The organism is Veillonella intestinalis, assembly GCF_943192895.1.
Lineage (GTDB): Bacteria > Bacillota > Negativicutes > Veillonellales > Veillonellaceae > Veillonella_A > Veillonella_A intestinalis.
Genome location: NZ_CALPCB010000001.1, coordinates 115344 through 173014, shown reverse-complemented (window position 1 = coordinate 173014; position 57671 = coordinate 115344). Strand labels below are relative to the sequence as shown.

The window sequence follows — 57671 nt, the reverse complement described above, 5'->3', positions numbered from 1 at the left end:
ATTTTAGCCACTGCTTTATCGTACGGATACACTTCGCAGTATACGTGATTTTCACGAACACGACGGGCAATCAGCTGATTATACTGGCCGCCAAAATCAACAACAATGACAAGCTCTTTCTGGTTCATTATACCCTCCATTAATGCAACAGTAATTATTAACTTACTTTTTAATCAGTTTATCAAAACACTCGTTACAATCAAGCTTCGCCACTCAATTATAAGAGGTCTATTTCTGCAACGATGACTAAAAAGTGCTATTACATATTTTACATTTTATTATACCATATAAAGCCTACTTTTCTCCATTTTTCCAAATACAACTTTTTAGCCCATCAATATGTTCATGTAAATCTTCATTAATAGGATTCCACAATGAATCTAAAATAAAATCAATGCCTTCCCGCCTAGCTAATTTTGCAGCAGGTACAAAATCACTATCACCTGCAATCAAAACAATTTTATCAACCTGCCGTTTATATGCTAAAGAAGCTATATCTATACCTAATTTCATATCAACGCCCTTTTGCCCAATTGACAAATATACATCTTTCTCCGTTATATCTTCTATGCCTATAGACCCGTTCAATAGTTTTTTAGTTATCTTTGGTTTTAAATTATAAACAATATCATTCTCACTTAATCGACCTAAACGCAAAGCTACTTTACGTCTAGTTTTTAATTCTTTTATAAACTCTGTCATCCATTTATATTGTTCGGACTCTTTTAATCTAATAACAGTTTTTGTTAATGGATTATATACTTCTTTCTCACTAGGTGGGCAATCGTAGTAAAAAATCCTATATAAAGAAAAACTATCATATTTTTCTGCTCGAATATGACGTTTACAGTATTCAATAAAAAAAATCGACACTTCGTTTAGGTGTGTCGAAATCTTTTAAAGCATGTATTCTTTTTTGGTAAAATCCACCATCTACTAAAATTGCAATCCGCTTTTCCATAATTCCCTCTACAAAAAAAGCCCTAAGCTTCAGCATTTCCCTCATAGTGGGATGCCTACAACTAAGGGCACTATTTAATAATAATATAGCATAACACAATAGGAATGTAAAGATAGATAAAACATATAAGCGCAACCTAGCATGCAATATATCAATCTCACTTTCATCCCTAACATATTATTTATTATAACTAAAAAACTAACACATAACCCTAATAAAAGTATAGTCCTCTCAAAATATTTAGTCAAACCTCACCCTAAAAAAGAAACTTTGTAAAAATTAGCCCATCCACCGAATACTACCGAATCGACACATCTTCACCTGCTAAAATATGTTTCATCGTTCGAGCAGGGCACATTTTACCACACATCGTACAGGTTCCTTCGCACTCTGGCTTACTTGATTCATAGTAGCGACGTGCCTTTTCAGGATCAATAGCCAGTTTAATCATAGTATCAAAATCTACTTCAGCACGAGCTTTACTCATAGCATCATCCCAAGCCTGTGCGCCTGGAATGCCTTTTGCCAAATCGGCTGCATGAGCGGCAATACGCGTAGCAACAATACCTTCTTTTACATCGTCAATCGTTGGTAAACGCAAATGTTCCGCTGGTGTCACATAGCATAAGAAGTCAGCCCCACAAGATCCGGCAATAGCCCCACCAATGGCACTCGTAATATGGTCATAACCAGGTGCAATATCTGTCACTAATGGACCAAGTACATAAAATGGCGCTCCATGGCAAAGGCGTTTTTCTAATGTCATATTAGCCGCGATTTCATTAAGCACCATATGCCCTGGCCCTTCAATCATTACCTGTACATTATGCGCCCACGCCCGTTTTGTCAATTCGCCTAACGTGATTAATTCTTCAATTTGAGCCGCATCCGTCGCATCGTGCGTACAGCCTGGCCGACAAGCATCGCCTAGACTTAACGTAACATCATAAGTTTCACAAATTTCTAGTAAGCGGTCATAGTATTCATAAAATGGATTTTCCTGATTATTCATTTCCATCCAAGCAAAGAGCAAGGAGCCCCCACGTGACACAATATTTGTCAAACGAGGATTATCTTTAATCCGTTGCGCTGTTTTACGATTCATCCCACAATGAATGGTCATAAAATCTACGCCGTCCTTCGCATGCTGTTCCACCACTGAAAAGAACTCATCTACCGTAATATCTTTTAAGTCTTTATCTAACATACCAACTGCATCATACATAGGTACAGTGCCAATCATAGCGGTAGACATATCAATCAATTTACGACGAAACTCCTGCGTCTTACCAAAATTGGATAAGTCCATAATGGCTTCTGCTTTCATCGCAATGGCATTGCGTACTTTTTCTAATTCTTCCTCTATATTATTATGCTCCGGTGAAACGCCAAGATTCACATTAATTTTAGTACGACAACGTTCACCTACCGCTTCAGGCGATAAACTTTTGTAATGTTTATTAGCAGGAATGGCCACTTTCCCTGAGGCTAACAAGGCCATTACATCCTCTAGGCGCAGTTGTTCTTTAGCGGCTACCACCTCCATCTGAGGCGTCACAATACCCTTGCGAGCCGCATCCATTTGCGTGGTATAGCTACCTTGCTTTACTACTGTCGTGTTTTTACATTGATTATCTTGCTGTTTCATCGAGAGGCCTCCTACATAGGTCTAAATATAACGAATGACTGTCTAAAACACGCAAAAAAGCAAAAATAAAAAGCTCATCCACGTGGATGAGCTTATGAAACGTCCTGTACAGCTTTCCTACGTCGGCATTATCCGAATCAGGTCAAGGGTCAAGTGTTCAAGCACTTTTCTCAGCCTACAGGCTCCCCTAGCTTTTTTGTGTATTTTCTTTATTATAGTACAGGCTCGTTGATAATACAATGAAAATTTACAAAATGACCTCTCTCAAATTATTTATAATTTAACTCATGATAAACTCCTATATTTCAAATTTAACACTACTAATATTTACTATTTAACAGAAATCACATTGCCATAGACATCACGTTCAACTTGATCATTAGATTCATCATTGATACGCACGCGTTCAATTTTATCTTTACTATTAGCTTCACCAGAAATATGATCAATACGAATTCTACTTTCTCCCTCATTAGAAGCAGCTAATGCTGGCGTATTACTGATAATACCTAGCAACTGATTAACTTTCGCATCTAATTCATTAACTTTATCACGCAAGTTTTGATTATCTAGTTTTAAATCAATAATTTCTTGTGCCATAGCCACCCGAGATCTAGATACTCCACTAGACTGTCCAACTTTAAAGGATAAACTAGCATTAAACATGTTTTCACCATTACCCATAGAACTAGCCACTCCCAACAAAGTATCTTCATTAGGTTGATAATATGCTCCTAGTGCAACTGCATCTGAATTTTTGTAATTACCATAACCTACAGCAAATGACCATTTATCATCAGCATTAAAACCAAGTGGATGTAACCCCGCTAAAGCAGCTGCCCCTGCACCAACTTTATCAATCTTACGATTCAAGTGATTATAATTACCCGATAAATTAGTAACTTTTTGATTTGTTTCATATAATTGATCCCCTGTTACCGCATCAGTAGATCCTTTACTAATATCTCCCGGTTTAATATTGGTAATCGATGTACCTCCCATATCAATACCATTATCATTAATAGTAGGACCATTTTCAATTTTTAATCCGCTATTATTAATGACTGTCTCACCAATTGTTATACTGCCATCTTTCCCTAAATCAATATCTTTTGCTAAACGAAGTTGTAATTGTTTATCACTACTTACTACACCAATATTATTCGCAGTAGCTAATTCGGACGCACCACCTACTATCGATAACGATTCTCCCATTTTAACATTAGTAATACTACCTACATCACCTTTAAAATTGAGACCTGTATTCACTGCATCCGAAATACCATTCACAATACCGCTTACATCTACGCTATAATTCTTAGAAGTATCATTCTGAATAAAATCAATTGACTTTGTAGCTGAATTATAACTGCCTCCAGTTGTATACGTATTACTATCAGTAATATTGTTAATAGATTCATTAATAGAATTAGCTACAGCGTAAAGCTGGCTACCATTTATAGCATCTGTAGAATCTTTACTTACTAATCCCGCTGCTACATTTTGAATCCGTCTCGTTCCTTCCCCTTCGCCCGTATTTGTACTACCAACAGAAACGACGCCAGCAATATTATCGCCTCCAGCAAAGCTTAAATTTTGTCCATTTATGGTATCACTTGTATATACGTCAATCCCTTTTGTTGTACTCCCACTAACTACATATGCTGATTTACTACCAAGAAATACTGAGTTATCTAATGTATTTTTGATATTATTGCCTAATACAAAAGTACTATTAGTAGATATCTGATTACTATTACCAATCGCATAGCTTTCACGGCCCGATACAGAAGTTACACCATAAGTACCTATACCAAATACACCAGACTTTTCAGCAGTACTTTCTAACTTATTATAAGAACCTACTACTAATCCATATTTAGCATCATTTGTAATTCCATGACCTAAACCTAAACCAAATTGCTTGGTTATCCTCGAGTTAGAGCCTATAGCAACTACATTGCTGGCAACTACAGCATTATTTTGGAAATGACCAATAATAACACTCTTATCTCCACCGGCATTATTTCCCGCTTGTGTACCCATAACAATAGAATTAGTAAGTGCTGTACCTTTATTATTAGTATTAGCATCTATGCCTGCGTTAGCACCTGCAACTGTACCTAGAATAATATTTCCAGCTCCATTAATGTTTCTCCCTGCACGAACACCAAGAGCTACATTGGATGCCCCTTCTGATCCCTCTAAAGCACCACTACCTAATGCTACATTACCACCTTTTGAATATACAGAACTAATAATTGGGCTTCCTGTCCAGCTTTTACTCTCTCTCAAAGCATTAAGACCAATTGCTATATTGTGACTATCTGTATTTTTTGTTTGCGCCGTATGTGTATTAGCCCAACGACCAAGAGAGATGTTCTCTTCACCACCTAAATACTGTCCCACTTCTGAACCAAAAGCAAAATTATAATATCCAGTTGTTCCTACACCGGCTTGTAAACCAACTGATACATTATTTTGATTTAGTGCTTCAGCTCCATCACCCATCGCAATAGCATTAGCTTTTATTACCTTAGCATTTCTACCTATAGCAATACCATTTAATGGATTATCAGCATTAGCAGCTGTACCAGTACCTTGAACCGTAGCATTCAACCCAATAGCAATAGCGCTGGATAAATTAGGCGTTTTCCCATCAGTTCCTTTTGCAACAGCCCCCTTGCCAATTGCCACATCCCCAGCTGAGTTAGTTTCTGAACTCTCTCCAATAGCTACACCATTTCCTACCCCCTCTGTGTTAGTGGCGCCCCACACATTACCACTAATCATAGTTACACTAAGGCTTAATAATAATAATTTCTTAGATACACCGTTCATAAATAATCTCCTTCTAACTTATACAACATCTTACACAATTAACATACAGCACTTAATCTCATAGGCAAACTCTCCCTGACTAATTGTCATTCTCACCATAGGACTTAACTATGTCTCTATAATTATATTTTACTCTCAATTATCAATTAAATTAATCAATATTTTTTTATAAAATATTTTTGAATTATTTTTCATTTTTCAAAATGCTTATAAACAACCATATTTACCAGATAATTATTCTACCCCCCCCGGAATTTTTTCACCTTTATCTAATTTTTATATAACACTACACCTTCTAAAATGTTTTTAATAACTTCATATCATAAACTAGATTTTTTCATATTAATTTTGTTTTAATTTCATAATCAAATCTTTATGTATTTAATCCTAATTTCCCAATATCAACTTCAATAAAAAAACAGTTTGTCTTTATGTTATAAATTCATAAAGACAAACTGTTTTACATAAATTTGCTAATAGTTTTTTTAATCTTACCCCAAAACCTACCGCATCAAATCTATACACTCTTAGCGTAATATCATAGCAAAATCTTTATTCAACTGTCATAAAATACCTATGCAAATCCTCAATAGCCCGCTCTTTCGCAATAATACCATGAGCATTCCAAATAACGGGATTTACATTTAAAATGTGCCCTGCCTTAACAGCCGGAATGGTTTGCCACAGAGGGTCGTCTTGCAACTCTTCATACCGTTTTTGAGCCGCTTCATTATTGCCACTACTACTTGGCCCATAGCCACTGGACACAATGAGATACTGCGCTTTTAATTCTAGTAACATTTCAAGGGATACTACATTGGTATCACCTGAATCTTGCGCAACCGCCATTGGATCTGGCGTTAAATGAAGTAACTCATACATGAAACGATTAATATCATTGGTCGAATACGGGTAGAGGCGCACTTCTTTTTTCAAGATACGAAGTAAGGCTACGGGGCTATTACCAATGCGGCCCTTTATATCCATGCGGGCTTGTTTTACTCGGTCATAATACAGTTGCAAACGTGCGTTTGCTTGTTCTTCCCGATGTAAAATTTTTCCCAACGCTAACAGCGTTACCTCTGTATCTTGCAGTCGTAAAGCCGCTACGGGCGCAATTTTACTCAAAGCCACATAAGCATTACGGTCAAATGAATCACGTAAGAGAATTAAATCTGGTTTCAGTGCTTGCACTTGTTCCAAATTAATGGCTTTAATATTTTCATTAATACTAATCGGCACCACGCCGTTAGCCGTCAATTCATCATGTAGATAAAACGTAGGTGGATTATACGCGCCCACCATAGGCGCCCCTAAGGCTACCATAGGGTCTTCCAGACGAATCACAACAACTCGTTTTGCCTCTTTAGGAATCACCGTCGTGCCATATTTATGCTTTAAAATAAGTTGACCATTCGTTTCTGTAAATAAAGCATTTGTCCGTTGTATTACGCCTTCATACCGAGCCGTCAACTCCGCATCAATCGCCTCTGCCGTATCACTTCGGGGTACATCCGCTGGAAATAATGGTTTCGCTGTCTGAGCAGTTGTCATTAAACTAGGTGTAATCGACCAAGACGTAATCGCCCCGCAACCAGCGAGTATAGTCGTAGTCACGATACCTAAAAGGAGCATCACCGCTAGTCTAGGTAGCCGTAGCAGTCTAGTTAGCACTGTCAATATCTCCTTCATTAGCCCACTTTTCATAGGCTACCTCCCACATTTTGTGGAATACAGAAGGGCAACTTCGTCAAAAGATCCTTCATAATCATCGCTGTAATACCGAATACATCAGCTAACATTTCAGCCGTAAATACCTCTGTCGGCGGCCCTTGAAACCGTACTTCGCCCGCCTTCATAGCAATAATATGGTCTGCAAAACGAGCAGCTTGATTTAATTCATGTAATACCATAATAACAGTTTTACCATACGTCTTATTCAACTCAGCAACTAATTGCAACACTTCTAACTGGTGAGCAATATCTAAGAAACTGGTAGGTTCATCTAAAAAGAGAATCTCTGTATCTTGTGCCACGGCCATAGCTATCCACGCACGCTGTCGTTGTCCACCGGATAAATGATGAAGGGGACGTTCCGCCAAGTCCTCTAAATGAGTGACTGCTAAGGCCCAATTAATAATGTCCCTGTCTTCCCGATTCATCCGTGTAAAAACACCATTTTTATAAGGGGCCCGTCCATAGGCTAACAACTCTTTTATAGTTAACCCATGGGGAGCCATCGGATGTTGTGGTAAAATAGCAATTTTCTTAGCCAAGGTTTTCGTATTTTCTTCGTGAACCGATTGTCCATCCAAATATACCTTGCCACTCATAGGCGTTATGATGCGACAAATCGTTTTTAATAACGTGGATTTGCCACAACCATTGGCCCCGATTAAAGCCGTCACTTTGCCACGGGGAATGGTAAGGTTTAAGTTATCGATAATTACAGTTTTATCATACCCTGTGCGGAGCGACTCAATCTGTATATCTGTTTTCATTGTTTCACTCATACTTTTACCCTCGTTTCCGTGCCAAAATAAAAAGAAAATACGGAGCTCCAATAAGCGCTACCACAATGCCCACTAACATTTCATCAGGAGCTATAATAACGCGCCCCACCCAATCGGCTGTAATCAATAACCACGCCCCTATAAGCGCCGTCAAAGGCAATACGTAGGTACAATCTGCACCGACTAAACGCCTAGCAATATGAGGTGCTACAAGACCAATAAAGCCAATACTTCCACCAACCGCTACACAAGTTGCTGCTAGTATCACACCGATGACCAAAAACAACACTCGACTTCTATGAATACGCACGCCTAGACCAATCGCCGTCTCATCCCGAAGACCCAAAACATTAAGGGTCGTCCGATTCACATATAGCGTAAGCGCTAATACCACAACTACAACACCTAAAATAATGACATGGAGCCAAGTATTACCTGCAATATTACCAATAATCCATGTATTCACTTGGTTAAATTTTTCAGGAGATAGTGTCACGATTAACAACGTTTGTAAAGCGTGGATACCGGCTGTCAACGTAATACCACTCAAAACTAAAGAATATGTACTATTCACAGTACTCTTACGCATAGACAATCCATAAATACTACCGGCTGCTAACAAGGCACCTGCGACCGCTACTAAAGGCAAAGACCATATAGGCAACCCTTGATTAGAGGGCGTTATAAAAATCAAAAGCATAACACCTAAGCCAGCGCCAGCATTGACCCCTAGTAAACTTGGCCCAGCCAATTCATTGCGCGTTAACTGTTGAAATACCGCCCCAGCTAACGCAAGGCCCATCCCAATTAGAACTGCTAACACCGCTCGAACTAAGCGAAAGTCAAAGACAACTAGATTTTCTTCCGCACTACCACCACCGAGCAGTATCTGTAACAAATGCGCATCAGAATAATAGGTGAAACCTGTGCTTACATGGAGGAAGAAAAAGATAAGTAATAATACAAGAAATACTACACTATATAGGCAAAATCGTTTTTGATGACCCGTCATGACCGTGCCCCCTTTCGATTTGCCAAATATAAGAAGAAAGGCACCCCGATGAGAGCTGTAATAGCCCCCAAGGGAATTTCAAAAGGCGCTGCCACACTGCGAGCTACTAAATCTGCAGCCACTAATAAAATCGCCCCTAGTAAAGCCGTAATCGGTACTACCTTACGATAATCGATACCAACTAATTTACGCGCCATATGCGGTGTCACTAAACCAACAAAACCAATCGGACCGGCTATTGCTACAGCCGAACCACAAAGAACTAGCACTGCAAGACCAGCTAACAAACGAATGCGTCCCATATGACTACCAAGACCTATGGCCATTTCTTCGCCAAAACTAAGCAAGGTAACAGACTTTGACAACACAATGGCCATTACTAAGCCAAGCACGGTCCAAGGCCATAACAGTAACACCTGTGCCATACGGACACCACTAATACCACCGGCCGTCCAATAGCTAAGATCTTGTGCTACATCAAAATAAACAACTAAAGCCTGTGTTATTGCTAAAAGGACAGCGCTCACAGCCGTACCTGCTAATGCTAAAAAAACAGGCGACATACGACTGCCATTGCGGTTAGCCAACAACATTATAGCTACAGTAGCTAGCGAGACCCCGCCAAAAGCAAATACAATCATTACATTTAAGCTACTATAGGGCCATATAATCATAGCAATCGCTAGTCCTAAAGCTGCCCCCGCATTAATCCCCATAATGGAAGGACTTGCCATAGGATTATTCGTAACCCCTTGCATTAAAGCGCCAGCTACGCCAAAGCTAACGCCACAAGCAATAGCCAATAAAAGCCGTGGCACGCGCAACGTACGCACTAATAACTCATCCACTTGCGTAGGGTCATAGGCTACTAAAGCTTTCCAAATAATAGGCCAGGTAATATGACGGGCTCCCACAGTAAGTGAAAAGCCCGCCAATACAACAAGTCCAATTAGTAGTAACATCCCTAGTAACCAAGGCCGTCTATACCAATTCATGGGCAACCTCGATTAGAAATCTGCAGTTACAGAAAGAGCAAAGGTGCGACCAGTGCCTAAGTATACAGCATTTTCAAGAGCACGCCATCTTACCGTATCTAATACATTATACACATTAGCGCGTACTGTCATTGGTGTATTATGCCAATTAAATTTATAACGAGCCCCTAAATCCCAACGAACCCAAGCAGGCGTACCTAAAGTATTGGTAGCATTAATATAAGCCGAACCATTGTAAGTTAATTTAGTCGTTAACGTTAACCCTTCTACGCCCTTCAAATCATGTTCCAAGCCAACAACAGCGCTATACCGTGGCACCGCTGCTACACGATTACCTTCATTAGTGCCTCCTTCAGTGGCTGTATATTTAGCATCTAAGAATGTAAAACCACCAAGCCAACGAGTTCCTTTTGTTGGCTCACCAAAGAAGCTCACTTCAATACCACGGTTACGCTGTTCACCATCAACACTGTAAGTATTGGTAGATGTATTCTCAATCAAACTTGGCTTAGTAAGTTGGAACGCACTCACAGTCGTAGCAAATTTACCAAAATCAAATTTTGCCCCTACTTCATACTGTTTAGTCTTATAAGGCGCAAACACTTCTCCATAATTACTTGCATTCGTATCAGTTACAGTTTCCCCAGCTGATAAACCTTGAATATAGTTAGCATAAATAGATGTTTTATCATTTAATTTATGCACAATCGCAACCCCTGGGGAAAAGGCAGTTTCATCATAGCTAGTAACACCGGTAAGATTGTTATTTTTATAACTATAGGTATCAGTTTTCACACTTTGTAAACGGCCACCTACCATAAACTGCCATTTTTTATCTTTAGTAGAAATAACATCACTAATAGCAATACTCTTCAAGCTATTTTTATCATTAAGTGGCAAATAGGAAATATTGTCATCAATATACGCATCAAAGGTTGGATTATAAACGCTTGTAGCACCCGTACCAGCTAAATCAATATTGCGATTATTCATATATCGCTTGTAATCAATACGAGAGGCACCAATACTAATTTCGTGGTCTAACGAATTCGTTTCAATCTTACCTTTTACCCCTAATTCAGCTGTAATCCCTTTATTTAATTGTCCATTATGTTTATAGGCAATCTTAGAACTACCTTTATCATTGGATAAAGTAAATGTATTGTATAAATAGTCCATAGATGTACTACGCATACCAAAGGCAGCATAAGCCGTCCAGTCTTCATTTAGGTCATATTCACCTTTCCAAAGACCAAATTTTTCAGTAATTCTGCGATATGTACCAGGCGCGCCAAATTTCGCATCATCCGCTACATCAGGCAAGGCTGTTAATTTAGCAGCTACTTTTTCTGAAATGCTCACACGGTACTGCGGATTTTCAATGTCATTATATACATAACCTAAATCTAAAGAGGTACGCCAACGTTCACCTTTAGCATCCAAGCCTAATGATACGGTACTAGCACTATTCGATTCATCTTTATAGGTAGTCTCTTGTTTACCACGGTTTAACACTGTTAAACTTACACCATATTTGCCATCATTAAAACGTCGTGACATGTCCAATTGTTGTGAAAATTGATGACCTGTGCCATAACTTAGCGTTACTTGGTTTACCGGTGTATCACCAGCTCGCTTTGGTACAAAATTAATAACACCGCCCACTGTATCATTAGGTGCCATACCACTAAGCATAGCACTTGGTCCTTTAAGGATTTCTACGCGGTCAAGACCTTCAACACCGGTATAAAAACGTGGCGCAATTCCATATACACCATTGAATTGCACATCTTGTTGGGTCGTTTTAAAACCGCGAATATTCCATGCATTAGAAGCACCAGATAAAGTCTGATCATTTACAGACGCATCATTAGATGCCACGTCAATAATATTCGTAGCTTGCTGATTAGCCATAGTTTCAGCCGTAATACCGGTTACATTAAAAGGCGTATCTAAAAAATCTTTTTTGCCAAGCATACCTATTGAGTTTACTCGAGATACTTGACCCCCAGCGTATACAGGATTTTCATTTCCTACTGGCGTAACCTCTACAGGCTCTGATTTTTCCTGCACCAATGTTACTTTTCCCAAATCTTGCAAATCACTATAATCTCTTGCCGCTACGGAATTACCAAATACACTAACACTCCATAAGCCACCAAGCACTAAAGCTCCTAACACACGACTAGCCAACACCGCTTGACGCTGCTTGGCACCCACACAACTTACTTTCATTATAATAAGCTCCTCTCTTAAATCACAAATGTATAGTTACTATATATAACTAAAAAACAGAAGGGCGAACATATCCGCCCTCCTGAACTTTCATTAACTAAATTTAACTTCCAAATTCAATCCTTGCCTCTGAAACAACAGGTTCACCATCAACTGTTTTGGGGCGGTAAGCACTATTTCGAGCCTGTTGCAAGGCCCATCGATCTAACGATCCATTACCACTACTACTAATAATATCTACTTCTACAGCACGGCCAGCTTCATTAATCATTACATACACCACAACATTACCACTACCAGGTAATGTACGAGGCCCTAAATATTCAGCACCAATTACCACTGGTTCATGAGGAGTCGCTACCTCAGCGCCACCAGTACCTTCAGAACTACCATTACCAGCACTGCCTTCACTAGCTCCGCCTTGGCTATTACCACTAGGATCACCTACTTGGCTAGCACTATAGTTAGTACTTTGAGACGATGTATTCGTTCTTGGTTGTGCATCCTGCTTAATAACTTGCTCCACTGGTACACCACTTTTAATGGCCTCTACTTGCTCCTCTGTCATAGGTGCTGGTGGTTGGACCGACGATTTTTGTGGCGCTGCTACTTGTGGCCCTCCTGCTGAAACACCTACATCACCTACAACATTAATAGAAATAGGCGTTCGATCAGGTACTAAATCTGGCTTTTGTAAAAAAGACCATACCATACCACTCACTAGTGCCAAATTAATAATCACTGATGAAGTTATGGCCATACGCCAACGATTCTTGTAGATATGAGCAAAAGGTGATGGATTTTTGGTTACAGCTTGTGTAGTTTCATCCATAACTATCACCTACTTACTCTCAGTAGCCACTGCAATTTTGTTTAGATTCATATTTTTTAGCGTATCCAAAACTTGTACGAAAGTACCGTACTGTGCTTTTTGATCTGCTCGTAAGATAATTGTTAAGTCGCCACCTTTAGCTTTTTCTGCCTCTAAACGTTGCGCCATACCTTCTAAGTTTGCATATGAATCTTGTTCTACATAAATACGACCATCTGCTGTAATCGTAATAGGAATTTTACGCTGCAAATCTACTGAACTAGCCGTAGCTGTTGGTAAGTTTACAGGCATTGATTTCTGTACAACCATGGAAAGCATACTCATCATGAAAAACACTAATAGGAAGAATATAATGTCAATCATAGGAATAATCATAAGCTTTGGTTTATTAGTCGTACGAAGACTTCTAATTTGCACTAATAGCTCCTTCTTCCGTTGTTACACCAACAGCAGCGTTCATATATACATTACCGATTTCTTCCATATCCGTAATGAGTCCATCCTGTTTATGTACTAAGTACGAATGAATAACTAATGCTACAATAGCTACACAAAGGCCAGTAGCCGTAGCGATTAAAGCTTCACCAACCCCACCAGTAATAGCAAAGGGTTGACCATCAGATACAGATAATACGCTAAAAGAACTAATCATACCGGTTACTGTACCAAGCAAACCAAGTAATGGTGCCAACGTAACAATAGTTTCTAAATAGCTTAAACGAGAGCGAAGGCGACCAGCGATAGCGCCAGCAGCTCCTTGTAACGCTGCATTTTTAGATTTTACAGTTTGACGACGAATAGCTGCATTCAACATTTCTGCAGCCACACCACCATCTTCAGCACATAATTCTTCTAACCCTTTTTCATTGTTAGCCGCCGCTAATACAGGTACTTCCTCACGCAAGCGATCCATGTTGGATTTAGCTGCGCTATAAGTGCGTACACGCTCTACCAAAATAGCAATCGCAATGATTGAGCAAAGTAAAAGGGGGTACATTACAAGACCACCTTGGTGAAATAATTCTAATAGTTCCATACAAATCTCCTTCTATCTTTATTACAATTAATTAAAAGGTATGTTCTACACCTACAACATAATGACGGCCAGGCATAGCATACGAACCAATTGTAGTCGATGGCTCTACTTCATAAGCCTCATTTGTCAAATTAAAGGCTTGTGCGTATACCTTTGTAGCCTCATTAATTTTATAATTTACATTCACATCCCAGACAAAATAAGAGGAGTCAGAAAATTGTGTTTCTGAACGGCCTGTTACATACTGGAATAAGTTATTAACTGACCAACGATTCTTCTCATAAGAAAATTCTAAACTATAGCGATTAGGATTGCGGTTATCAGTTGCATTTACATAACCACTACCTGTATCTTGGCGAACTTTCAAATAACTGTAGCCAGCTCTTACTTTCCAAGCTTCATCCAGACGATAGGTAGCGCTTAGATTCAAACCTTGTCTTTTTTCACGATTTACATTTTCATAATAGCCTGGAATATACGTATTATTAGGGCCATAAGAACCATTTACCCAAGAAAGTGCATTTTTCAAACGACTATTAAATACACTAGCAGATACAGTCAATCGATCTGTCACATCACTATCAATACCAAGCGTTACCGTCTGTGATTTTTCTTGTTCTAAATCAGGATTGCCACGCCAAAATTCGGTAGCAGCATACAACATCTTAAGAGTTGGGTTATTTACTGCTTGGCCCCAAGAAATATACGCATGGGTATTGTCATTTAACTTCTTATTTAAGCCAATGTGAGAAGCAAAATCGCCACCAAACATATCTTGGTGCTCATAACGAGTTCCAAAATTAGCCGTCCAACCACGACCTAATTCCCATTTATCTTCTACATAAACTGCTTTACTTATCATAGAACGATCAAAGGCAACACCGTTATTTTCCTCTTTAATATGTTCTTGGTTATAAGTCACACCACTAATTAAAGTATGATTTCCTAATTGCCAAGTCTTCTGCCCTTCAATGCCATCCATAGATAAATCATGACTATACGAACTAGAGGTAGAACCAGAGCCAAAATCACTTACTTCCGTATTTCTATATGCGCGAATAAAAGTTCCAGAATCACTACCAAAGTTATATGTAACGCCATAACTCATATCAGTAGTCTCTTTTACATTACCTGCACCAGTAACAGTTCCTAAGAGAGGATTTTTCAAGCGAATTCCATAACCATCTTTCTTTTCAATGCGGCTAAAATCTAAACTTAATAAGTCATCACCTATGTAACGATCATAACGAGCAGTCCATTTATCACGATTAATATACGTATCAGGAAATTCATGCGTATTGCCACGATAGTCCTTGTAGTCTATGTTATCGCGACGTTCTTTTGTATATGATACAAAATACCCATTCTTTTCATCTCCACCTTGAGTGATAATAGTTCCTTTGCGATGCCCCCAACTACCTAATTCACCACGAACTGTTGTCTGCTGTCCCATTGTTGGAGTCTTGGTGATAATATTAATAACACCAGCTACGGCTCGCTCACCATACAACGCAGAATTAGGTCCTTTTACTACTTCAATACGTTCAATATTATCCATAGGAATCTGATCAATATCAATAGCATTAGAAGCACCAGATACCACTAAATGATCCCAGTTCATCTTACGACCGTTTACCATAACAAGTACTCGCGTGTCACCATTTAATTCAGGATATGCGGCAAAGCCTTTCTGAATTACAGGTACATTATTAGCCTTTAATGCATCAGACACTTGATTATAATTCCCTTGCTCAATTTCTTTCGCCGTAATAACTGTTGTATCTGCTGGCACATCTACTTTTTCTTCCGACAGACGACTAGCTGTTACCAATACTACTTTACCTAAATCTTGTAAATTTGCTTCATCGTAATTAGCAGCCCACACACTACCGCTTGTCGCACTCACAACTAAGGCCGTTAATACTGCTTTACTTACTGTACTGCGATGAGTAAATTTCATGATACCTCCTAAGTCCTAATACACTAATACGTGAATACACTACACTAAACTACCAATTAATTAAAAGGTATGTTCTACACCTACAATATAATGACGCTCTGCCATAGCGTACGCACCAATTGGTGTACTATAAGGTTCTACCTCATAAGATTCATTAGTTAAGTTAAGCCCTTGCGCATATACTTTAGTGGAATCGTTAATTTTATAACTTACATTTAAATCCCAAGTAAAGTAAGAGGAATCAGTATAATAAGCAGTTGAACGACCTGTTACATATCTAAAATCATTCGATACATACCAGCGATTCTTTTCATAGGAAAGTTCTAAGCCATAGCTATTAGGATGGCGGTTTTTTGAATCATTTGTCATACCACTACCTTCATCAATTTTTTGGCGAAGGAAATTATAAGAAGCACGTACCTTCCATGCATCATCCAATTTATAAGTAGCACTTAAATTTAGACCTTGACGCTTTTCTTTATTAATATTGTAATAAACAGTTTTACTAATGCTATTATTCCACTCCCAATCCAAAGCATCTTTTAAACGGCTTTCATAGATACTAGCAGATACTAATAAACGATCATTTACTTGACTATCAACACCTAATGTTACGGTATGTGATTTTTCTTGTTTCAAATCAGGATTACCAAGCCAATATGGGGAATTAGCGTATAACATTTTCAAAGTAGGGTTATTTACCGCTTGCCCCCAAGAGATATAAGCATGGGTATTCTCGTTTAACTTCTTATTCAAACCAATATGTGAGGCAAACTCACCACCAAAAATGTCATGATGTTCATAACGAGTACCAAGATTAGCTGTCCAACCTTGGCCTAATTCCCATTTATCTTCAATAAAAATAGCCTCATTATCTGTGCTCTTATTGAAGCCTACTCCATCATTAGTTTCATCAATTTTTTCTTTATTGTAGCTAACACCACTAATTAATGTATGGTCACCAATTTTCCATGTTTTTTGCCCTTCTAAACCAAGCATAGATAAATCATGTTCATATGGTGTGCCTGCAAAAGGTGCATTTGCTTTTTCAGTATTGCGGTATGCTCGAACAAAAGTCCCAGAGTCAGAACCAAAGTTATAGGTAACACCATAACTCATATCTGTAGTTTTACTCTTCATGCCAGCGCCATAAGCGGTCCCATTTAATGGATTACTCAAGTAAATGCCGAAACCATCCTTACGATGACTATAAGAAAAATCAACTGTCATACGGTCATCATCAAAATAATGGTCATAGCGAGCTGTTACATTATCACGATTAATGGAACTGTCAGGGAATTCATAGGAATTGCCATTGGCTGCCTTATAATGGTAATTATCTCGACGTTGTTTGCTATATGATACAAAATATGCATCATTTTCATCACCGCCTTGAGTAGTAATACCGGTTTTCCAATATCCCCAGCTACCAACTTCAGCTTTGGCAGTGGTTTTCTGTCCCATACTGCCTTCTTTGGTAATAATATTAATAACACCAGCTACCGCACGTTCACCATATAAAGATGAATTAGGTCCTTTAACGACTTCAATACGTTCAATATTTTCTACAGGAAATTGATCAATATCAATAGCGTTATTATCACCTGATACAATTAAATGATCCCAGTTCATACGACGACCATTTACCATAACAAGTACACGGGTATCACCATTAAGCTCTGGGTACGATGCAAAGCCTTTCTGTACCACTGGCACATTATTGCCTTTCAATGCATCTGATACACTATTGTAATTCCCTTGCTCAATTTCTTTCGCCGTAATAACCGTTGTATCTGCTGGCACATCTACTTTTTCTTCCGACAAACGACTAGCTGTTACCAATACTACTTTACCTAAGTCTTGTAAATTGGCTTCATCGTAATTAGCAGCCCACACACTACCACTTGTCGCACTCACAACTAAGGCTGTTAATACTGCTTTACTTACTGTACTGCGATGAGTAAATTTCATTTATTTTGTTCCTCCTCAAAGCCTTGAGCAATTTTCTCTAAGGCATCCACCACACGACCGTTGCCATTATTCACATCTGCAAAGGGCACCGCTATAATTCGCCCTCCTTGAACCGCTCGCATATTGCGCAAATTTGGATCCGCTTTTAACTCAGCAATAGCTTCTGCATCACTGACTGTGCGATTTCCTTGGCTTACAGTCACATACACAATTACATCAGGATCAAAGGCCAACACACGTTCAGGCCCTACAATCGAAATTTGTCGGTTCGTCAAATTATGACCACCCGCTTTTTTAACAATGTCATCTACAAGATATACTGGCCCATACAAACTATAAGTACTATGTCCATGAGATTGTAAAATAATAACATTAGGCTTATAGGACCAAGTATTCACTCGCGTAGACACGACTTGCACTCGCTGTTGTAACTCTGCTTTATAGGCACTTGCCTTTTGTGGGACTTGAAATAATTGTCCCATATCATCAATAAAGGGATAAATTGTACTCTCTAAGGTTGGCTGATTCTTACGAATCGTAGCCGGTACAATATATGCACCAATATTTCGTTCATACCACTGCCGCACATCACCTAAAGCGGCTGGTGTAAAATGATGCGACCATCCCATTAATACATCTGGTTGCATCGCTAATACTTGCTCTCGACTAGGTACATAGCTATTAGTAATTAAAGGTAACTTGCTATATATATCACGATACCGCGCCGGTTCTTCACCATAAGGAGCTACCGTTCCCACAATACGATCAGCTAACCCTAAATCAATGAGTAGTTCCGTTGCACCTGGATAAGTCACAATCACCCGTTGTGGTGGCTTTTCATACGTAAAACTCATCAAATTAGCATCGCTATCTACATTTTGAATCGTAATACCTCGCTGCTGTTCATCATTATTACCCACTACTTGCCAATGCCCATTGGTATAAGCAAACCAAGTAATTAAGCTTAAGCAGAACATCAAAAACAGACCTATGCAGCGCCGACTCCACCGTTCCCAAACACCAATCATAGTTGACCACCAGAATCAAATCTCTCAAATGCTCGTTCACTATTCCTTTGAGCTAATGACCTATAAACTGATTCTTCCGCACTATAGCGTAACGGCTGTCGTTCATAAGTAACCATAGGGATGCCATCTTCATGATAAGAAACTGTACTAGACACTTCGTATACCTCACGAATTAATGGCTCACGCACAATCTCATGTGGTGTCCCTTGCGCTACTAATTGACCTCGTTTCATAATAAAAAGTTCATCACAAAATAGAGAGGCCAAATTCAAGTCATGAAGTGCTGCTATAACACCAACGCCCAATCCTTTTATGACTTCCAATAGTTCCAACTGATAGGTAATATCTAAATGGTTCGTTGGTTCATCTAAAATCAAATACTCCGGTTCTTGGCAAAGGACGCGCGCTAACATAACCCGCTGCTGCTCACCCCCTGATAAGGAAGCAAAACTTCGATGTGCTCTGTCCCACATTCCTACCTTGCGAAGGGCTTCCATCGCCAAATTCACATCATCTTCCGTATCATCTTCAAATCCTTTTTTATAAGGGGTTCGTCCCATCATCACAATTTGCCATACAGTAAAATCAAAGTTAATTGTATGAAACTGTCCCATCACACCAATTCGTTTAGCTGCTTCACGTAAAGGAATTTGTTCTAATGGCGTTTCATCAAATTGTATCCGCCCTTGCTGCCTAGAAATGACTCGATATAAATGCTTTAATAAGGTAGATTTGCCACAACCATTAGGACCCATAAGTCCTACAAATTTATCAGCCGGAATCGTAAGGGATAATTGGTTTAAAATCTGAGTATCTCCTACATGATAAGTGAGGTTCTCTACTACAATTTGTTTCATAGATACCTCCTAACTACCAAAATTCCGACTTGTGCCAAAAAGAAGTTTCATAAATAATGGCGCTCCCATTAGTGCCGTCAAAATACCAATTGGTAAATCACCAGTCGGCAATAATACTCTCGACAATAAATCAGCCAACACTAAAAATATAGCGCCGCCTAATGCAACCACTGGCAGTAAACGTTTATGACCAACCCCAACAACAGCACGTGCCATATGAGGAATCACTAGCCCCACAAAACCAATAATGCCACACTGTGAAACTAGCACACCTGTCAATAAAGCCATGCACGCCATATAGATGTAACGCTTACGAGTCGCATTAATGCCTAGTGTAACTGCCATTTCTTCACCTAATAACAATGCATCTAAGGCTCTTACTTGCGATAAGAAATATACAGTCATACCACCTACAACAATAGTCGGCCAAAATAGCATGGACCATTTCGCATCAGCTAATGAACCCATAGTCCAAAAAGCTGCGCTTTGCATCCCTTCCGCATCACCAGCCATATAAATAATAAAATTGGATAAAGCTGTACATAAAGCACTCACTACAGCCCCTGCTAATACTAGTTTCACTGTAGAAATACGCCGTCCCATACCGGCTAACGCCATAACCGCCAGTGTAGCTACAATGGCGCCACCAAAGGCCCAAATAGGTACGCCTACATTAGCAGCGCCTAATAAAAAACCTAATAATATCGCCATAACAGCCCCTACCGAAGCCCCCGAAGCAATCCCTAAAATAAACGGCTCTGCCAAAGGATTTTGCACCGCAGCTTGCATAACAGCCCCTGACAAGGCTAACCCTGCTCCTACTAAAGCGGCTAATATAACACGAGGAATGCGAATATCCCACACTATATCAGTCATAGCTGGTCCTATTGCCTCTGGTATAGGTGTATTCATTATTTTTCCAGTAATTACAGTCAACACATGACCTGCAGGTATAGTTACACTGCCCAATGCAACAGCTCCTATAATTGAGCATATTAAAAGGGCAGTTAGAACCGATACGGCCCAACTGCCCACTGTTTCAGTGCGATGCTTCGTAGCGGTTTGTAACTCTTGCAGGCGTTGCTGACGTGTTATTATTTCAACGTCGTTCATCAACTACCCTCATTTCGCTTATGACATAAAAACAGGTCAACAGAATACGTCTTTGATTTCATATAGCACATATATTGTGCTAGTTAATCGAGCTTGCTTAAGCTCTACTGAAATCGTTGCGCAGTGCTAACCTTGTCGAAAGAGGCCAAATTTTTGGCTACAAATATTACATTATCTTATGCTACTTAGCATATTTATATTTTAAGATTTCTAAACTAAATTTAATGATTTACAATTACAAATTGAGAAACATTATCTTTTATCACTTCAAATATTTTATAGTAAATACAATAAGCTGTCAACAAAAAACTCCAAAAAGTCCATGTAACGTACTATATAATTATTTACCGTATATAGTAAGTATACATATAATAACATTTAATATACATTCTAATTCCAGTCATCTGCTGAGATTCCAGCTATCTAACAAAATTTAATATTATAGAACACATCGCCATTATTAAACAATCACACCCCTATTACTACTAAACCAGTATGACGCGATTACTAAACAAATATGAGGCTATTACTAAACAAGTATAACTCTATTTTTAAGCAAGTATGATGCTATTTCTAAACAAGTATGGCGCTATTTCTAAACAAGCACTGCCCTATAATAAATAATGACTCCACCAACTATAAACGATAAAAATATCAAAAACAGCGAGTAGATTTAGATACTTATATCTCATCTACTCGCTGTTTAATAATCGCCCCTACCGGACAAATTTCATAACAGTCTCCACAACCAATACAACCCGCTTCAATAAAAAATTGTTGTGGCTTTTCTATGATAATCTGCACAGGACAATCCATGGCACAAGCGCCGCATTTCACACAGCGCTGGCCATCAATCTGAAATGTAAACACATATGTATTTGTATCTGTCATATATTCTCTGTAAGTTAAATGCCTTACTTCTCCTCTGCACGCAATACCAAACGAATCATTTGTGCCACACCATCTTCATCATTAGTAGGCGCTAAAAATTTAGCCGTTGCTTTAGCCGTTGCTTCCCCATTCATCATAGCAAAGGAAACTCCTGCATAAGCTAGCATAGTCAAATCATTATTACTATCGCCAATAGTCATCACTTCATCTGCAGTAAAGCCTAAGGACTCTGCCAAAGCTGCTACGGCACGCCCTTTACTAATACCTGGCTGCACAAACTCTAAATTGCCTTCACTGGATTGAATAATTACAAAACGATCATCCTCTTTAAAATGTTCTAAAATTGCGTTTTTCTTCGCCTCTGTACCATAAAAGAGCTGTATTTTTTCTAAATCCATGCCAGTATCAACAATATGGTCTCGTAAATTAGGAACCATAGTACGACTCGCTTTCATGAGAGGTACTAAATGAGGTGGCAAATTACTTGCAAAGGCCATCATACCTTCTGTTTCACCATAAATTTCTTTACCACCATACGCTTCAATATACACGTCAAAAGGCAATAATTCATCAAGCAAACGTAAGCCTTCCGCATTACTAAACGATTGATGAAACACAGTGGTCGTTTCACCCCCGTCTCGCTTCAATACAAGCGCACCATTGCTGCAAATATAATGGTGAATCTCCGGTATACGATGAATTACTTCACCCATTTCACCCCAAGCACGGCCACTCGCTACCGCTACCGTTATACCTCTTGCCATAGCTGCTTTTACAGCCGCTACTGTTTCATCGCTAACATGTTTGTGTGTATCAACCAAAGTTCCATCCACATCAGAAACAATAAGTTTGATAGGCTTTTTTAATTGTAAATCTGCTACTGAACCTGGTAAACTAGCCTGTTTTCCCTTTTGTTCAGCCGCTTTAAACACAGCCGCTTGATCCTCTATATTTATGGAATTTATTTTGTCTGTCATAGTCATCTCCATTATCAAATGAGTACATCTAGTACTTACATCATCTAGTACTTACATCATCTAGTACTTACATCATCTAGTACTTACATCATCTAGTACTTACATCATCTAATATTTATATCCACTAATACTTAATAATAGCTAATATCCATACTCTACCTATTATTTACTACCATGCAAAAATACATACAAAACTATATATTTTCTAAATCAACTACATCTATCAATATCAATATAAATATATTATATCACATTAATACAAATGACCATGTGGCGAACCCCTCACCCCATAAATACTTATAAAAATTTCTCTCTAATTCCATTATATTTGAACACAAAAAAGCCCCTTAGAGCCTCTTGCTACGACTTTTTAAATCTTTGATTTAAACCTGAGCAAAAGAGGAGCCTAAGGGGCTTTTCTCTACCAATATTATCTTATTAAGAGAAATCCTTTATAAGAATTTTATTTACCTAACACATCTGCACAGCGATGACATAAGGTAGGATGTTCAGCATCCTTACCTACTGTATCACGATGAATCCAGCAACGTTCACATTTTTCAAATTCACTTGGTTTTACAACTACACTCAAATGACCTTCTTCGGTAGCTACAGCTTCAGCTGGCGCATTATTACGGCCTTCAACAAGTTGTGCTTCACTTACAATGAGAAGAGCTGCTAAATCACTTACTTGTGCTAATGTTTCATACGCTGCACCATCAGCATAAACAGTAATGGACGCATCTAAAGAGTGACCAATAACTTTATCTTGACGAGCCGTTTCAAGAGCTTTAGTCAACTCACCACGAAGTGCCAATACTTGGCTCCATTTTTCAGCTAATGCCGCATCATAATGAGCTTCATTACCAGTTGGCCAATCTTCAAGCATTACACTTTCACGCATACCGTCTTCTTTAGGCATATATTGCCATACTTCTTCAGCTGTAAAGGACAGTACAGGTGCTACCATACGAACTAAAGTCGTTACAATTTCATACATAGCAGTCTGCGCACTACGACGAGCCACAGAAGTTGCTTCTTCTGCATACATTGTATCTTTTAATACATCTAAGTAGAAGGAACTCAAATCAACAGTACAGAAATTATGAATTGTATGATATAAAATATGGAATTCATAGTTTTCATACGCTTCCGTAACTTTACGACGTACTTCTTCTAAACGAAGAAGTGCCCATTTATCGATTTCAGATAATTGATCATAAGCCACTTTATCTGTATTTGGATTAAAGTCATCTAAATTACCTAGCAAGAAGCGGAACGTGTTACGAATCTTACGATATACTTCGGATAACTGTTTTACGATGTCTTTAGACAAACGCACGTCACCTTGGTAATCAGCTGAAGATACCCAAAGGCGCATTACATCAGCCCCATACACATCAATGATGTCAGATGGTGCCACTGTATTACCAACCGATTTAGACATTTTACGGCCTTCACCATCCACTACGAAACCGTGAGTTAGTACAGAGTTATATGGTGCTTTACCAGTTGTAGCTACACCGGTTAACAAGGATGAGTTAAACCAGCCACGATGTTGGTCAGACCCTTCAAGGTACATAGCGCATGGTACATCAAGGTCCTCATTTTCAAGTACACCCGCCCAAGAAGAACCACTATCGAACCAAACGTCCATGATATCTGTTTCTTTGCGGAATTCATCATGACCACAATGAGGACATGTGAAACCTTCTGGCAATAATTCTTTTTCAGTATGATTCCACCAAGCATCGGAGCCTTCTTTAGCCACCCACGCTTGAACAGACTTAATCGTGTCATCGTTGATTACATAATCACCACAGGATTTACAATAGAATACTGGAATTGGCACGCCCCAAACACGTTGGCGAGATACACACCAGTCCCCACGGTCAGCAATCATATTATAAATGCGGTCATGACCCCATTTAGGAATCCACTGTACTTGATTATCAATTACGTCAAGCGCTTCTTTACGATAGCCATCAACGGATGAGAACCACTGTTCTGTCGCACGATAGATTACAGGATTTTTACAACGCCAACAATGTGCATATTGGTGACGAAGAGAACCTTTGTGAAGTAACGCACCATTATGCGCTACAATTTTCAAAATAGGCACTTCTGCATCATGAATTTCTTTGCCGCCTAACGCTTCTTCGGTATCACCATAACGACCATTATCTACAGCACTTACATAGGTGCCCGTTGGATCTACAAACGATGTGATTTCAAAATCAACTTTACCTGCTTTTTTATAAGTCTGATATACACCAAAGTCTTCTTCACCGTGAGCAGGCGCTGTATGAACACAACCGGTACCAGCTTCAAGGGTTACATGGTCACCTAAGAATACAGGCACTTCGCGTTCAATGAATGGATGTTTGAAAGTAGCTAATTCTAAATCAGCCCCAGAGAAGGTATTAAGTACAGTATAGTCTGCTACTTGAGCATCTTTTAATGCATTAGCTACCAAATCAGTAGCCATCAAGTAATATTCTTCACCTACTTGCACCCAAGAATATTCTAATTCAGGGTTCACAGAAATTGCTTGAGATGCTGGCAATGTCCAAGGTGTAGTTGTCCAAATAACAGCATAGGCTTTTTTAGTATCTACATCAGCTGGTAATGTACGTTTTAATTCATTAACATACGCATATTTTACATAAATAGAGAAGGATTTCTTTTCTTTATATTCAATTTCAGCTTCTGCTAAGGCTGTTTCACAATGAGTACACCAGTATACCGTTTTTAACCCTTTGTAAATATGACCACGCTTAGCCATTTCACCAAAGATGCCAAGTTGTTTAACTTCAAAAGCTGGTTTCAAAGTCAAATATGGATCTTCAAAACGACCAAGTACACCGAAACGAATGAAGTCTTTCTTTTGATCTTCTACACACTGCAAAGCATATTCTTTACATTTAGCACGTAAATCAAGAGGACTCATTTCATGACGATTAAGGCCTGTGTTTTTAATAACCGCATGTTCAATTGGCAAACCATGCGTATCCCAACCAGGAATATAAGGTGTGTAATATCCCTGCATAGTTTTATATTTCATGATAATATCTTTTAGTGTTTTATTAAGGGCATGGCCAATATGAAGTTTACCATTAGCATATGGAGGGCCATCATGCAATACAAACGGCTTATTTCCTTTGCGCAATTCTAAGCGTTTTTCATAAATTTTATTATCTTCCCAATATTTCAAATATTCTGGTTCTCGTTTTGGTAAGTTGCCGCGCATTGGAAATTCTGTAGCAGGCAAATGTAATGTTTTACCGTAATCCATAAATAAACTCTCCTCTCAACTAATAAAAAAAGCGCTCATCCCCGAAGGGACGAACGCTATAAGTCCGTGGTACCACCCTACTGACTCCATATGGAGCCACTCACGCATATAACGGTGCTCACCGATAAATTTAACATTTATATGCTCCCAAGTGATTCGTCATTTCTTCATTCGCTGAACTCACACCATCCATCAGCTCGCTGAGAACTACCCGAAATGACCGTCTTCGTCATCGCATGTCATATACAGTTATCAAAATAAGTCTTACTGTCAAGGACAGTTGACCAACTCATAGTAACTTTTGTTATAGATAGAGTATAGATAAGGGACTTCGTTTTGTCAAGTAGGTTTATGATTATTAGTGCCACAAAATTTATCAGGAACTTCAAAAATGTACATTTTATCAAAAAAGAGTATAATAAAATCATATTAATACGAACTACTTACTATTTACTATGTAGTACACCTTACTATGTAGTACACATTACGATAAACTACTCTATCTACAAAGGAGGACGCCTATGCCCGCCTGGCTACGCACAGATTATATCTGTTTTTTCGGGGCTTTTCTATCGGCCCTTGGCATGAGCCAATTAGCACCACTCTTACCTCTTTATTTACATGATATGGGGGTAACCGCCACCAATGAAGTGGCCTATTGGTCTGGTCTAGCCATGGGCGTAACCTATCTCGTAGTGGCTTTTGTATCTCCCTTCTGGGGGCGCCTAGCCGATCGCAAAGGACGAAAAATTTCCTTACTCCGTGCTAGTTTTGGCATGATGCTTTGCAATCTTTTGATCTGTTTTGTCCAAACACCAGAGCAACTTGTATTCGTCCGTTTTATACAGGGCCTTGTATCTGGCTTCTTTTCCGCTTCCGTTACCCTTGTAGCTTCTGAAACGCCAGAACATAAAATGGGATGGGCTTTATCAGTCTTAGCCTCCTCAAACTTAGCCGGTTCACTCTTAGGACCTCTTATTGGTGGCTACTTAGCCGGTCTCTTTGGCATTCGTACAAGCTTCTTTGTCATCGCTTGTTGCCTAGGAGCTGCCTTTTTACTCATTTACTTTTTAGTCCACGAAACCTTTGAACCACAACCAGAAAAGGTGCCTCATAGTTTCAAAGAATTATGTAGCCAACTCCCTCATTTGCATGAGTTATTTATTGTCGCCGCATCTACTTTTATTTATGCCCTTTCCATCATGTCTTTACAGCCAATTATTACGGTCTACTTAAATGAAATTATGCCACCCCATACACCTCATTTAGCACTTCTTGCAGGAGCCGTCTTTGCTGCTACCGGTTTTGCTCAAATGTTAAGTAGTTCCTTCATGGGGCGTTGGATTGATCGCATTGGTCCCCGTCGCATTCTTATGGGATCGCTCATTTATACAGCCATGATGACTATTCCCCAAGCCTATGTTACAACGGCTTGGCAACTCGGTGTCTTACGCTTTCTCACAGGACTGGGTCTAGCCGGTTTACTGCCATCCTTAAATACATATATTTCTACTCACTCTCCCAAACATCTATCAGGACAAGTATTCTCTTATAACCAAACAACTCAATTTTTAGGCTATTTCATGGGCTCTGTTGGAGGCGCTCTCTTTATGGGCGAATTTGGCTTTACAGCCCTATTCTGGGGCACAGGCCTACTCTTCTTATTAAATGCCCTATGGGTATATACAAAATTAAAGAGCTAACACAAAAAGCAGCCATATGGCTGCTTTTTTTATAATTCTGTCCCAATATATGCTGCTAACGCTACTATAGTCGCTTCATTACGACGATAGTAAGTCCATTTCCCATAACGAGCGGACTCCAACAAGCCTGCCCGCTGCATTAAGTCCAAATAATGCGAAACGGCGGATTGCGAAATGCCTAATTTATCTTGAATACTCCCTACACAGACTCCTCCTTCAAATGAGTCGCCCTCAGGAATATGAAGTCCCTGGGGTGGAAAATATTTAGTCGGCTCTTTGAGCCATTGCAAGATTTTTAAGCGACTTTCATTAGATAAAACTTTAAAAATGTCGAGTAATTGTTTATCATTCATACTTTTATTATATCTTATCTTCTAGATATGTCAATCTAATTTATCGAACTTAGTCAATATAGTGGCTTAATAATTACTTTCTAATTACTACTTTTTTCCCGAGCTAAAATAAATATGGTCGACAAAATCAATACAAAGCCAATAATATCACTCGTCATAAATTGACTCCCCAAAACAAGCCAACTCAATAATGCCGCTGAAATAGGTTCAATAGAAGACAAAACAGACCCTTTAACAGCACCAATGCGCCGCACCCCTTCTAAATACGCATTAAAGGAAACAATGGTGCCTAATACAACTACATTGAAAACACCTACATAAGTCCACATATCCCAAACACCAGGCACATCAAAAGGTGACGCAATCATTGCCGTCACAAGACCAGAAAAAAGCATAGCAAAACCTACTACAGGCCCTGTACCGTACCGCCGTAATAAAGGCACTGGTTGTACACTGTAAATAGCTACTGCCACAGCAGATAAGAGCCCCCAAAATAATACCCGTTCATCAATGCCGGCAAATTCAAAATTACCATGAAAAGCTATTAAAGCTGTACCTATCATAGCCAAGACAACACTAATACCCTCGCCCCAAGTAGGTAGCTTAAAATAACGAACTGCCATATACACAACAATCATCGCTGGTGCCAAATATTGTAAAACGGTAGCAATCCCAGCCCCTGCATAGTAAATAGAACGGAAATAAGCATATTGGCAAAGAGCCATACCAAATAAACCAAAAACAAATAAACCAATCACATGATAGGGTGTTTTAAATATTTGAAAAATATGAACACGCCCTTGATAAAAAGCAGCTAATACCGTAACTACACCTGACACTAACAGACGCACCGTTAATAGCCACTCTGGACTAATAGCCCGTTGCTGTTGTAAAAATTGTGCCGATATCCCCGACAAGCCCCATAAAATACCACCGAATAAAGTAAGGGCAATCCCTATTGTCTTTTCTCTATCCATCATGCCCTCCTCATCTTAAATAATTTATAAAAACGACCGGCATTTGCCGGTCGTCTTTTTACGCTATTTTATTGTAACAAATAGTGCTCTATCTCGCAAATATAAAGTTCACCTTGTATGTCTTACCAAGTACTTCAGTAACAAAACCTTGCCAGACTAAGCGCCTACTTTATAACTTAGTCAACTAATTTCATAGCGACTTTTACAACAACTTTTAATACTTTACTTGGTTCATCATTGACAGCACAGCAAGGGCGATGAATATCTTCTGGGAAGAAGATTGCATAAGAACCCGCTTGAGCAATAATATAGCCTTCATCAGCTAATCCTTGCTCGTAAAAATACAAATCCTTGTCATCATGTGCTTCTACCACTGGTTCAGTTTGGCGATCTGGTAAAAAGCCCATTTTTTCCTTGCCTTCAATAACAAACTGCACATCTAAGTACTGCTTATGTGCTTCAGGGCGAGTTTCTTCAAACTTCTTTGTAGTTACTTCTTGTACTAAAGCAAAGATATTATCACCATCAATATCATGGCGACCAATTTCCAAACTCTTTAAATCAGTATCTTTCAACCAATCGAGTACGCGCTCTAATACTGGTGCATAACCTAACCCTTTATAATTCACATTCACACTACCAAATATCATATATATTGTCTCCTTTGAGCCCTCTAGGGGCTATTTATTTTTAACTCTACTTAGATGAACCACATCTTCGAGTCAAGAGAAGCCAAGTTGAAACATCCCGCCAAACCCTTTGTTTCAAACATTAACTATTCATCATCACCAGTCCCGTCAAACTTAGCAATAATGCCCTCAGCTGTCTTATGAGGTACTTCTTCATAGGAGCTAAATTCCATGTTAAACACGCCTTGACCTTGTGTCATACTACGCAATACAGTTACATAGTCAAGCATTTCAGCAAATGGAACTTGTGCTTTAACCACAGTAATACCTTCCCGTTCCCCTTGTTCCATGCCTAATACGCGACCACGGCGGCTATTTAAGTCCCCCATAATATCGCCCATGAAACTATCTGGAGCAAATACATTCACATTATAAACAGGTTCTAGTAAAACTGGTTTAGCCTGTGGCACACCTTTTTTAAGAGCTTGTGCCGCAGCTACTTTAAAAGCCAATTCAGAAGAGTCTACTGCATGATACGAACCATCCAATAAGGTCACTTTTACACCAATCATTGGATAGCCGGCTAATAAGCCTTTATCTAATGTTTCTTTAGCGCCTTTTTCAACAGCTGGAATATACTGTTTTGGTACAGCGCCACCGAAAATCTTATCTACAAATTCAAAATCGCCTTCATAAGAAGGTTCAATGGCAATTTTAACATGACCATATTGTCCATGACCACCACTTTGTTTCTTATGTTTGCCTTCCACTTCCACTTGACCGCGCACAGTTTCACGATATGGAATATATGGTTTTTCTAATTTAGCTTTTACGCCATATTTCCGCTCCATCTTAGTAAGGATATGTTCTAAATGAACTTCACCCATACAACGCACTTGCATTTGACGCCCTTCTACATCTTTTACAACTACGCAAGTTGGATCTTCTTCAGAAATACGTTGTAACGCAGCGGCTAATTTTTCTTCTTCCCCTTTCTTTTCAGGGACCATAGCTACCGTATGGAGTGGTTGTGGGAAACGAATTTGACGATATTTTACTTTAAAACTAGGTGTTGCAAAAGTATCACCTGTCTTCGTAGCAGTAAGCTTAGGAATAACTACAATATCCCCTGCACCAGCTTCGGTAACTGGTACTTGTTGCTTACCTATTAAAGTATACATTTTACCCCATTTTTCTTCAATACCCTGCGTCACATTTAGAAGTTTATCCCCTTCTTTTAATTCCCCAGAGAATACGCGAATAAAGCTTTGTTTACCTGCAAATGGGTCTAAAATTGTCTTAAATACAAAGCCAGTAAATGGTTTATCTACATGAACTATCCGTTCTTCCCCAGTATCTACATCTTCCGCTGTCATCACGCGCTTAGATGCATCTGGCATATAACGAATCATACGATCTAACACTTGATCCATGCCAATGTTATTAATAGCACTGCCACACATAACAGCACATACGCGACCTGTCAACATACCTTCCCGTAAACCTTGACGGATTTCTTCTAAGGTTAATTCTTGACCATCTAAATATTTTTCAAGTAATTCATCATTACCTTCTGCCGCCGCTTCAACTGTCATTTCACGGATTTCTTCTACCTTAGCTTCTAATTCAGCAGGTACGGCAACTTCGGTCATCTTACCATTTTCATAAATATACGCTGTGCGTTTCGCTACGTCTACAACACCTTTAAAGTCAGGCCCTTCACCAATAGGAATCTGCAATGGCATGATGGCTTTGCCAAATAAATCATGCATTTTTTCAAGAGTGCCAAAGAAATCGGCCCCTTCTACGTCCATCTTATTGATAAACGCCATGCGTGGCATTTGTAATTCCACCCCATAATCCCAAGCGCGAATAGTATCTACTTCAACCCCAGAAGTGGCTGATAATACCATCAACATGCCATCAGCGGCACGCAAAGCAGCACGAACTTCACCATGAAATTCGGAATAACCAGGGGTATCAATGAAATTAATTTTATAATTTTTCCATTCACAAGGTGCCATACCTAGCTGAATAGTTACATTACGTTTAATTTCTTCAGGCTCAAAGTCCATAATGTGTTTGTTATCTTGACCTTTACCTACGGATGCTACAGCACCACAAGCCAATAGTAAAGATTCTACTAATGCTGTTTTACCAGCCCCATCATGAGATACAATTGCCACATTACGAATCAAATCACTAGCATATTCTTTCATATGAACCGCCTCCTTTAAAGCGCAGAAACGCAATTTACTGTACTTATTCGCTATTCATGTATGAATCTCCTTTATTCTTATTATACATTTTTCGAAAATAACTTAATTTTTTACAAAATGTCCAGTTAAATGCTACAAATAGCTTGCCAAAAACGACTATTTACCGTAACATTAAATAATATATATAAAAGGTTTGGCCGCCCAAATTCAAGTAATATAGTAGTTTAGTAGAGTCGAATGGCCAACCGTAAAGGGGGATTTTTTATGAGTGAACATGAAACACAAGACAAGCATCATATGAAGCGTGGACTGAAAAATCGTCACATGCAGATGATTGCCTTAGGAGCATCGGTAGGGACTGGCCTATTCTACGGTTCGGCACCAACCATTAAATTGGTAGGGCCAGGGATTATTGCCTCTTATGCCTTAGCAGGGCTCTTTATTTTCTTTGTTATGCGTATGCTAGGTGAAATGGCCGTTCGTGAACCAGTATCAGGTTCATTTAGCCATTTTGCTAATAAATATTGGAATGGCTTTATGGGCTATTTAGCAGGCTGGAATTATTGGACTTTATTTATGTTAGCAGGCATGGCGGAACTAGCAGCCATTGCTGTATATCTAGCCTACTGGTTCCCAGATATACCACATTGGCTAACCACCCTCATATGCCTTGTAATTATTACCGCTATTAACTTAATTAACGTTAAAGCCTATGGGGAAGTAGAGTTCTGGGCCTCCTTTGTTAAAATCGGAGCCATTGTAAGTATGATTCTCTTTGGTTTCTATCTTATCTTTACTACTATGGGGTCTTTCCCTAATAACTTCCATAATTTGTGGGATAATGGTGGTTTCTTCCCGAATGGTTCGTGGGGCTTCCTTTGCTCACTAGCAGTAGTCATGTTTTCCTTCGGTGGTGTTGACCTCATTGGGATAACAGCCGGTGAAGCGGAAGATCCTGAAAAGAGCTTGCCAACAGCTATCAACGAATTATTACTTCGTATTTTAATTTTCTACATCGGTACAATGGTAGTACTTATGTCCTTAGCACCATGGGATAAAGTTGGTCTTGAAGCTAGCCCATTTGTACAAATCTTTGAAGAAATCGGAATTCCAGCCGCTTCTAATATTTTAAACTTAGTCGTATTAGTAGCTGCCCTTTCTGTATTTAACAGTATTTTATATAGTAACTCCCGTATGCTATACGGCCTTGCAAAAGCAGGCAATGCACCTAAAGTCTTCAGTTATTTAACAGGCAGTGGTGTTCCCCTAGCAAGTACCTTATTCTCAGCAGGTTTAGCCTTAATCATCGTATTAACAACATACCTCTATCCACAAGCAGGCGAAGTATTCATGCATCTCCTCGCGCTGGTAGTAGCCGGTCTTGTTATTAGCTGGTTCATTATTATCGCGACACACATTAAGTTCCGCAATACCTTCTTTCGTGAAAATCGCTTAGATGAACTTAAATTTAAATCACCGATGTATCCATTCATCAACTACTTATGTATGTTATTCTTACTCGTTGTAGTATGCGTAATGTGGCAAATGGATAGTTTCAAACCATCGGTTATTGCGATTCCATTCTGGATTCTCTTCTTATATGTAACATATAAGTTGAAAAAAACAAAAAAATAATACAACAAAATGCCTGTAAGCACTACAAATTATAAAGTGCTTACAGGCATTTTTACCATACGGCTCTCACCCCGTATGACTCTCTTAGGTTGCGCTCTCTTCTCGCTCAAGGTAATATCAATCAATCTTTATAACAGATAGCTTGACTTACTAAAACCCCAACGTAACTCTCTCTTTTTCTCATTCTGTCCCTAGTCAATAACACTACGCCCTTGACTGGAACTTATTATACGTGCTTTTCATGCTCGTGACTAATATATACAGAAAACGGTTAGTTATAGTCTAAACCTATAACTAACCGTTTTAATATTACCCTAGCTAATTAACTAAATAAGCTACACACTTTGCGTATTTTTCTTTAATGCTTCAATATATTGCTGACAATACTTACCAGCTGCTACTTTATTATGCAGAATATAGCCAATTTCAATCTTTTCATCCACATCAAGAGGGATGGCTAAAATATTAGGACCATTTAATTTCTCACTAATAATCCCAGAACAAATGGTATAGCCATCCAGACCAATCAAAAGATTAAATAAAGTGGCTCTATCACACACTACAATATCTTTAGCACTCTCACAAGTACTCAATATTTCTTCAGAAAAATAGAATGAATTATGTTCTCCTTGTTCATACGACAGCCGCGGAAATGGTTTCAAATCCTCCAAGGTAACCACATCTTTAGACGCTAAGGGGCTAAAGGAGCTAACAAATACATGTGGTTTAGCTGTAAACAAAGGATGAAATGTTAAATCATGACGTTTAAATTCTTTACGTAAAATGGTTTCGTTAAATTCATTCAAATATAAAATACCAATTTCACTGCGTAAACGCGCTACGTCTTCAATAATTTCATAGGTCTGCGTTTCACGAATACGGAAATCGTATTCATTGCCGCCATACGCCTTAAGCACATCTACAAAGGCTTCCACAGCAAAGGAATAATGTTGTGTAGATACACAGAATTCATGTTTCACAGCTGTTTGGCCAAAGTATTTTTCTTCGATTAAATTCGTTTGTTCAATCACCTGTCGTGCATAGCCTAAAAATTCATCCCCTTCAGGCGATACAATTACACCCTTATTGGTCCGTGAAAAAATAGTAATGCCTAATTCTTGCTCTAATTCTTTGATGGCCGCTGTTAAGCTTGGCTGTGCAATAAAAAGTTCTTTTGCCGCCTTATTAATAGAGCCTTGCTTAGCAACGGTTACGATATATTTTAACTGTAATAATGTCATACATGCCCTCTTTTATTCCCAATATCTCAATATAATATGTATTTAAATTGTAATGGAAAACAAAAAGGACTGCAAGCCCCATAGGCTTACAGTCCTCAATTTATATATTAGATGATGCTACGTTTGGATCGAACCGCACGCGGTACAATGTTGAAAGCTAATTGATAGATAATATATCCTACAATGATAGCAATCGTACCACCTACGATTGGACCTTCACCGCTCGCATAAATAGCATATACAGAGTAAGCAAATGCTACTACGCTCAAACCATACATACTACGACGAGTAAATAGAGATGCTCCTTCAGTTTTCAATAACTTATGAACAGCGATACAGCAAAGAAGGTATGGGAATACATTCGTTACTACCGCTAGATTCACTAAGTTTTCAAACTGACGACTTAACGAATCATTCATAGTCATAAAAGCTAATGCAGATTGCACTGTTAACAAAATTAACAAGCCACGAACTGGTGCATCCGCTTTATTTACACGGCTAAATACTTTAGGGAATAAACCAGCATCAGCGGAGCTCTTAAATACACGAGATAAGGTGAACTGCCAGCAAAGGATAGCGCCACAGCAAGAAATAACCATAGCTGCCATCACAATTTTACCAACTGTATCATTGAACATCTGTGCAAACACCATACCGAATGGTGCTGTGGAGTTTAATAAATCCACATTAGGCACGATTCCTGCCATTATATTAGTAGACAATACATAAATCACCGCTACTGCTAATGTGCCGAAGAACGTTGCAATTGGTACGTTTTTCTTTGGATTTTCAACAGCATCCATGTTGGCTGCTGCGGATTCAAAACCTAAGAATCCCCAAAGAGTTAAAGCGATGGAAGAACTCACTGCATCAAAGAAAGGCAGTTGATTTGGATTCCATACAGCTGAATACAAACTTGGGTCAAACCAGAACCAGCCAAATACACTAATGAAAAGAACTGGTAGGATAGCACCCCAAACCGTAATATTACTTATACGACCAGTCTTAGCATTGCCACCAAAGTTTAATACAGCAGCAAGCCATAGCAACACAATCGTTGCCAAACTCATTTGTACTGGCGATAAGGTTAAATCAAATAAGACAGCTGCGTAGCCCACTGCGGAGATCGCAATCGCTACGTTTGCAATTACAAGCGAAATGGCATAAGCATAATTTGCCATAAAATGTCCGGTTTTGCCAAAACTATACTCTGCATAGCCCCCCATGCCACCACTCTTAGTAGTGAACATACCACACTGTGCAAAGATATGAGCCAATATTAAAGACCCTACAGCTGTAATCAGCCAAGACAAAACGGAAATGGTTCCTACTTCTGCAAGTTTAGTAGGTAACATAATAATCCCAGCCCCCATCATATTCGCTGCAACGAGCGTGGTCAACTGGAATACAGACATTTTTTTAGCGGTGGTTTTCATGTATCAATCCCCTTTCTATGTAGCTCAACATCTACAACTTAACTAAGTGAACCGCTATCGATATCAGTCCTTGCGGTTGTGCGTGGATGTGATATCGCATGTAACGTATTTCTATTTTTTATTGACGACTTATTCTAACATCTATTTGCAAATAATAAAAGTCTTTTTTTCAATATAAAAAGTCCAACGAAGCTAGACGGCATCTAATTTGGCACCTATTTTATACTGTGAAATTCTCAAAGTAGGCATTAACACTACTTTTTTAGTTTTTTATAAGTCTATTTCTACCAATGGCGGACATAAAATTATTACACGAATTGAATAATTATTTATAAACTAACTATTTAAAACGAGAAGAACTCATTTTAACCATAATAAGTTTTAATTTTAGTCTATTTTTTCCTATGCCGAATAGGAATTTTCATGACCTATTCCGAAATAATTATGACTTTTTTCTAATTAAACTAGCCAATGTCCACTGTAAAAACACAAATTTTAAAATAAATTAATGAGCTCACAATTTATTTTCATACTATGGTACAAGTTAGCCATTTTCTCTAAGCTCTACTTCACAGTTTGTTAATTTATTGTATAAAAATATAAAAAATGTAGCAACTGACTCTACTCGAGTCAATTGCTACACTCCATTCTTAACCCCTATTATATTTCACTATCTAAATAAGCGTATAGCTATTGTAAGCACATTTCGCTCAACCAACATGTGCTGTATATTCAGCCATAATATGGTCTTCCATAGCTTGCATAGCGGCTAAGGTCTTACTTAATAATTCATCTAATTCCCAGCCTAAGCGCTCTGCACCAGCTTTAATAACATCGCGCGAACAGCCAGCGGCAAACTTTTTGTCTTTGAATTTTTTCTTTAAACTTTTAAGTTCCATATCTTTAGTTGATTTGGAAGGACGCATCAATGCAGCAGCGCCAATAAGCCCCGTTAATTCATCGGCAGCAAACAGAACATTCTCCATTAACTCTTTAGGTTCCCAATCAATGCAAATACCATAGCCATGACAACAAATAGAATATATCATATCTTCAGCTACACCAGCATTTTTCAATAACTCCTGCGCTTTCACACAATGTTCTTCTGGATACATTTCAAAATCCAAATCATGCAACAGTCCTACTTGCGCCCAATAATCAGCCTCATCAGTAAAGCCTAATTGTTCCGCATACCAGCGCATAACAGCTTCTACCGTCAATGCATGTTGAATATGAAATGGTTCTTTGTTATATGTTTTTAACAATTCTAATGCCGTTTCACGACTCAAAGATGGTGTATGCATATTAAACCCTCCCTAGTTGCTCAGCCCATTTTGCTAATTGCGCTTCTTCTTCCGCTACTTGCTCTGCCCCAACTTGCCGTTGACGCGCTACACATTCAGGTGCAGTGCCGCTATAATTCTTGCGACCTGCCACACAAGCTTCAATAGTAATCGCCTCAAGAATATCCGCTTCAAATACAGGGGATATCTTTTTGAAATCCTCTACAGTCAAATCCAATAATACACAATGATTCTGAATGCAATGCTGTACCGCTTCCCCTACAATTGCATGCGCTTCACGGAATGGAACCCCTTTTTTCGCCAAATAATCCGCCATATCAGTGGCATTAGAAAAATCATTGGCTAGTACTGAATAAGTGCGTTCCCCATTTACAGTCATGTTCCGCAACATATCCGCCATAATAGATAAAGCAAAATGTAAAGTATCAACAGCATCAAAGATACCTTCTTTATCTTCTTGCATATCCTTATTATAAGTAAGTGGCAAGCCTTTCATAGTCGTTAATAGGCCTAACAAATGGCCATAAATACGACCGGTTTTACCACGCACTAATTCACACACATCAGGATTCTTCTTCTGTGGCATAATGCTAGAGCCAGTGCAATGCGCATCATCAAGTTCAATAAAGCCAAATTCCGTGCTAGACCAAATAATAAGTTCTTCACTGAGACGGCTTAAATGCATCATAACCGTAGATGCAAAATGTAAAAATTCAAGCACATAGTCACGATCACTAACAGCATCCATACTGTTTTCATAGATTTTACTAAATGCTAATAATTCTTGCGTATACGTCTGGTCAATAGGGTACGTCGTTCCCGCCAAAGCTCCTGCTCCCAAAGGCATTACATCAGCATGTTTATAAATCAAAGGCAAATGGTCGAAATCGCGTTGAAACATAGAAAAGTACGCCATCATATGATGACTAAATAGTACTGGCTGTGCCCGTTGTAAGTGCGTATAGCCAGGCATAATTACCTCTTTATGTTTTTCTGCTACTTCTAGCAACGCTTTTTGTAAATTGACTAACAATTCACCCATATGGACCACTGTTTTGCGGACATACATATGTAAATCTACAGCGCATTGGTCATTGCGACTACGCCCCGTATGAAGACGACCACCGGCCTCACCAATAGCATCAGTTAAACGCTTTTCAATATTCATATGAATATCTTCTAACGCTACTGAAAACTCTAAAGTGCCCGCTTCAATCTGGCCTTGAATTTCCGTTAATCCAGTTACAATATCATCACAATCGGCTTGTGAAATAATCCCTTGTTTAGCTAGCATTTTCGCATGTGCTTTGCTACCTGCAATATCTTCCGCATACATACGGGCGTCAAAAGCGATAGAGGACGTAAAGTCCTCTACCGCTTTGTCAGTTCCCTTTGTAAAACGGCCACCCCAAAGTTTAGCCATTATTTACCTGCCTTTTCTTTCATCAATGCATTAATTTTAAGTGGTAAACCGAAAAGATTAATAAACCCTTCTGCATCAGCTTGGTTGTATACATCATCTTCTTCGAAGGTTACAAATTCCTGATTATATAAGGAATATGGTGATGTAGCACCAGCGCTAATAATATTACCTTTGTATAATTTCAAATTAATCGTACCCGTTACAGTTTTCTGGGTTTCATCTACAAATGCTTGTAGCGCTGCCATCAATGGTGCAAACCACATCCCATCATATACAAGCTCTGCATATTTATTAGCCACTAATTCTTTATAGTGATATGTAGCCCGATCTAGGCAAAGGTATTCCAATTCACGATGAGCATACATAATAATAGCACCGCCTGGATTTTCATAGACACCACGAGATTTCATACCTACTAAGCGGTTTTCCACAATATCAACAATCCCTACACCATTGGCAGCCCCTAGTTCATTCAAAGCCTGTAATAATTCAAGAGGAGTACCTGTTTTACCATTAACAGCCACTGGCACGCCTTCTTTAAACTCAATTGACACTAAAGCTGGTGTATCAGGTGCTTCTTCTGGTGATTTACATACTAAGTGCACATCATTTTTAGGTGCATTAGCTGGATCTTCTAAATCCCCGCCTTCATGAGATAAATGCCATACATTCTGATCCATGCTATATGGATGCGATTTAGTTACAACTACCGGAATGTCATGTTTAGCAGCGAATTCCATGCAGTCTTCCCGAGATTTTAAATCCCATTCACGCCATGGTGCAATAATTTTAGTATTAGGTGCTAACGCTTTAATCGTCAATTCAAAACGAACTTGGTCATTCCCTTTACCAGTAGCCCCATGTGCAATTGCATCAGCGCCTTCTTGCTTAGCTACTTCTACTAATTTTTTAGCAATTAAAGGACGAGCAAAAGAAGTGCCTAATAAATATTTACCTTCATATACAGCGCCTGCTTTAACAGTTGGCCAAATATAATCAGCAACAAATTCTTCTTGCACATCTAAAATATACGCTTTAGATGCACCCGATTTAATCGCTTTCTTTTCAACCGCTGCATAATCTTCAGGCTGACCTAAATTACAGCAAACAGCAATAACTTCACAGCCATAGTTTTCTTTTAACCAAGGAATAATAACAGATGTATCAAGACCACCTGAATAAGCTAACACTACTTTTTTAATATCACTCATTATAAACACCTCAACTTACTTTTTTAAGAATAGATTTCTGTATTTCATGTGTAACATTATACATAGTTACGAATATTAATTCAAGTATTTTTGCAAAAATATACAGAAATTTTATTTTATTTCAGTTTATATTGTACTAAACCATAGGTTTCACCATTAACAGATGAAAAATGATGTGTTTCTACAGACCCTTTTAAACCACTCACTGCGCCCAATACAAAAGCAGCCGTTCGCAACGAATAATCCTCCCCTATTGGGTAACCTAACTCTTGTAATAGTCGTGGTTGTTGATCGCCTAAAGATTGCATAAGTGTAATATTCGTATCTAAGTTTTTATCTATCCCATTCACCCAATGATTAGGTAGTAAGTTGGCACTCCCGATAACCGCCACACGACGTCCCGATGACTCGGCCGCCAGCTGTACAACTTTGCCAAAGGTATATAATTCCTCATAGCTAAGTCGTCCCATCGTAAGCCTTACAATTTGCTTATTGCCTAAGCCTTGTTCAGTCAAAACATGCAAAGGAATTGTCGCCGTATGATGTAATAAATAATCATCTGTAGAAATAATGGGTAAACTATCTAAAATACTAGTCAAAGGAATCCCCATGCGTTCACTCTGCTGTTGCAACGCCTGATTGAACACGCGGTCTGTTTCAAGCCCCACCGTAAATGTAGTCCCATTAGCTAAAGGAATAGCACCTCGCAAACGCGCTTGCGGACTAAACCCTAGAGCATCGTTTAATGTATGTTGATAGCGACTCAATATTAATATAGTTTGTGGCTTACTGGCCTTAATTGCCTGCGCAGCCTCTTCCATAGCCCCTATTACTTCATCATAAGCACTACGATCCGTTGCCACTGCTTCATAATAGCGCAAAGGTGCGGGCCAATAAGAAACACTAACAACGCGACCTTTCATAGAGACCTCCTTCTCAATACACGATACTCAATATATATGAATTCCATGGTAATAATCGACCATACTATTAATACCATTATAGTATTAATTTATTTTATTCCATTTTACTATAATTTACTATTTATTTCATCTATCGGAATAAAGAAATAACCTTTTTTCATAGTCAAACTAACTTCATCACCATATATTAACTATGCATAAAAAGGACTAGCTTATTTTCTAACATATGGTATGATAGAGCCATGAAACTTCTATTTAAACTATTAATAACACTTGTTCTATTAGGACTTGGACTATACTGGTTCGCTGGTTATACACCAGAAGAGACAGGTACACCACGAAGTCCCCATACGCAACGAGAAGAATCGCTAGAGTCTACAGAAGACCAATTAAGTCGTACAGAGCGTATTAGTCGTTTATTTCATTTCACCGACGCCGTTGAAACGGCGTTAAATAATCGCGTGCCCCCCAATCAGCAAGTAAAAGGAGACCATATAAGCACGCATCTGAAAGAAGCACTAGTCGCCACGGAAGATAAGCGTTTTTATGAGCATGGCGCCATTGATGTATTTGGTATTGGACGTGCTTTTTACACTAATTTGACAGCTGGACGAACCGTCGAAGGCGGTAGCACCATTACACAACAATTAGTTAAAAATTTATTTTTATCTTCTAAACGGATTATGTCTCGCAAGGTAGAGGAAGTCATATTGGCCTACTTAATGGAATACTACTATAGTAAAGATGAAATCTTAGCAATGTATTTAAATACAATCTATTACGGTAATGATTATTATGGTATTTATCAAGCAAGTACAGGCTATTTTGATACTCCCCCTGAAAAGTTAACCCTTGGTCAATCGGCCTTATTAGCGGGTCTACCACAAGCTCCCTCCTATTACAACCCAGTTAAAAATTATAAAGCGGCCAAAGAGCGCCAACGAACAGTTTTAACACTCATGACGCAACAAGGCCTAATTTCTAATCGTGAGGCAGACAAAGCCTATTATGCTAACTTACACTTAACCAGTGGCAACACCGAATCTATAGATTCCCCAAATACAGAAATAGAATCTGAAACAACGACAGAAACTTCGTCCTCACAAGCCACGACTAAAGCCAATCATAAAGTGAGTCATTCTTCATCACCTAATAAATTTAGTGTAGATGAATAATTAGGCTGTGCCAAGTTTCATAGTTTACTACTCACTACTAAAATTTAACTTCTAAATAACTATAGTAATAAAAAAGTCTACGCTCCATAGATTGTGTGCGTAGACTTTTTGTATATTTATATATAAAGCATTTAACTTATATCATGACTGTAATGATGCAAGGTTAATCGAGCAAAGAGGTGCCGTATGAATTATCTATAGCACATAACCATTGTCCATTAACCTTTCTATATACATAGGTTGCTCTTCGTTCCATACTATATTCTGACTCTTCTTTATTCGTAGCCTCTAATAAGGTTTGTGATAAAACAAGAACTGTATCTCCTGCTTCTATCATCTGCATTTTTCCTTGTGTCGGTACGATACTATTCTTAAAATAAGCAGCAATTTTTATAAATGCTTCTTTAATCTTATCCTTACCTTTTACTTCTAACCCTGGTTTCACCACTAACACAGCATCATCGGTATAAAACTCTAATAAATCATCAAAACGCTCTTCCTTAATAGCTATATCTGCAGCCCCGATTAGCTCTTTAATTGTCTCATTCATAATACTCACCTTCCGTATATCCATCATGAGCTTTTTCACAATAATCTATGCTTGTGAGTTTAGTACACTTTTTAGCCGCTCGATCATACTCATACACACCTGAATGGGTTATACGAGATTCTTTTAAAATAAGCAGAACCGCCTCTAAATCACATTTGGAACATAAAATGCAAAGGCCACAAGCATGGTGTAGTACAGCTGGGGTTGGAATCAGTTGCAACTTAATCTCCGCTGCTTTTAATGCTTTTTCAGCCTTCGTGGCAAAATAATAATTAGTAAAAACTATTAAAATTTCCATACCCAGTTTCCTCATACAGCCTATTCTACATGTTTATAATATCACCATGGATTCCGTCATCATCGCATCAGTAATTGCATACAAATTGGTAATAGAGCCTACGGCTACCTTTTCTTTCATGCCATAAAAATCTAAACAAATACCGCAAGCCGCAATTTCCACGCCAGCATCCGCTAATTTCTGAAGATTTTCTATATGTTCGGATCCTTCAGTTACCATTTTCACGCCACTATTAATAAAGAATACCTTTGCCGGCTTTACATCTGCTTCAGTTAAACAAAACCAAAACGTTTTCATTAAAGTGCGCCCCAACTCTTGATTCCCTTCCCCTAAATAATCTTTTGTCACCAACAACACTTTGCCACCTGCTCGTTCCGGTGTATCTAACATAGCCATTGTCGCTGGTGTTTCTACTAAGGTTACGCCCTCACCAACGGCAGTCGTATCTATAGCCGTTTCCGGGGTTAAAGTAATATAAAAATCCTTGCCATCTTCCACAATAGTCACTTTGCAATGACGGGATTGCCCAAATTTCGCCACATTATCTCGACTCACCTCATTATCTACAATCGTAGTAAATACTGCCTTAGGCTGTCCTTCCATGGCTTTCTTAGTTTCAATTACAGGGGTGGGACAAAGCGAACCACGTACGTCCACTACAATATTACCAGCCCCTACTAAATTAGTATTAATCGTTACATTCATATCCTCATTTGACATAAACCGCATACTCTCCTTTCTTCACTACTTGCCCGATATTTCGAGCTTGTGTAAGACCTACCTGTTTCAAAGCGTTTAATAATTCCTCTGCTTCATCAGCTGGTACAGACAATAATAAACCGCCTGAAGTCTGAGGGTCATAACAAATATCACTCCATACAGTATCCAATGACTCAAGCCCTGTCACAGAGGTAATCGCCTTACGATTACCATAAGTAGCCGCTGGCACAAGGCCCATTTCAGCCGCTTCTGTTACACCTGAAAACAAAGGTAATGCTTCCGTTTGAATAGATAAGGACACATCACTACTCATAGCCATTTCACTACCATGGCCAAGTAAACTAAAACCTGTAATATCGGTACAAGCATGAATTGCGAAATTTTGTGCCGTTTCACAAGCTAATTTATTTAAGGTACGCATGCTTTCGATAGCTTCTTCAGTACCAGCTTGAAACAAATCACCTTTCAACGCTGTACTCATAATGCCTGTTCCCAGAGGTTTAGTGAGAATCAAGACATCCCCCACTTGAGCCCCTTGATTGCGCCATATCTGCTGTGGATTAACTCGCCCTGTTACAGACAAGCCAAAAATAGGCGTATCATTTTCTATACTATGACCACCCACTACTACAACATTCGCTTCTTTTAACACACTCATAGCCCCTTGTAACACGGCCGTAAGTGCGCCCTGTTCCACTAGCGGAACAGGAAAGCCCACCAAATTCATCGCTGTCAATGGTGTCCCACCCATAGCGTAAACATCACTTAAGCTATTCGCTGCTGCAATTTGACCAAATAAATATGGATCATCTACTATGGGCGTAAAAAAATCAACAGTTTGCACTAACCCTAAATCATCACTAATTTGATACACCCCTGCATCATCAGCCCCTTGCATATTAACAAGTACTGCCTCGTTAGTTGGAAAGGGCACATCTTTTAATACATTTTGTAAAATATGAGGGCCTAATTTACAAGCACAACCACCCTTAACTGCATAGGTTGTCAATTTAACCAACTGACTCACCACCTAAATGTTTTGCCTCTTTTTCATCTACTTCTACTGACAAAGAGGTATCATTACTTTGCTCAGGCTCTACGCGACGTATAATCTTTTTAACAGCCTTTTCAAATTTCGGGCGGGCAATCATTACTTGATGGCCACAGCCACAACAAACTATTGTAAAATCGGTACCAATGCGCCGAACTTCCCATTCATCGCTGCCACAAGGATGCGATTTTTTCATTTTAACCACATCGCCAACATAATATCGTACAAATGCCATAAACGCCTCCTTAATTCCACTAAATACATTATTAATTATATAATTCTTTTTAATTTCTTTATACTTTATATTATATAACGAAGTACTAGGTTATGCGTACTTTTTTCTTAATATTCTACAATTTAGCAAATTTTACCTCACTCACTAGTAAGGGCTACTACAATTAGTAGGAAAACTTGTGAGCTATACCATGCATGGTATCTATCCACTCTAATTCCTACTATTTTATAGGTAATTCTCAATAACTTTGAATTTACAACGATATCAATTCTCATTTACATATTTTGAGGCATTTAGCCCATTTTAAGTCACCGAGAATCCAAAAAGCCAGCAAACACAAGCATTGATAAATATTATCAAATAGACAAATTTTGATTTTTTTAGAATTCAGGGCTTGATTTTCTCAATTTCATAGTCTATAATGTAATCAACAATGATTATTCATTAGTTTGAATTGTTGTAAACATTATAAAGTGTATTTCTAAGCTATTATTAATTTTTTACTTCATTTTGTAAGTACATTATGATTGTAGTAAAGTTACTACAATAAAGAAGGAGAGATTAACATGTCTGAATTAAAAGGTACAAAAACAGAACAGAATTTACAAGCCGCTTTTGCTGGCGAATCCCAAGCTAACCGTAAATATACTTACTACGCTTCTGCAGCTCGTAAAGCTGGTTTAAACAAAATCGCTGATTATTTTGAAGAAACTGCTTTAAACGAAAGCGCACATGCTAAAGTATGGTTCAAATTATTACACGGTGGCGATGTAAATGCTGACGTAGTTGTAAACTTAAAAGATGCAGCTGCTGGTGAAAACTACGAACACACTGAAATGTACCCAGAATTTGCTAAAGTAGCAAAAGAAGAAGGCTTCACTAAAATTGCTTACTTATTCGAACAAGTTGGTAAAATCGAAGCTCGTCATGAAGAACGTTATCTTGACTTAGTAGAATTTGTAAACGGTGGTCGCGTATTCAAACGTGAACAACCAGTAGCATGGATTTGTGCAAACTGCGGTTACATTCATGTAGGTACTGAAGCTCCTCAGCTTTGCCCAGTATGTGCTCACCCACAAGCATTCTTCTCCCAACACATTGAAACAACTTTATAATTTAAATCAAACTGTGCAATAAGCATGGTACTCAAGTGAGCTATTCAGAATATCAAGCAAGTGCTAATTTAAATCTATACAAGTGTTTCTGTCATTGATTTAACAATAGTCCCTGTTACAGTAGGAAATAAGAATTTCCTTATATTATATATTTGAAAGTTCAATTGGTACTAACGCCAAGTGGCGTCTTATATGATACGAAACCAAGTGGTTTCCATAAAAGTACGAGAAAAAGGCCCTTCGGGGTCTTTTTCTCGTTTTTGTTTTTAATTAATTGTATGTCCTGCACACAAAAAGGGCTAGGAGCCTATCTCTAATTGCTCCTAGCCCTAAGCCGTTAATAGTATTTATAATATACCCATTATCAACCTTGTATACTAACCTATTATTAACCTTGTAATATACCTTTTTCAAAACTCCAATGATAGTCGCCAACCGCCTTAGCTTCATCTTCATCATGAGTAACCCACAAACAAGGAATATTCCACTCTTTGATAATATCAGCAATATCAGCTTGCACTTGATGACGTAACGTCCAATCTAAAGCAGATAATGGTTCATCTAATAACAACACACAAGGCTTAGCATATAAAGCACGCCCTAATGCCACTCGCTGTTGCTCACCGCCAGATAAATTACCCGCTTTGCTTTCCCTATATCGTTCTAATTGAAGACGTTCCATAATGCGCGCTAATAAGGCATCATCGCCACGCTTACTATAGGTAATATTATGTAAGACACTCATATGTGGGAATATTACATTCCCCTGTGGCATATACCCTACATAGCGTTCTTGTGGCTTTACAAAAATATTCTTTTCTTTATGAAACCAAAAGGTCTGATCTTGTTTAATAAAGCCCTCACGAGGCTTGATTAAACCAGCTAAACTTTTAATTAACGTCGATTTACCATTACCAGAGGCCCCTGTTAATGTTGTAATACCAACACTAAGAGTACCTGACCCTTGCACTAAAATGGTAGGTCTTTGTATGGCAATATCAAAACATATCATGCCCATACCTCCTAGCGTTCTTTTTGATACTGAAACAATGAGCCCTTAGTAATAAAATGGACCGTCCAAAGAAGTCCTAATGTAAGGGCACAAATATAAATCACCAATTCAAAAGCCCCTGTATAATCACCAAATTCTACTAAAGAGTAAATAGCCAACGGCATAGTCCTAGTAACGCCTGGAATATTACCGGCGATTAAAATTGTAGCACCAAATTCACCAAGAGCGCGACTAAAGGCCAAAATACTACCTGTTAGAATCCCTTTCCAAGCTAAAGGAATGGAAATAGTGAAAAAAATTCGCCATTCAGAAGCGCCTAAGGTGCGTGCAATATCCTCTACTGCCGGATCAATCGAACCTAAAGCAGCCCGCACAGTTTGATAAAACAAAGGAAAACCAATAATGGATGATGCCAAAATAGCGCCAGCTTTTGAAAACACAACCTGCCAGCCATGAGTATCTAACCAAGCACCCAAAGCATTACCAGGTGTAAATACTAATAATAAAGCAAAGCCCACTACCACTGGTGGCAATACTAACGGCAAAGTCACTAGAGAGTCTATCAATGTTTTACCCGGAAAATTATAGCGTTTCAAGATATAACAAAGCAATAAGCCCCCTATGACTATGTTACAGAGAGCAATGCTTGCTACCTCCAACGATAGCCATAAAGGGCTCATATTCAACAACCTTTCTATTTCTTACTTAGCGCTATTATCTATATTTGTAAACCCATATTTTTGTAAAATTTGTTGTGCTTCATTGCTGGTTAAATATTCATAGAATTGCTGAGCCAATTCATTATCATATTTAGTCACAATAGCAATTGGATAGCGAATTGGATCATGGCTATCACTTGGTGCAGTAGCAACAATCTGTACACGATCCTTCAAATCTAGAGCATCTGTTTTATATACAAAGCCTGCATCAGCAGAGCCTTCAGCTACATAAGCAGCTACGGCTTTTACATCTTTTGCATACACCACTTTATTTTCTACTTGATTCCAAAGATTTAATTTCGTCAATGTTTGTTTAGCATATTTCCCAGCTGGTACAGTCTCTATGGTCCCCAATGCCAAACGGTTTACACTAGCTAATTGTTCAATAGTAAGTTGTGATTTATCTTTTGGTACAATCAAAACTAAAGAATTAGCTATTAATGGTTTTACTTTAGTTACTAAATTTTTCTCTTGCAATTGGTGCATATTTTTTTCATCGGCCGAAATAAAAATGCTGGCAGGTGCGCCATTTTCTATTTGTTGACGCAAAGTACCAGAACCACCAAAGTTAAGGGTAATCTGAGTTGGATCTAAATGACGAGATTTAATAAAATTATCTTTTAATTCATTAGCTGCGGCTTGCAAGCTAGCTGCGGCCGATACAGTGATAGATTCCGATTTAACTGCTTGCGCCGCCTTTTGATCATTTGATGAGTCCCCACATCCAGACACCGCCAACGCCATAGCACTTAACGCAACCATAAGCCACATTTTGTACCGTTTCATGTAAACTGCCTCCTTCAATTCGCTAAGTATTTACACACCGTACTTAGTCCATTCTGACTATGCTCTAAACGACACATCTTAGCCAATGTATTGACTATTTGTAAATTCATTATACCCCATTTATTAGGGAATTGTAATATATAGTCCCGTTTTTACACCTCTCTTTTACAGAAAATATTACAAATTATAAAAAAGAATATTCAATTCGCCTATTATTATCAATTTTGGTTGTCTTTTACATTGTAATTGCGTTATAGTATAAATGAAACATAGTGTAATAGTAATGTAAAGGAGGCCATTCTATTGTCATTATTTCTGCATATCTTCTGGACAAGTGTCGTGCCAATTTTAGCCTTAGTATTAGTTGGCTTTATATTGGATAAAAACTTCAAACTTGATTTGCGCTCACTAAGCAAATTAAACTTTTTTATATTACTACCAGCCTATGTATTTAGGTCTTTATATACAGCCCACTTAACCGCTGAAAGTATTGGCATTTCAGTATGTGCCTTCATTATTTTATTCTCCAATAGCTTCATGGCCTTAGGCGTATCCAAATTCTTCGGCTATGATCGAAAAAAAACACAAATTGTTCGGAATGCCACCATGTTTAATAATGGCGGTAATATCGGGGTCGCTATCGCTACCTTTGTTTTTTCCAATATGCCCTATATCGTTGATGGTCAAACGCCTTATTTAGAGGCTGGTATCGTAGCTGTTATTGCTACCTTCATCATTCAAACTATTTTCTGCAATACCTTAGGCTTCTATCAAGCTGGCTCTGGTCTCCTAACACGTCATGATGCTTTAAAGCTAGTATTCCATATGCCCGTCCTTTATGCCGCGCCAGCCGCTTTATTAGCACGCCTCATACCTTATGACTTAACAACCTTAGTGCTATGGTCACCCCTCAATATATTCGCCAGTGCCTTTGTTGGTATGGCCATGATTACCTTAGGCGTTCAAATGAGTCGCACGCCTTATAATTTCTTCAAAAAAGATGTGATGGTTACCACAGCACTACGTCTCATTGGGGGACCTATACTCGCTTGTGTAGTTATGTTATTATACATCCTCCTTTATCAGCCAGTCGACCCGATTGCAGCCCAAGCTATTATTATTACCTATAGCGTTCCTTCCGCTGTTAACACAGCTCTAATTGCCTTTGAAATGAAAAATAATCCAGAGTTTGCTACCCAAGTAGTTATGTCTACAACACTCCTCTCAGCCATAACTATGCCAATAGCTATCCTCTTTGCTTATTATACGTTCCCAATTTAATATTGCTGTGATTAATATCACCTATAAAAACATAAAAAAACACCGTTAGTTATAACTAACGGTGTTTTTTTATGCATTCAATCTTATATTTTCTATTCTTTACAAATAGGATTTCTCTCCCCCAACACTTTATTTTTCCTGGCATTACATAATGTCATTTTTCATATACATAAGATATATACTAATCAGGTCGTATTTTTATAATTTTATATTGCATTTTTATTCTTACCAGGTGTATAATTTCAACCATAGAATTTTTATGCAAATTCTAAGAATATTAATTCTTTATCAATTAACGAATTTCAAGTTAATCCATAGTAGCCATTAACCCTTAGCTAAAAGAAAGTATTACGGTATATGCACTATTACGGTATATGTACTATCACTAAATATGTACTAATACTAATATTCACTTAACTTTATATTAATGCATTTAGAGGAGCGATTCATATGACAAAAGTAAGTATTATTGGCGCAACAGGATATGCCGGTGCCGAATTAGTTAAATTATTATTACATCATCCCTATGTAACCTTAACCCATGTAACCTCTGAAAATCATGCAGGCAAAGCCCTAAGTGATATATATCCACATCTCTTTGGCCTTACCAAGTTAACCTTAGAAAGCCTAGCTGATTTACCCTCCATTGCCCAAGACAGTGATTTTATCTTTGTAGCTCTACCGCACGGTCATGCTATGAAAGTAGGTCAATTCTTAGAAAATACGCCAGTCCGACTCATTGATTTAGGAGCTGACTATCGTTTCAAAGATACTAGCATTTACGAAAATTGGTACCATGTCCCCCACACACATCCTCAAGCTAACAGTGTATACGGGTTAGCTGAATTAAACCGCTCCGCTATTAAAACTGCCAAGATTATTGGCAATGCTGGTTGTTATACTACAGCTTCTATATTAGCCCTAGCCCCCTTGGTTAAAGCCAAACTCATCGATACAACAACGATTATCATTGATGCTAAATCAGGTACCTCCGGAGCTGGTCGCTCTCCTAAGCAAGATACCCATTATCCGGAATTTTATGATGCCTTTAAGGCCTACGGTGTAGCTACTCATCGCCATACGCCAGAAATCGAACAAGCCTTAAGTCTTTTAAATAATACCCCCATAATGGTTAATTTCACACCTCATCTAGTGCCTATGAGTCGAGGTATCTTAGCTACAGCCTATGCCACATTACAGCCATCTATAAATAATAGCGACATTACCAATGCTTTTAAAACGGCCTATGGAAAGGAACCCTTCGTCCGCTTACGTGGTGAAGGATCTTATCCAAACACCAAATATGTGCGCGGTTCCAACTTCATTGACATAGGCTGGCATATAGACACACGAACCCGACGAGTAATCGTCCTTAGTGCGATCGATAATTTAGTAAAAGGCGCTGCTGGACAAGCAGTCCAAAACTTAAACATTGCTTGTGGCTATGAAGAAACTACAGTGTTACAATTAATCCCTATGTATCCATAAAATCCATACAACTAAAAATCAATACATCCTATAAATTATAACTATCCAAGGAGGTCCTTCCTATGAAACAAACAATTACTTTAGATACAATTTCTCACGGAGTTACTTATGCTAAAGGCTTTCAAGCAATTGGTATTCAAGCCGGCTTAAAGAAAAGTGGCAAACATGATTTGGCCCTCATTTATACAGCTAAAAAAGCAGCCGTAGCCGGTACTTTTACCCAAAACAAGGTAGCAGCGGCTCCAGTATATATTTCCAAAGAAACTGTAGCTACTGGCACCGCCCATGCTATTATTTCTAATTCGGGTTGTGCCAATGCTTGCACTGGAGCACAAGGGCTAGCTAACGCTCATACTATGGCACAAGCTACAGCTCAAGCCCTACATTGCGAACCTAATGATATAGTGGTTGGTTCTACTGGTATTATTGGCCAACAATTGCCTATTGATGATATTACTAAAGCTATCCCTACATTAGTAGATAGCCTGACCTTTGATGGCACTGAACTAGCAGGCAAAGCAATTTTAACCACTGACACCTACTCCAAAACAGCCAGTACACATTTCACTGTAGCAGATAAAGAGATTCACTTAGGAGCTATTGCCAAAGGGTCAGGCATGATTCGCCCTAATATGGCGACAATGCTTTGTTACATAACAACAGACCTTGCCATTACCCCTGAACTCCTTCAAAAAGCACTTCATGCTTGTGTGTCCAAATCCTTTAACATGATTTCCGTTGATGGCGATATGAGCACTAATGACATGGCTATCATATTAGCAAATGGTGCTGCTGAAAACCCGCTCATTGATACAGAAAACGAATACTTTGACCTTTTTCAAGAAGCGCTTATGGCAATTACTGTATCTCTAGCCAAACAAATTGCTGCCGATGGCGAAGGAGCTAGCAAATTCATTACCATTAATGTGGAAGAAGCCACCGATTTTGAAAGTGCTAAATTGGTAGGCATGACCATCGCCAATTCCCCTCTTGTGAAAACAGCATTTTTTGGGGAAGATCCAAACTGGGGTCGTCTCATCTGTGCCGCCGGCTATGCAGGAGCCCCTATGAATCCAGATACGACTGTATTAAAAATTGGCGGCATTACAATTTTCAAAAATGGCATGGGCGCTGTATATAATGAAAAAACCTTAAAAGACATTATGAGTGAACATGATATTACCGTCACCGTCGAACTCAATGAAGGGCAAGCTAATGCTACTGTCTGGACCTGTGATTTAACATATGACTATGTAAAAATCAACGGCGAATATCATACCTAATAAAGTATTTTGTAGTTTCCACAACTTAATTGAAAGGAGCTCTTCCTATGATTAACGAACTTAACGACCTTAATGTAGCTACCGTTCACAACCCTAATGAGGCAGCTATCCACACTACACTAAGTGCTGCCAGCAAAGCTTCCATCCTTATCGAAGCTTTGCCATATATTCAAAAATTTACCGGCAAAACTATGGTCATCAAATATGGTGGCAATGCAATGATTAGCGAAGAACTAAAAAATAAAGTCATGCAAGACATTGCCCTTATGAAATGCATTGGCATTCGCCCCGTTCTCGTCCATGGCGGCGGTCCTGACATTACTAACTTTTTAGAAAAAGTTGGTAAAACAAGCTCATTTGTTAGCGGTCTACGCGTAACCGATGCTGAAACTGTTACAATTGCGCAAATGGTACTAGGTGGCAAAATTAATGCAGAAATTGTTAGTCGCCTCAATAGTTTGGGCATTCCTGCTATCGGTTTAACTGGCAAAGATGCCAATTTGCTAAAAGCCCATAAAAAACTGGCCGAAGTGCATGAAGCCAATGGTGAAACAAATCACATAGATATTGGCTTTGTAGGTGAAGTTACTGCGGTCAATACACAATTAATTAACGATTTATTAGACAATGGCTATGTACCTGTCATTTCACCAATAGGAGCCGGCAAAGGCGAAACTACCTATAATATCAATGCTGACTATGTAGCCGCCGAAGTAGCAGGCGCTTTGGGAGCTGAAAAACTCCTCATGCTTACTAACACCAAAGGTATTTATACATCCTTAGATGATCCAAAATCTTTCCTCTCTAGCATTCCCCAAGCAGAAGCTGTTGCTCTAATCGAAAACGGCACAATCCAAGGTGGTATGATTCCTAAAGTGGAAGCCGTCTTACATGCCCTACAATGCGGTACCAAACGCGTCAGCATTATCGACGGGCGTGAGCCACATGCATTATTGCTTGAATTATTTACAAATAAAGGGATTGGCACAGAAATTATTTAAGGAGGAGCCCCATGAATACAACCGACATTATAAATCACGATAAACAAGATTATTTCCCAGTCTTTGCACGGTATGATATCGTTCTTGACCATGGCGAAGGGCCTTACCTCTATGACACGAATGGGAAACAATATTTAGACTATTTAGCCGGGATTGCTGTTAATATAGTAGGCCATAATTATCCACCATTAGTAAAAGCCATTGCAGAGCAAGCCAGTAAAATGATCCATTGCTCTAATCTCTATTACACAGAAGTACAAGCTCAAGCCGCTGCCAAATTAAAAGCCTTAAGCGGCATGGATAAAGTCTTTTTTGCCAATTCAGGGGCCGAAGCTAACGAGGGCGCTATTAAACTAGCCCGTAAATATGCAACAGCTAAGGATCCTGAAAAAATCCAAATCATTTCAGCCCTTCACAGCTTCCACGGACGCACCATCGCCACCTTAACGGCTACAGGCCAAGAAAAATATCATCAGGGCTTTGGCCCCTTGCCAGCAGGCTTCGACTATGTACCCTACGGAGATATTAACGCATTAACAGCCAAAGTTACCGATAAAACTTGTGCCATTTTATTAGAAGCAATCCAAGGCGAAGGAGGCGTTCATATTCCATCTGCCAATTATCTTAAAGAAGTAAAAACACTGTGTGAAAAATATGATGTGCTTCTTATTATTGATGAAATTCAAGCTGGCATGGGCCGTACAGGCACCTTCTTTGCTTACCAACAATTTGGTATTCAACCAGACATCGTAACCTTAGCTAAAGGACTCGCTGGCGGTGTGCCCATTGGAGCCTTTTTGAGTACAAATAAACTAGCTCATACCTTCAAAGCTGGTGACCATGGTTCCACCTTTGGTGGCAATCCCCTAGCCTGTGCCGCCGCTAATGCTGTTTTAACCGCCATCGAAACAGAACAGCTTATGGCTAACGCCACAACAGTAGGCAAGTATCTATTAGAGCAATTAAGCCACTTAAAAACACAGTATCCAACTTTAATTACGGATGTCCGTGGCAAGGGCCTTATGGTTGGTGTAGAGCTTACTAAACCAGGTCGTGATATTGTGAATCACTGCCTACAAAAAGGTCTTATTATTAACTGCACCGCTAATACAGTCCTACGTTTTGTCCCGCCTTTAACAATTACTAAAGAACATGTAGATCAACTCATTACCGTCTTAAATGACGTATTACCAACGCATATAGACTAAACTATTTATATACATTCATACAAGCATACGAGCATACGAACAAAGGAGCAACTTATGAAACAGGGCGACGATTTTATTTCTATCCATGACCTTTCAACTGAAGAAGTATGGCAATTATTAGAACTAGCAACAGACCTAAAAGAAAAACAAAAAGCAGGCATACCTCATCCCTACTTACAAGGAAAAACCTTAGGAATGATTTTTGAAAAATCATCTACACGTACTCGTGTCTCTTTTGAAACAGGCATCTATCAGCTAGGGGGACAAGGCTTATTCCTATCGAGCCGAGATTTGCAAATGGGTCGTGGTGAACCTATAAAAGATACAGCCCGTGTATTATCTCGCTATGTAGATGGCATTATGATTCGCACATTCGCCCACGATACAGTCTTGGAACTTGCCAAATATGCGGATGTGCCCGTTATCAATGCATTAACAGACCTGCTTCATCCCTGCCAAGCTATGGCTGACATGATGACAGCCGTAGAGTATAAGGGTAAAAACTTAGCAGGCAAGAAATTAACCTTCATTGGGGATGGCAATAATATGGCTCACTCCTTAATGTTTGCCTGTGCTAAACTCGGTATGCATTTTACCTTTGCTGGCCCAAAAGGCTATGAACCTAATAAAGAAATTATTAAACTAGCTACCGCTGATGCCAAAGCAACTGGTGGTACCATCGAAATTCTTAATGATCCCCTAATTGCCGCTAAAAATTCTGACATTTTCTACACAGATGTATATGCTAGTATGGGACAAGAGGCAGAATATGAAGCAAGACTCAATATTTTCAAAGGCTTCCAAGTCAACCAAGATCTTCTTAATGTAGCCCAACCGGATGCCATAGTTATGCATTGCCTTCCAGCTCATCGTGAAGAAGAAATTACAAATGACGTATTTGAAGCGCAAGCTCAAGTTATTTTTGACGAAGCCGAAAATCGTTTACATATGCAAAAAGCAATTATGGCAACCATTATGTAGTTCAAATTCATTGAATATGGGAATATTAAACATTCATGCATTAGTAATCGGTATATAAGAACTAAGTTTATTAAAAAATGCAGCTTGTAAACATTAAACATAGCTATTTAGCAACACTATAATTGTAAACCCAATAAAAATAATAGGTTGATAAAAAGAACCTCCCCTTGTATACTTAAAATTAGGTATAGAAAGAGGAGGTCTTTTTTATGAAAACACGTTTGTTATTTCGTGCGGCACTCATCATCGCATTATTAACAATTGGAGCACGCATTCAAATTCCATTACCTTACTTTGATTATTACACGTTACAATTTACCTTTGTATTATTAGCTGCGGTCATTTTACCACCACGCTACGCTTGGGGTGCTGTAGCTACTTATGTGCTTATGGGGCTTATTGGAATTCCTATTTTCGCTGGTGGTGGCGGTCTTGGCTATATTGTCCGTCCTAGCTTTGGCTATTTAATTGGTTTTATTTTTACAGCAGGGATTCTATCCTATATGAAGCATCACTACCACCTTCACAGTCGCAAAAGCTATTTTGGACTTAACTGTCTAGGGATTTTCATTACTTATCTCTTTGGCTTATCGTATAAAATTGCCATATTATCCTTATATTTGAATCAAGCCGTGCCGCTAAGTGATATCTTTCATGTTGCAATTGCCTTTGATATTCCCGCTGATTTCCTAATGATTATCATCTTATCGGCAGCGGAAGTACCAATTGTTAATGCCCTTCAAAGCTTAAACCGACAAGCACTGACTCATTAACACAAGCTCACTCAAACTAGTATATATAAAATAGAAAATAAAATGGCCGTCATTCCATAATTAGAATGGCGGCTATTTTATATATGCTCTATCAATCCCAAACTAAACTAGTCATACTCAAACTCCCCCATACATAATCATGAGTAGTAATAGTAACAGGTTGTAATGTTAACTGATTAACTGTGCCTTCACCCAATACAGCGCCTAAGCAATAATATAATGGCGCTAAATGATCCGGCATCTCTGCTGCAACCCGAGCACCAGGCAACATTTCCCAATGTAAAGCACCTTCTAAATCATTATCCATTGTAGGATCTAATTTACGCAATAAAGTTTCTTCAAACTGTTCAGCCTGTAGCAAGGCACTATTCCCCATATTGGGATTAATGATTCGTAAATTATGAACAATATCACCACTGCCTATAATAAGCACACCTTGCTCACGTAATGCAGATAACTTTTGCCCTAAAGCAAACCACTGACGAGCATCCTTCTGGTAATCGACAGACAATTGAACTACAGGAATATCTGCTTCTGGAAACATTTTTAATAAGGGTGCATAAGCCCCGTGGTCATAACCACGATTCATTTTTACTGACACTTCACTACCTAATACAGTTTGTATCCACTCAATCAACGATTTAGATGTATGTGCTGGATATTGTAGCTCATAAATGGGTTCGGGAAATCCATACATATCATAAATCATAGCAGGCTCAGCATCCCCTTGTACAAAACTACCTGCTGTATACCAATGAGCCGAAATCATCAAAATA

At 38.8% G+C, this 57671-nt stretch carries 49 protein-coding genes, 1 pseudogene, 1 riboswitch and 1 other annotated feature (2 of these 52 cut by a window edge); of the genes and pseudogenes, 11 read left to right on the top strand and 39 right to left on the bottom strand.

Features of this window, described 5'->3' with window-relative positions; genetic code table 11:
* From guaA to ileS, 20 genes are all read right to left on the bottom strand, one after another.
* A protein-coding gene (gene guaA / locus NFR27_RS00810) for a glutamine-hydrolyzing GMP synthase (protein ID WP_251441529.1) crosses the window boundary here: on the bottom strand, positions 1-128 show its beginning. The gene continues 1408 nt to the left of window position 1, outside the view; only the first 128 of its 1536 coding nucleotides appear in the window; it begins with the start codon at positions 126-128; its stop codon lies beyond the left edge, outside the window.
* A gap of 166 nt (positions 129-294) precedes the next feature.
* The gene (locus NFR27_RS00805) at positions 295-873 is read right to left on the bottom strand and encodes an NYN domain-containing protein (RefSeq protein WP_251441528.1); all 579 of its coding nucleotides are present in this window, start codon (positions 871-873) and stop codon (positions 295-297) included.
* Between the two features lie 386 nt (positions 874-1259).
* Positions 1260-2609, bottom strand: coding sequence for a phosphomethylpyrimidine synthase ThiC (gene thiC / locus NFR27_RS00800; RefSeq protein ID WP_251441527.1), 1350 nt, complete (start codon positions 2607-2609; stop codon positions 1260-1262).
* Between the two features lie 97 nt (positions 2610-2706).
* Positions 2707-2808: riboswitch (TPP riboswitch) on the bottom strand.
* A gap of 131 nt (positions 2809-2939) precedes the next feature.
* Positions 2940-5450, bottom strand: coding sequence for a beta strand repeat-containing protein (locus NFR27_RS00795; RefSeq protein WP_251441526.1), 2511 nt, complete (start codon positions 5448-5450; stop codon positions 2940-2942).
* Positions 5451-6002: 552 nt separating this feature from the next.
* Positions 6003-7157, bottom strand: coding sequence for an ABC transporter substrate-binding protein (locus NFR27_RS00790; RefSeq protein WP_251441525.1), 1155 nt, complete (start codon positions 7155-7157; stop codon positions 6003-6005).
* Entirely contained in the window at positions 7154-7963 is an 810-nt protein-coding gene (locus tag NFR27_RS00785) for an ABC transporter ATP-binding protein (protein ID WP_251441524.1), read from the bottom strand. Before NFR27_RS00785 ends, NFR27_RS00790 begins: the two co-directional genes overlap by 4 nt.
* Positions 7964-7967: 4 nt before the next feature.
* The gene (locus NFR27_RS00780) at positions 7968-8975 is read right to left on the bottom strand and encodes a FecCD family ABC transporter permease (protein ID WP_251441523.1); all 1008 of its coding nucleotides are present in this window, start codon (positions 8973-8975) and stop codon (positions 7968-7970) included.
* On the bottom strand, positions 8972-9970 hold the full coding sequence (locus NFR27_RS00775; RefSeq protein ID WP_251441522.1) for a FecCD family ABC transporter permease: 999 nt from the start codon (positions 9968-9970) through the stop codon (positions 8972-8974). The genes NFR27_RS00780 and NFR27_RS00775 overlap by 4 nt, the downstream gene beginning before the upstream one ends.
* A 12-nt stretch (positions 9971-9982) precedes the next feature.
* Positions 9983-12205: a TonB-dependent receptor gene (locus tag NFR27_RS00770; protein WP_251441521.1), complete on the bottom strand. Its 2223-nt coding sequence runs from the start codon at positions 12203-12205 to the stop codon at positions 9983-9985.
* 103 nt (positions 12206-12308) lie between these two features.
* A complete protein-coding gene (locus NFR27_RS00765; protein ID WP_251441520.1) occupies positions 12309-13037 on the bottom strand; it encodes a TonB family protein in 729 nt (242 codons plus the stop codon).
* Positions 13038-13046: 9 nt separating this feature from the next.
* Positions 13047-13454, bottom strand: a complete 408-nt coding sequence (locus tag NFR27_RS00760) for an ExbD/TolR family protein (protein WP_251441519.1) — start codon at positions 13452-13454, stop codon at positions 13047-13049.
* Entirely contained in the window at positions 13444-14073 is a 630-nt protein-coding gene (locus tag NFR27_RS00755) for a MotA/TolQ/ExbB proton channel family protein (protein ID WP_251441518.1), read from the bottom strand. The genes NFR27_RS00760 and NFR27_RS00755 overlap by 11 nt, the downstream gene beginning before the upstream one ends.
* Before the next feature lie 31 nt (positions 14074-14104).
* On the bottom strand, positions 14105-16033 hold the full coding sequence (locus NFR27_RS00750) for a TonB-dependent receptor plug domain-containing protein (RefSeq protein WP_251453865.1): 1929 nt from the start codon (positions 16031-16033) through the stop codon (positions 14105-14107).
* A 60-nt stretch (positions 16034-16093) separates the two neighbouring features.
* A complete protein-coding gene (locus NFR27_RS00745) occupies positions 16094-18004 on the bottom strand; it encodes a TonB-dependent receptor plug domain-containing protein (protein WP_251441516.1) in 1911 nt (636 codons plus the stop codon).
* On the bottom strand, positions 18001-19032 hold the full coding sequence (locus tag NFR27_RS00740) for an ABC transporter substrate-binding protein (RefSeq protein WP_251441515.1): 1032 nt from the start codon (positions 19030-19032) through the stop codon (positions 18001-18003). The genes NFR27_RS00745 and NFR27_RS00740 overlap by 4 nt, the downstream gene beginning before the upstream one ends.
* Complete coding sequence (locus NFR27_RS00735; protein WP_251441514.1) at positions 19029-19889, bottom strand: ABC transporter ATP-binding protein; 861 nt, start codon at positions 19887-19889, stop codon at positions 19029-19031. The genes NFR27_RS00740 and NFR27_RS00735 overlap by 4 nt, the downstream gene beginning before the upstream one ends.
* Positions 19890-19898: 9 nt before the next feature.
* A complete protein-coding gene (locus tag NFR27_RS00730) occupies positions 19899-21002 on the bottom strand; it encodes a FecCD family ABC transporter permease (protein ID WP_251441513.1) in 1104 nt (367 codons plus the stop codon).
* 681 nt (positions 21003-21683) lie between these two features.
* Positions 21684-21893, bottom strand: a complete 210-nt coding sequence (locus NFR27_RS00725) for a 4Fe-4S binding protein (protein ID WP_251441512.1) — start codon at positions 21891-21893, stop codon at positions 21684-21686.
* Between the two features lie 23 nt (positions 21894-21916).
* On the bottom strand, positions 21917-22870 hold the full coding sequence (locus NFR27_RS00720) for an HAD family hydrolase (RefSeq protein WP_251441511.1): 954 nt from the start codon (positions 22868-22870) through the stop codon (positions 21917-21919).
* Between the two features lie 463 nt (positions 22871-23333).
* Complete coding sequence (ileS, locus tag NFR27_RS00715; protein WP_251441510.1) at positions 23334-26165, bottom strand: isoleucine--tRNA ligase; 2832 nt, start codon at positions 26163-26165, stop codon at positions 23334-23336.
* Positions 26166-26207: 42 nt separating this feature from the next.
* Positions 26208-26407 (bottom strand) — a binding site (T-box leader).
* Positions 26408-26686: 279 nt separating this feature from the next.
* Here ileS and NFR27_RS00710 point away from each other — a divergent pair.
* On the top strand, positions 26687-27868 hold the full coding sequence (locus NFR27_RS00710; RefSeq protein ID WP_251441509.1) for an MFS transporter: 1182 nt from the start codon (positions 26687-26689) through the stop codon (positions 27866-27868).
* Between the two features lie 29 nt (positions 27869-27897).
* On the opposite strand, the gene NFR27_RS00705 is transcribed toward NFR27_RS00710, so the two are convergent.
* From NFR27_RS00705 to fusA, 4 genes are all read right to left on the bottom strand, one after another.
* On the bottom strand, positions 27898-28221 hold the full coding sequence (locus NFR27_RS00705) for an ArsR/SmtB family transcription factor (RefSeq protein WP_251441508.1): 324 nt from the start codon (positions 28219-28221) through the stop codon (positions 27898-27900).
* An 80-nt stretch (positions 28222-28301) separates the two neighbouring features.
* Positions 28302-29201: a DMT family transporter gene (locus tag NFR27_RS00700; protein ID WP_371875180.1), complete on the bottom strand. Its 900-nt coding sequence runs from the start codon at positions 29199-29201 to the stop codon at positions 28302-28304.
* Positions 29202-29374: 173 nt separating this feature from the next.
* Positions 29375-29848 (bottom strand): NanQ anomerase/TabA/YiaL family protein, encoded by a 474-nt coding sequence (locus tag NFR27_RS00695; RefSeq protein ID WP_251441506.1) that lies wholly within the window; start codon positions 29846-29848, stop codon positions 29375-29377.
* A 125-nt stretch (positions 29849-29973) separates the two neighbouring features.
* On the bottom strand, positions 29974-32046 hold the full coding sequence (fusA, locus tag NFR27_RS00690; RefSeq protein WP_251441505.1) for an elongation factor G: 2073 nt from the start codon (positions 32044-32046) through the stop codon (positions 29974-29976).
* A gap of 264 nt (positions 32047-32310) precedes the next feature.
* Between fusA and NFR27_RS00685 the strand changes: the two genes are divergently transcribed.
* Positions 32311-33681, top strand: a complete 1371-nt coding sequence (locus NFR27_RS00685) for an amino acid permease (protein ID WP_251441504.1) — start codon at positions 32311-32313, stop codon at positions 33679-33681.
* A gap of 335 nt (positions 33682-34016) precedes the next feature.
* On the opposite strand, the gene NFR27_RS00680 is transcribed toward NFR27_RS00685, so the two are convergent.
* The 6 genes from NFR27_RS00680 to NFR27_RS00655 all read right to left on the bottom strand — a co-directional run bounded on the left by NFR27_RS00680 (position 34017) and on the right by NFR27_RS00655 (position 41219).
* Entirely contained in the window at positions 34017-34922 is a 906-nt protein-coding gene (locus NFR27_RS00680) for a LysR family transcriptional regulator (RefSeq protein WP_251441503.1), read from the bottom strand.
* A 107-nt stretch (positions 34923-35029) separates the two neighbouring features.
* Positions 35030-36358 (bottom strand): putrescine-ornithine antiporter, encoded by a 1329-nt coding sequence (gene potE, locus NFR27_RS00675; protein ID WP_251441502.1) that lies wholly within the window; start codon positions 36356-36358, stop codon positions 35030-35032.
* 710 nt (positions 36359-37068) lie between these two features.
* The gene (locus NFR27_RS00670; protein ID WP_251441501.1) at positions 37069-37662 is read right to left on the bottom strand and encodes a hydrolase; all 594 of its coding nucleotides are present in this window, start codon (positions 37660-37662) and stop codon (positions 37069-37071) included.
* Position 37663: 1 nt separating this feature from the next.
* On the bottom strand, positions 37664-39085 hold the full coding sequence (gene argH, locus NFR27_RS00665; protein WP_251441500.1) for an argininosuccinate lyase: 1422 nt from the start codon (positions 39083-39085) through the stop codon (positions 37664-37666).
* The gene (locus NFR27_RS00660) at positions 39085-40296 is read right to left on the bottom strand and encodes an argininosuccinate synthase (RefSeq protein ID WP_251441499.1); all 1212 of its coding nucleotides are present in this window, start codon (positions 40294-40296) and stop codon (positions 39085-39087) included. The genes argH and NFR27_RS00660 overlap by 1 nt, the downstream gene beginning before the upstream one ends.
* Before the next feature lie 116 nt (positions 40297-40412).
* Positions 40413-41219 carry a class III extradiol ring-cleavage dioxygenase family protein gene (locus NFR27_RS00655; RefSeq protein ID WP_251453863.1) on the bottom strand — a complete coding sequence of 269 codons (807 nt, stop codon included), beginning with the start codon at positions 41217-41219 and terminating at the stop codon, positions 40413-40415.
* 242 nt (positions 41220-41461) lie between these two features.
* Here NFR27_RS00655 and NFR27_RS00650 point away from each other — a divergent pair, with 242 nt between their 5' ends.
* Positions 41462-42394: a transglycosylase domain-containing protein gene (locus NFR27_RS00650; RefSeq protein ID WP_251441497.1), complete on the top strand. Its 933-nt coding sequence runs from the start codon at positions 41462-41464 to the stop codon at positions 42392-42394.
* A 163-nt stretch (positions 42395-42557) separates the two neighbouring features.
* Here NFR27_RS00650 and NFR27_RS00645 read toward each other — a convergent pair whose 3' ends face one another.
* The 5 genes and pseudogenes from NFR27_RS00645 to NFR27_RS00625 form a co-directional block, all read right to left on the bottom strand.
* Positions 42558-42944 (bottom strand): YybH family protein, encoded by a 387-nt coding sequence (locus NFR27_RS00645; RefSeq protein ID WP_251441496.1) that lies wholly within the window; start codon positions 42942-42944, stop codon positions 42558-42560.
* Positions 42937-43242: a putative Se/S carrier protein gene (locus tag NFR27_RS00640; RefSeq protein WP_251441495.1), complete on the bottom strand. Its 306-nt coding sequence runs from the start codon at positions 43240-43242 to the stop codon at positions 42937-42939. The genes NFR27_RS00645 and NFR27_RS00640 overlap by 8 nt, the downstream gene beginning before the upstream one ends.
* A 33-nt stretch (positions 43243-43275) precedes the next feature.
* Complete coding sequence (yedF, locus tag NFR27_RS00635; protein WP_251441494.1) at positions 43276-43962, bottom strand: sulfurtransferase-like selenium metabolism protein YedF; 687 nt, start codon at positions 43960-43962, stop codon at positions 43276-43278.
* Positions 43952-44989 (bottom strand): selenide, water dikinase SelD, encoded by a 1038-nt coding sequence (gene selD / locus NFR27_RS00630; RefSeq protein ID WP_251441493.1) that lies wholly within the window; start codon positions 44987-44989, stop codon positions 43952-43954. Before selD ends, yedF begins: the two co-directional genes overlap by 11 nt.
* Positions 44990-45059: 70 nt before the next feature.
* A pseudogene (locus NFR27_RS00625) lies at positions 45060-45248 on the bottom strand (DUF951 domain-containing protein); the annotation flags it as partial.
* 566 nt (positions 45249-45814) lie between these two features.
* On the opposite strand from NFR27_RS00625, the gene rbr reads away from it, so the two are divergent.
* A complete protein-coding gene (gene rbr / locus NFR27_RS00620; protein ID WP_251441491.1) occupies positions 45815-46363 on the top strand; it encodes a rubrerythrin in 549 nt (182 codons plus the stop codon).
* Between the two features lie 388 nt (positions 46364-46751).
* On the opposite strand, the gene NFR27_RS00615 is transcribed toward rbr, so the two are convergent.
* Genes NFR27_RS00615 through modA form a run of 3 tightly spaced genes read right to left on the bottom strand, consistent with a single transcriptional unit; the run spans position 46752 to position 48880 of the window.
* Positions 46752-47375, bottom strand: a complete 624-nt coding sequence (locus NFR27_RS00615) for an ATP-binding cassette domain-containing protein (RefSeq protein WP_251441490.1) — start codon at positions 47373-47375, stop codon at positions 46752-46754.
* Positions 47376-47386: 11 nt separating this feature from the next.
* Positions 47387-48055, bottom strand: coding sequence for a molybdate ABC transporter permease subunit (modB, locus tag NFR27_RS00610; protein ID WP_251441489.1), 669 nt, complete (start codon positions 48053-48055; stop codon positions 47387-47389).
* Positions 48056-48076: 21 nt separating this feature from the next.
* On the bottom strand, positions 48077-48880 hold the full coding sequence (modA, locus tag NFR27_RS00605) for a molybdate ABC transporter substrate-binding protein (RefSeq protein WP_251441488.1): 804 nt from the start codon (positions 48878-48880) through the stop codon (positions 48077-48079).
* 303 nt (positions 48881-49183) lie between these two features.
* Between modA and NFR27_RS00600 the strand changes: the two genes are divergently transcribed.
* The 7 genes from NFR27_RS00600 (at position 49184) to NFR27_RS00570 (ending at position 56895) form a co-directional block, all read left to right on the top strand.
* The gene (locus NFR27_RS00600; RefSeq protein ID WP_251441487.1) at positions 49184-50161 is read left to right on the top strand and encodes an AEC family transporter; all 978 of its coding nucleotides are present in this window, start codon (positions 49184-49186) and stop codon (positions 50159-50161) included.
* 450 nt (positions 50162-50611) lie between these two features.
* Complete coding sequence (gene argC, locus NFR27_RS00595; protein WP_251453861.1) at positions 50612-51649, top strand: N-acetyl-gamma-glutamyl-phosphate reductase; 1038 nt, start codon at positions 50612-50614, stop codon at positions 51647-51649.
* A 62-nt stretch (positions 51650-51711) separates the two neighbouring features.
* Positions 51712-52932, top strand: coding sequence for a bifunctional glutamate N-acetyltransferase/amino-acid acetyltransferase ArgJ (gene argJ, locus NFR27_RS00590; protein ID WP_251441485.1), 1221 nt, complete (start codon positions 51712-51714; stop codon positions 52930-52932).
* A 47-nt stretch (positions 52933-52979) separates the two neighbouring features.
* Positions 52980-53933, top strand: coding sequence for an acetylglutamate kinase (gene argB / locus NFR27_RS00585; protein WP_251441484.1), 954 nt, complete (start codon positions 52980-52982; stop codon positions 53931-53933).
* An 11-nt stretch (positions 53934-53944) separates the two neighbouring features.
* Positions 53945-55141 carry an acetylornithine transaminase gene (locus NFR27_RS00580; RefSeq protein ID WP_251441483.1) on the top strand — a complete coding sequence of 399 codons (1197 nt, stop codon included), beginning with the start codon at positions 53945-53947 and terminating at the stop codon, positions 55139-55141.
* A 54-nt stretch (positions 55142-55195) separates the two neighbouring features.
* Entirely contained in the window at positions 55196-56122 is a 927-nt protein-coding gene (gene argF, locus NFR27_RS00575; RefSeq protein ID WP_251441482.1) for an ornithine carbamoyltransferase, read from the top strand.
* A gap of 209 nt (positions 56123-56331) precedes the next feature.
* On the top strand, positions 56332-56895 hold the full coding sequence (locus NFR27_RS00570; protein WP_251441481.1) for a biotin transporter BioY: 564 nt from the start codon (positions 56332-56334) through the stop codon (positions 56893-56895).
* Between the two features lie 91 nt (positions 56896-56986).
* Here NFR27_RS00570 and NFR27_RS00565 read toward each other — a convergent pair whose 3' ends face one another.
* On the bottom strand, positions 56987-57671 hold the 3' portion of the coding sequence (locus NFR27_RS00565) for a DODA-type extradiol aromatic ring-opening family dioxygenase (RefSeq protein WP_251441480.1). It continues 242 nt past the right edge of the window; 685 of the gene's 927 nt are visible here — the last part of the coding sequence; its start codon lies beyond the right edge, outside the window — the gene reads right to left on this strand; its stop codon occupies positions 56987-56989.

What these genes read in the sequence shown, in the direction of transcription:
- NFR27_RS00735 (WP_251441514.1), bottom strand. Translation starts at nt 19,889, where the DNA reads ATGAAACAAATTGTAGTAGAGAACCTCACTTATCATGTAGGAGATACT.
- NFR27_RS00645 (WP_251441496.1), bottom strand. Translation starts at nt 42,944, where the DNA reads ATGAATGAGACAATTAAAGAGCTAATCGGGGCTGCAGATATAGCTATT.
- rbr (WP_251441491.1), top strand. Translation starts at nt 45,815, where the DNA reads ATGTCTGAATTAAAAGGTACAAAAACAGAACAGAATTTACAAGCCGCT.
- NFR27_RS00720 (WP_251441511.1), bottom strand. Translation starts at nt 22,870, where the DNA reads ATGACAGACAAAATAAATTCCATAAATATAGAGGATCAAGCGGCTGTG.
- NFR27_RS00755 (WP_251441518.1), bottom strand. Translation starts at nt 14,073, where the DNA reads ATGGAACTATTAGAATTATTTCACCAAGGTGGTCTTGTAATGTACCCC.
- ileS (WP_251441510.1), bottom strand. Translation starts at nt 26,165, where the DNA reads ATGGATTACGGTAAAACATTACATTTGCCTGCTACAGAATTTCCAATG.
- NFR27_RS00730 (WP_251441513.1), bottom strand. Translation starts at nt 21,002, where the DNA reads ATGAACGACGTTGAAATAATAACACGTCAGCAACGCCTGCAAGAGTTA.
- NFR27_RS00765 (WP_251441520.1), bottom strand. Translation starts at nt 13,037, where the DNA reads ATGGATGAAACTACACAAGCTGTAACCAAAAATCCATCACCTTTTGCT.
- NFR27_RS00705 (WP_251441508.1), bottom strand. Translation starts at nt 28,221, where the DNA reads ATGAATGATAAACAATTACTCGACATTTTTAAAGTTTTATCTAATGAA.
- NFR27_RS00740 (WP_251441515.1), bottom strand. Translation starts at nt 19,032, where the DNA reads ATGATTGGTGTTTGGGAACGGTGGAGTCGGCGCTGCATAGGTCTGTTT.
- NFR27_RS00670 (WP_251441501.1), bottom strand. Translation starts at nt 37,662, where the DNA reads ATGCATACACCATCTTTGAGTCGTGAAACGGCATTAGAATTGTTAAAA.
- NFR27_RS00710 (WP_251441509.1), top strand. Translation starts at nt 26,687, where the DNA reads ATGCCCGCCTGGCTACGCACAGATTATATCTGTTTTTTCGGGGCTTTT.
- NFR27_RS00615 (WP_251441490.1), bottom strand. Translation starts at nt 47,375, where the DNA reads ATGATATGTTTTGATATTGCCATACAAAGACCTACCATTTTAGTGCAA.
- argB (WP_251441484.1), top strand. Translation starts at nt 52,980, where the DNA reads ATGATTAACGAACTTAACGACCTTAATGTAGCTACCGTTCACAACCCT.
- NFR27_RS00795 (WP_251441526.1), bottom strand. Translation starts at nt 5,450, where the DNA reads ATGAACGGTGTATCTAAGAAATTATTATTATTAAGCCTTAGTGTAACT.
- NFR27_RS00650 (WP_251441497.1), top strand. Translation starts at nt 41,462, where the DNA reads ATGAAACTTCTATTTAAACTATTAATAACACTTGTTCTATTAGGACTT.
- potE (WP_251441502.1), bottom strand. Translation starts at nt 36,358, where the DNA reads ATGAAAACCACCGCTAAAAAAATGTCTGTATTCCAGTTGACCACGCTC.
- NFR27_RS00695 (WP_251441506.1), bottom strand. Translation starts at nt 29,848, where the DNA reads ATGATATTTGGTAGTGTGAATGTGAATTATAAAGGGTTAGGTTATGCA.
- modB (WP_251441489.1), bottom strand. Translation starts at nt 48,055, where the DNA reads ATGAGCCCTTTATGGCTATCGTTGGAGGTAGCAAGCATTGCTCTCTGT.
- NFR27_RS00700 (WP_371875180.1), bottom strand. Translation starts at nt 29,201, where the DNA reads ATGATGGATAGAGAAAAGACAATAGGGATTGCCCTTACTTTATTCGGT.
- argH (WP_251441500.1), bottom strand. Translation starts at nt 39,085, where the DNA reads ATGGCTAAACTTTGGGGTGGCCGTTTTACAAAGGGAACTGACAAAGCG.
- NFR27_RS00745 (WP_251441516.1), bottom strand. Translation starts at nt 18,004, where the DNA reads ATGAAATTTACTCATCGCAGTACAGTAAGTAAAGCAGTATTAACAGCC.
- NFR27_RS00655 (WP_251453863.1), bottom strand. Translation starts at nt 41,219, where the DNA reads ATGAAAGGTCGCGTTGTTAGTGTTTCTTATTGGCCCGCACCTTTGCGC.
- NFR27_RS00640 (WP_251441495.1), bottom strand. Translation starts at nt 43,242, where the DNA reads ATGGAAATTTTAATAGTTTTTACTAATTATTATTTTGCCACGAAGGCT.
- NFR27_RS00580 (WP_251441483.1), top strand. Translation starts at nt 53,945, where the DNA reads ATGAATACAACCGACATTATAAATCACGATAAACAAGATTATTTCCCA.
- argC (WP_251453861.1), top strand. Translation starts at nt 50,612, where the DNA reads ATGACAAAAGTAAGTATTATTGGCGCAACAGGATATGCCGGTGCCGAA.
- yedF (WP_251441494.1), bottom strand. Translation starts at nt 43,962, where the DNA reads ATGTCAAATGAGGATATGAATGTAACGATTAATACTAATTTAGTAGGG.
- argF (WP_251441482.1), top strand. Translation starts at nt 55,196, where the DNA reads ATGAAACAGGGCGACGATTTTATTTCTATCCATGACCTTTCAACTGAA.
- NFR27_RS00770 (WP_251441521.1), bottom strand. Translation starts at nt 12,205, where the DNA reads ATGAAAGTAAGTTGTGTGGGTGCCAAGCAGCGTCAAGCGGTGTTGGCT.
- NFR27_RS00785 (WP_251441524.1), bottom strand. Translation starts at nt 7,963, where the DNA reads ATGAGTGAAACAATGAAAACAGATATACAGATTGAGTCGCTCCGCACA.
- NFR27_RS00790 (WP_251441525.1), bottom strand. Translation starts at nt 7,157, where the DNA reads ATGAAAAGTGGGCTAATGAAGGAGATATTGACAGTGCTAACTAGACTG.
- NFR27_RS00780 (WP_251441523.1), bottom strand. Translation starts at nt 8,975, where the DNA reads ATGACGGGTCATCAAAAACGATTTTGCCTATATAGTGTAGTATTTCTT.
- NFR27_RS00660 (WP_251441499.1), bottom strand. Translation starts at nt 40,296, where the DNA reads ATGAGTGATATTAAAAAAGTAGTGTTAGCTTATTCAGGTGGTCTTGAT.
- NFR27_RS00750 (WP_251453865.1), bottom strand. Translation starts at nt 16,033, where the DNA reads ATGAAATTTACTCATCGCAGTACAGTAAGTAAAGCAGTATTAACGGCC.
- NFR27_RS00570 (WP_251441481.1), top strand. Translation starts at nt 56,332, where the DNA reads ATGAAAACACGTTTGTTATTTCGTGCGGCACTCATCATCGCATTATTA.
- NFR27_RS00685 (WP_251441504.1), top strand. Translation starts at nt 32,311, where the DNA reads ATGAGTGAACATGAAACACAAGACAAGCATCATATGAAGCGTGGACTG.
- NFR27_RS00775 (WP_251441522.1), bottom strand. Translation starts at nt 9,970, where the DNA reads ATGAATTGGTATAGACGGCCTTGGTTACTAGGGATGTTACTACTAATT.
- modA (WP_251441488.1), bottom strand. Translation starts at nt 48,880, where the DNA reads ATGAAACGGTACAAAATGTGGCTTATGGTTGCGTTAAGTGCTATGGCG.
- NFR27_RS00680 (WP_251441503.1), bottom strand. Translation starts at nt 34,922, where the DNA reads ATGACATTATTACAGTTAAAATATATCGTAACCGTTGCTAAGCAAGGC.
- fusA (WP_251441505.1), bottom strand. Translation starts at nt 32,046, where the DNA reads ATGAAAGAATATGCTAGTGATTTGATTCGTAATGTGGCAATTGTATCT.
- NFR27_RS00725 (WP_251441512.1), bottom strand. Translation starts at nt 21,893, where the DNA reads ATGACAGATACAAATACATATGTGTTTACATTTCAGATTGATGGCCAG.
- argJ (WP_251441485.1), top strand. Translation starts at nt 51,712, where the DNA reads ATGAAACAAACAATTACTTTAGATACAATTTCTCACGGAGTTACTTAT.
- thiC (WP_251441527.1), bottom strand. Translation starts at nt 2,609, where the DNA reads ATGAAACAGCAAGATAATCAATGTAAAAACACGACAGTAGTAAAGCAA.